The following is a 57,671-nucleotide window of genomic DNA, read 5'->3' as shown; positions in this document are numbered from 1 at the left end:
TAAAAATAGTTATCCTTTTATGCCAAAAAGTCTATAATTCTCATATTTATAATTCAAAGAGTACCTTTTTCCCTCTTTTTGATGACAACACACTGTTTTATGAATGGCTTAAATAGAAGTGTTATGCATAGAAATGGGGATAAATATGCAATATGTTCACGTATTATTCAATCTGAATGCCTTTGTAAATTGATAGCTATTAATGTTCCATCTGTTGAATGGCTATACCCAACGGCTGGAATATGGCTGCCTGTCGTGCTGACAAGCAATATCTATCTGGTAGAGTATTAATAACCTACGAGTAAGCTCTTTATTTCCTGGCTTTTTCAAAGCAGGTGATGGCAAAATAGAGACTGTTTTACTTTTTTAGAAGTGTCCATAATTTTATATCAAGCTATCGCTCAGGTAATTGTTGTTTTTTATTTCCGAAATTATATTTCATCGGAGGTTTGGGTGTAAATACTGCATTCTGAGGGTGATGAAAATGCAAAGTGTCATTTTGAAAAGTCTCCTATCCGAATGCCATTTACGGTTAAGTAGGTCTTTAAGAGGCTTTTTATAGGTAAAAACTTATTCAAAAAGATGATTATGTACAAAGACGTATGTTCTAAATTGTGTTTTAGACGATCTTAATTTTACATTTGCAAAAAGAACAGAACTCTTTTTTATCTGAAAAATAATGTTCTATATATTCATTTAAAGACCACTTAATGTATGAAGAAGATTTTTACGGTTTTATGTCTATTACTAGTATGCTCAGCTGTATCTATTGCGCAAACAAAGATAGGTTACAGTAACGGTGAATTCAATCGGTCGGATGGATTGCGTATCGGTAGCGGTGAAAAGCAGGGACTGGCAATCAAGTTGAGCAAAGAGAAACTACAATTGCTTAAAGGCAAGAAAATTGTAGGAGCAAGTGCCGTATTCGGTACACGTAATGTGAAGAATCTGAATTTCTTTTTGACCAAAGCTTTAGGACAACAGCCTCTATATGAACAGTCGGTAAGTGGTGCGGCTACCAACTGGAAAGATTTTACTTTCGATACTCCTTATGTGGTCGGAGATGAAACCGAACTGTATCTCGGATATACCTTAGAGGCATCGACTTCTTACCGTCCTTTGGCTTTCGACCGGAGTGTGGGTATAAAAGGCTCGTCCTGGGCGTATTCGGAGGGTGATACATGGGTGGACGTATATGATAATGGCTTTGGATGTGCCGATTTGTATCTTCTGGTTGAAGATGTCGATCCTTTCACTGACCTGTGCTTAAAGACATTCTCCGTGAGTGGATATTACAAGGCTGAAAATGCGTACAAGTATACAGGGCAAGTCTTGAATTTTGGAACTCAGTCTGTGAAGAGCTTTGATGTGACTTACCAGATTGGTGACAATGAGCCTGTGGCTTATTCTTTCACCGGAATAAATATTGCTCCCAATGAAACTTTCGATTTTGAGTTGCCGGAATATATTTCTCTTGCTTCGGGTAAACTCCCGATAAAAATGTCGGTTACGAATATTGATGGTGCTGTCGATGCCGATATGAGCGATAATGTTGATAATAGTACTATTTTCATCTATCCGTCTGACATGGAAAAGCGCATATTGCTTGAAGGCTTTACCGGGCAGGGCTGTAGTAATTGTCCGGCCGGACACCGGGTCGTTGAGGGTGTTTTGGAAGAAACTGCCGAATCGATTGTGGAAGTATTCCATCACGCGGGATACCAGCCGGATAGTTTTACTATGACGGAAGATGGAGAATATTGCCGGTTTTACAATGATGGTACTTATTTCGCACCGGCTTTGATGGTCAATCGGATGTTGAATTCGGATTTGGGAACGTTGGGGCCGATTTTCGGAGTTTCGGATAAAAACCTTGAAGGTACTATTGACAAAGCCGCAGCGATACAGCCATACGTATCTGTCGGTATAGAAAATAAATTTGATAATGAGACCCGTGAACTGAAATCGACGGTTAAAGTACATACATACGTTATGCCTGATGCGGATATAAATACACTGAACGTATTTGTTGTTCAGGACTCTGTGATCGCTATGCAGTCGAGTGGAGGAGATCGTTATGTACATCGTTATGCATTTCGTGGTGCCCTTACCAGTGCATGGGGGTTATCGGTAACGCTGGAAGAAGGGAAAGACTATATACGTGAGTTTACATATACTTTGCCCGATGCAATCAAGTCTACTTATGAGAATAAGTACTCTATTCCGACAGACCTAAATAATATGTATCTGGTTGCTTTTGTGAGTTCGTATTCCAGTGACCCTAACGGATGCACGGTATATAATAGTAATATTGCAAAATTCAGTGATAAAGGTGGTTCGGTAGGGATCGAGGGAACTTCCACGGATAAAGCTTCTGTCCATGTCTATGTAAATGGAGGCCGGGTAAACGTACAAGGAGATTACAGCCAACTGGATGTATATGATATGGCAGGAAATCAAGTAGGATGTTGGAATGCCCCCGTGGAGTCATTCACATTAGACGCAGGTTTTTATATCATCCGTGCTGTTTGTAACGGGGAAGTTGTATCGCAGAAAGTCGCTATAATGAAGTAATCCGATTATCATGAAAAGAATACTTTTTATATTTCTTTTAATAGCATGTTGTTTGGGGATGTCCGGGCAATCCAAATTATCACCATATACGCAGAAGTATCTGGTTAGCCAGTCGGGTGAAGTGAATGCTACACGTGCCGGAACGGTAGAATACGTGTCTGCTTATATACATGTTACACCGGATATGGATCTATCCGTACTTGAAGAACTGGGTGTGAAAACCAATCTGCACCTCTCGGATATTGTTACGGCTCAGATTCCTTCCAACCGTATTCAGGATGTTGCGGCACTCGATCAGGTTACTTACATACAAGTGGCAGTACCCGTTCACCCGATGATGGATAAAGTCCGTCCGGCAGTCGGCATAGATAAGGTACAAAGCGGAGAAGGTCTAACCGGTGGTTTCTTCGGAAAAGGAGTCGTTGTAGGCATTATCGATGCCGGTTTTGATTATACCCATCCTGATTTTTATGATTGGGAACGCAAGTCGTTACGTATTAAACGTGTGTGGGAGCAAAACTATACGGAAGGTACCGCTCCCGAAGGGTTCAGCTATGGAGGTGAATTTAAGACTCAGGAAGAAATCCTGAGTGCCGCTGGAGATGTGACAACCAATTCTCATGGTACGCATGTGGCGGGAATTGCCGCAGGAGCGGACAAGCTCGGCAATGACTATTATGGAGTGGCCGGTGATGCCGATATTGTGTTGGTCAGTATGGGTACGAAAGCGGATAACAATGTAAACCTTTCGGATGCGATAGCTTACATTTATAAATATGCCGAATCAGTCGATAAACCGTGTGTCATAAATATGAGTCTTGGGACCCAGTCCGGGCCGCATGACGGAACTTCCACTTTTGATGTGATTGCCGATCAATTGCAAGGGGAAGGACGTTTGCTGGTCGGTTCCGTAGGAAACTTTGGTGGGGATAAATTTCATACTGGTAAAACGTTTACTTCGGCACAAGACGATCCCTTGAGGACATTTGTGGACTTTAAGTTTACTTTATCAACAGACAAAGCCGGGGGAGATGTTGAGATATGGGGTGAACCCGGATTTGATTTTAGTGTTGAAATATTCACCTATGATCTTTCTAATCAGAAAAAGGCGGATGTTGTTACCATAAATATGCCTTCCGTAGAAGATACTCCACAAGAATACACCTTAAAGGGAGCATCCGGAAAGATACTTGTCTTTTCTGAAATCAGTCCTTTGAACGATAAACCGCATGTTATGTTCTCTTCTCAGATTACGGGATTGCGTGCGCGATATGCTTTAGGGATGGAGATCATTCCTCATACCGCAGGTTCCGTTAATATATGGGCGGATGATACATACTTGGCATTGACTTCCAAAGATATGGAAGGATGGGCGGATGGCGATAACAGCTCCTCGCTGGCGGAGATAGGAGGTACCGGTAAGAGGATTATATCGGTAGGAGCGTATGTCAGCAGAAATTCCTATCAGAAAGAAGGATCGGATAAGACGTTCACACTGGACGAGACAATGGATGCCATAGCATCATTCTCAAGTATGGGACCAACGGCCGACGGGCGCATAAAACCGGAGATTACAGCTCCCGGATGTTACATTGTTTCTGCCGTGTCATCACACGATACTTCGTTGGGCAATCTGGACATTGCAAGGTATGGTACATGGAATGATGCCAACTACTACTATGCGTATATGCAGGGAACTTCGATGGCGGCACCTGTGGTGACAGGAGTTATGGCTACCTGGTTGCAGGCAGATCCTAAACTGACCCCCGAACAAGTAAGAAATATCTTGAAAAAAACAGCTCTTCGGGATACCCATACAGGCGTACTTCCCGAAGAAGGCAATTCAACATGGGGATACGGTAAAATTGATGCATGGAATGGCATAAAAGAGGTTATATCACAACTTTCGTCTATTCGGGAAATTTCTGAAACAGTTCCGCCTGTAATGCTCATTAATAAAGGGAAAAATGAATATAATTTATTGTTCACTCGGGAAGCAACCGGAGTCTCATATGCGATTTATTCAGCTTATGGTCAATTGGTACAAATGCAACATATTCCGTCTGTACATGCTGCCGAAGAAGTGTCTCTTGGGCAAATGTCATTTCCTAAAGGAATGTATGTCATAAAGATAGGCGCTGGTAAATGGCAGAGTACTCATAAAGTGGTTATCGAATAGGTATTTACGTATATTATTGGTTGGAGCCATTCATAGAAGGGTTGATTTTAACCTTTTATGAATGGCTTTTGCGATTTTTATAAATAGAAAAAACGTTAAAAATAAACTCAATTAATAGGTTGTAAATATATCTATGTCTATTTTTAGTAACCAAATAGAATAAAACATTGAGAACAATTTTTACATTATTCATTGGATTATTGATTGCTGTAAGTACCAATGGTCAGTCTTCTGATAAATATAATGAAATATATGAATTATTGAAATTCCTTCCATCTCAGAAATTGATTACTGATGGAGATGAATATTATGAGAAGCAGGTTTTGGATAGTGCATTGATTTGTTATACACTTGTAAGCAGCAGATATACGAAGGAGATGCCCGCACCTCATAAACGTCTGTGTGCCCATGCTTACCATTACTCCGGCAATATTCATTATGTCATGTACAATTATGTACAGGCGCAAACTATGTATTTTAAGGCACTCGAGATTTGTCAGGAATCCGGTGACAGCTTGCAACTTCCACGTATTTATAATAATTTGGGGAACGTCTATGCTGTATTCGGTGATTTTAAAAAGGGAAGGGACTATTATACGAAAGCTTATGACGGTGCCAGAAGCTCATCGGACAAAGAATTGAAAATAAAAATCCTGAATAATCTGCTTGGCTTGTACAGTAATGTGCGTGATAGTGAAAACCTCGAGTATTATTTGGATCTCTGTGAGCAGTTGCAAAAGGAAGATTCTGTAAAGAGTATCTTTAATTATTTAGCCAAGGGCTGGATAAGTCAGTTGAAAGGTAATCCCCGCCAAGCGGTCAAGTACCAAAAGCAAGCGTTGTGGCTTGCCGACTCTTTAAAATTGCCCCCCCAATATGCTTGTTCGGCATTAAATAACATTTCGGAAGCTTTTAGTGATATGCAGAGGTATGATTCTGTTGAATATTACCTAAAGAAATGTGCCGATATTGCCATACAAGAGGGACTATTGGATGTTCAAGGTAATGTTTATCGTGAATTGTCGGAGATATATAGCAATCGGAACGATATTAAAAGTTTCTTCCATTATTCAAAATTATATCAGCAAATCAATGACTCCATACGAAGTATGCAGGGGTATCGTAGCATCAGCAACATTGAATTCCTCTTTGAAGTGAATCGTCTGAATAGGTTTATCACCGGAATGCAAACAGAACAGACGCTGAAGGAGGTACGTTTAAAGAATCAACAGCAAATAATGAATGTCATTTTGGTCGCTTTTTTCATAGCCGTCTCTCTATTGATAGCCGTATACTTGCAAAAACGAAAATTACAGCACAGTTACCGGGAAATCTTTATGCGAAATAAAGAGATCATTGAATCGGAAAAACAAGCTAAGGAGCATTATAAGGTTTTTCAGAATGAAATTCAGAAGAAAGACCTTGAAATTGCACAACTTCAGGGAGAAATCCGACAAACTTTGCCGGCTAATGAAGAATACGTGTCAGACAACATGGTCGATGATGACGACATCACAGAAGATATGCCTGCGAAATATCAGGGAAGTTCGTTGACGAAAGAGCAGAAAGACAGGCTTTTGAGTTCTATAAATAAATTGATGGACACTACACTTGAATTTTGTAATCCGGATTTTACCCTTGAAAGGATGGCGGCACTGACGAAATCGAGACCTAAATATGTATCTCAAGTGATCAATGAAACTTATGGAAAAAATTTCAACCGCTATGTCAATGAATACAGGATAAAAGAAGCACGGTTACGGCTTACGGATATTACGAATTATGGAAACTATACGGTGAAGGCGATCGCACAAAGTGTAGGTTTCAGGTCGAATAGTAATTTCAATACATTGTTTAAAGAATTGACAGGTATTACCCCATCTATGTATCAGGAAATGGCAAATAGTTAATCCGAATTCATTTTTATTATTTTGCCTCCATTATGAATACATAATCATGATTCTGAACCACAAGAGGCAGTTTTTGGACAAAAAATTAAATTGTTTTGTTCATATTTGCAATTGAGGTTATTAATTCTATTTTGCGTTTTTAAAGAATCATTGGATTATGAAAAAAGATTACCGAATTTTTAGTGTTGCTCTTCTTTTATTAGGAATAGCAATGAATGTGGTAGCTCAGACAACTGCTTATGTTGCCCTGAAAGAAACGACAAATTCCTGGGATGAAGGAAACGGGTTTAACGGATGTGTCTTTGCTTTCGACACTACCGATCCTGCTACGGTGAAAGATGTCGTATTCAGGATAGACCCTTTTGACGGGCAATATGGTGAAGAAGCTGTTTTTGTTCAGGCAGGAACAAGCGCTGATGATAAGTATTATGCAATGTGTAAGTCGGAATATGATACCGAAAGTACATTCTGTACATTAAATTTCGCTACAGGTGCGAGAACTAAATTGAGTGACAATTATTCTACTTTGGATGACATGGCCTACATCGCATCAAGCAAAGTATTATATGGTGTTCAATACGTTTCTGGTAAAGAAGCTTACACAACCCTTTCATCGATCAATGCCGGAACCGGTGAGCTTACTTCGGTTTTTGATATTCCAAATGTTCAGATTGCCGGTATCGCTACGGACGGTGATCAGAAATTGTACGGTGTGGCATTGGAAAAGAATGAGGATGGTAAAATGGATGTATCCCTCTATCTCATCGACCCGGTAAAAAAGGAAGCTAAAGAATTGTATCATGCGATCGGCACAGTAGGTTCTTCCTATTCATATACATCGGATTTTAATGAAGGTAAGCTTTATTTCATTTCAGGTGCAAGTTTCGCTACTATTGATCCTGTAAAAGGAACAATGACTGTATCGGAAACAAAACTGCCGAAAACAGCATTGGTAGGTCTCTGTTTTACCGCATCGTCCGCTGATGGCGTTGCCGGTGGTGGTGATGAACCCGATCCATCCGTTCCCGTGACAAGAGTAAGTGTGGAAGAAACATGGGGAGACATTTTGGGTGAAGAAGAAGGACAGCTTACCGGAAGAAATGTTACCTATTATGATGCTAATAACAACCCGATCCGTAAATGTATGTATGGCAAACTATTGGGACAAAGTGATTGGCAGATTTCAAGATATACTACTTATATCTACAATGATGAAAAACAATTGATCCAAACCAGTTCTGAACAATACGGACTTTATGATGGTGAAGATCTTGCATTTAAAGCTTCTACCGATACGGTTGCTTATGAATATGACGATGCAGGTCGATTGGTTAAAGAAACTACTGTGAATAGTGGTGTGTATATTTCTTATGAATATGATGATGCCAACAATCTTGTTAAGAAGATCAGATGGAATCCGGATCGTTATGATGAGTACGAAGGAGATTACTATGTAATGGAGTCTAATGAATATTCAGATTTCAAAGCACCGAACTGTCCGCAAACGATAAAAAGTGACGGAGCGTTTGAAAGCTATAAGAGTCTTTCTTATGTAACGTATGATGCTGATAATAATAAGATAAGTACTAAAAAATATGACATAAGTGGTGAGACTTTGCAGAAAGCTGAATATTGGACTTACGAAGAGGGTCGTTTGGTATTGTATGAACAGAAGAAGATAAAGAAAGTAGGTGAAACATACGAAGAACAAGATAATCAGAAAACAGTTTATTCGCTTGATGATGATAATCCGAACCGTATAAAAAGAGAGGTATTTTCATATTCTGATGGAAAATGGATTGGCCAAACTCAATATACCGTTACCGAGTCCTCAGAATATAGCTCATTGTTTGCTACGGAATTGTCTTTAGCATTGGTTCCTGATGAAATCAATACCGTGAAACTAACGTTTACTTTACCGAATGTTCCGTCAAGTGGCAGCATGGCTTTTGACGTATATCGTCACGGTATGTTCGTAGCTCGCGTTCTTCCGTCTGATCAGGGTGCTTACGATCCGGATACACAAACGATTTCATATGTCGATCGTGAAGTAAAGAATGGTCTTTATGACTATTTCGTACAAACTATATTGCTTTCCGAACTGGGGGATGAAGAGCAAGCTTTCAATGTTTCCAATGTTGCACAGCAAAAAGTATATGTTGAATTACCTGCTGTAACAAACATACACTATGTTTCTCATGTCACGGAAGATGGACTTTATAAAGTAAAAATAGCTTGGGATGAACCTGAAAATTTGCCTGCTGAGTTAGGATTCCAAAAATATAATGTATTTGTCAAAGGCTTTGCAATGCCTGAAAATCTGGGTGAAGAAGATTTGACGGCAACTAGCTATGATGTTACATTTGGCGATGCATCTTCAGAAACTTCAACAAGTAAAGAAATTACCATCCAATCCATATTCAAGTTTGGTAAAGTAAAATCCGAGCCGAAAGTTGTTTCTATTTCCGATATCCAAGGTCTTGAAGAGAATGGAATCAATGATCTTATCCAAGTAAACGGTAACCAGATAACAATCAATAATGAAAATGCTTCTGTTGAAATTATTGCTTTGAATGGTGCTGTATTGAACAGTTATCAGAATGTGAAGACGGTCGATCTTTCTACATTGGATAAAGGTATCTATCTGGCAAAAGTCGTTTGTGACGGTAAGACATATGTTATTAAACTGATTAAATAACTTTTGCATGCTTGTTCTAAGAGTATGTCCGGAAATGGGACATACTCTTTTTCTTCTTCCTGTTTTGATTCTAAACAAAAGATCCCTGATTTATGAATAAAAAATTATTAAGTATTATTGCGGTATGTTCTTGTTTGACCGTACATGGACAAAGCAATACATATCTTCAGACAAATTTCGATAGCGGGATTCCCAATGACTTTACGTTGATTGACAATGATGAAACTCCTGTTAATGCCAGCGTTTACCAGAAAGTTGATTTGAGCGGTAGCTGGTCTGCAAACCAGATAGACGAAAAAGGTAATTATGCTGCTTTTAGCTTTTCACGTTGTAATTATGATCTTCCTTCGGACAATTGGATGATCACCCCGGGTATACAATTAAACTCGGAGAATGCTTATTTGAGATGGGAGGCGAAGTCTGTCCATTATGATTATAGGGAAAACTATAAAGTAATGATCTCGACAACAGGGACAGCTCTTGATAGTTTTAAGGAACTACTTTCTATAGATCAGGAAAGTTATCATTGGAAGACTCACGTGGTTTCTTTGGCATCATATGCCCATCAGAATGTACATATAGCATTCGTATGTACCAGTAAGAAGAAATTTATCTTAGCCATAGACAATCTTTATGTAGGAGATTTATCGGATGTTGCTTTTGAAACGACCGATGAATCCAAGCGTTTTTCAGGTGATACGGGTACGGCACCCGTACATGGCAAGATACGGAATACGGGAAAACCGGTTGAATTAAAGAAGATAAATTGTATAACGGCACAGGATACATATAGTCAAGTTTATGAAAAGGTCTCTTTACAACCTGATGAGGAGGTTGAGTTTAACTTTCAGATTCCTGTGGTTGTAAATGAAGTGTCAGGCTATAAGTTAGAAGCTGAGATGGGTGATGGCAGTATCTATTCCCTCTGTGAGGATAGTATCATTTGCTCTTATTACCCACGTACTTTGCTTGCGGAAAAGGCGACAGCAAATTGGTGTAATAGTTGCCCCACAGCTATTCCTGTATCGAATCGGTTGAAGGACAGGTATCATGACGAAGCTATTGTTCTTGAGGTTCATGCCTACGACCCTATCGAATGTACTCCCTATCTGACGGGAATATCCCGTTGGTTGCAGGGTTATCCTTCATTCATCTACAATCGCATGAAAGACTATGTGCAGAATTCCATGAATAATGATAAGGTTTTGCAAGAAGCTTTGCTTGCGCCAACTACTGCAAAAATCGATATGCAGGTAGAACGTTCGGAAGAGGATAACAGTCTTCTGACTATTCACACACAAACTGAATTTGCAAAGGCTTACGATAATGCTTCCGGATTATACAAACTTGGATATGCCATCATTGAAAAGAGTGTGCAAGGGGTAGTCCAAAAGAATTCTTCCTCTCTGTTACAGAATGGTGAATACTATTTTTTGCCTTATAGTATTCCGGGAGATATACAGGTATATCATAATGTATGCCGGGAAGGTAGTACAGCTTTCAAAGGTGTGGAAAGCAGTTTGCCAGAACAGATTGAAACCGGAACGAATTATGACTTTACGCATTCATTGACCATTCCGGAGGAATTTGTTCAGTCAGATAATCTTTTTGCAGTTGCATTTGTGATGAATACGCTTACCGGAGTAGTTTTGAATGCCACTCGTTCAGATATTCCTTCTCCGGTTTCGGGAATAGGGGAGCCTGCCCGGAATGATGAGAAAAGAATTACAGTCTTCAAAAATAGTGGTACCTCTTATAATATCCGTTTTGCGGATCAGGCACCCTATACCATCGAACTGATCAGTTTGGATGGGAGAGTGGTCGAGAGACAGACAGGAACTGCCGAATCCTCCGTTGTTACGGTTCAGTATCCTCAATATAAGGGTTGTTACCTGATGAAGGTCAACCAATTGAATTTTTATATTACACAAAAGATAATGTTATATTAATTTTAATAATACGAATTATGAAGAGATGCTATTTGGTGTTATTTGTTCTGCTGCTGACAATCGGTGGCTTTGCGCAATCTAAACCGTTAATAATGTATGGAATTACAGATTACCAGTTAACCTGTCTTTCACCAAACGGAAAATGGGCTTGTGGAGCTTTTAGTAACGGGGCTTCTGCTATGTTTGCTTTTCGCTGGAATCTAATGACCAATGAGATTAATTTGCTTAGTGAAGGAAACGATGAAACTACCGCGTTTAAAGTTTCGGATAATGGAGTTGTTGTCGGAACATTCCCCAGCAAGGAAGTTAGTGTGAATAAAGCACCAATTGCTACAGCGGGATATTGGAAAGATGGAAAATGGCATCTCCTTGAAACACTTGGTGATGGTATCATTGATCATCCCGATTACGGTGGAATGGCTTATTGCATCAGCCGTAATGGTGAATACATAGGTGGAGCTTTATACTCTAAGGATCATAAATTTACACCGGTTGTATGGAAAGACGGCAAGGTTTACAAGAACTTTGATAATGGGTACGAAGGATCGGTTTTAACAGTCAGCAATGACGGTAAAGTTGCCGGTGGTTGGTGTTATACTAAGATTTCAGCCGGTACACGTGTTCCGGTTCTTTGGCAGGATGGAAAGGAACCACTCTACCTCTGTCCGGAAGAAGATGGAAATTTCTGGCGTTCTGCAAAAGCACTTTCTCCCGATGAAAAGCTAGTTTTATATGATCAGAATATTTATAATCTGGAGACAGGAGAAAAGTCAGAAGTCCCTTCCTTATCTGATGACACTTGGAATTTTGATCTGTATTCTATGACAAATGACCGAACAATTGTCGGTTATGAATCCACTGGTGAGTTCGGCTCTAATCAATATGCCATTATTTACAAAGATGGAGTAACCGGTAAACTGGAAGATTATCTGAAAGAAAAAGGAGTTGACTTTTCGAAAGACGGCATCGTTCTTCCTAACCCGGAGCTTGAAGGTTCCTATTTTATTTCAACGTGTGTGGGAATATCAGAAGATGGCAAAACATTTGCAATGATGTTTTATGATGCAAATTATGATGCTCGTCCAATGATCGTCAAATTGGATGAGAATGTTACGACTCGTGAACCGGTTACGCTCAAATGTGAGCAGTTGGATGGTATTTATGCAACTAAACTGACTTGGAAAGCACCGTTGGCCAACGAAGAAGGAGTGAAGGGATATAATGTTTATCGCAATGGGACGAAAGTTAACACTACTCTTCTGACAGATACTCGTTTTGTCGATTCTAATTTGAGTAAAGAAACTTATAATTATGCCGTAACCGCAGTGTATGCAGATACTGAATCTGTAAAATCTGAGGAAACGACAATTACACTTGTTGATAAGAAGATCGAGTCACCTTATAACCTGTTTGCAAGACAGCGTGGATTGAATGACGCATATTTGCTTTGGAGCGCACCGATGAGCAATCTTATTACTAAGAAGTATTATGAGCTTGGAAAAGACATGACTGGCTTTGGTGGTGGTAACGTTTCTTTCGAATCGGCTATTCGTTACGGTCAGGAGGAGATGTCATTGTACAAAGGCTATAAGATTACTAGCGTATCGTTCTATCCGATGACTCGTCAAGACAAATGGACAATCAATATTTATAATAACGATGAGTTGATCCATTCTGAAGAAGTAACTTCAGAGTTGAAATACGGACAGGAGAATAATATTAAACTGAATAAGGCTGTAGCCATTCCGGCTAATGGCGATGTTTATATAGCAATTAAAGTAGCCGTACCCTCAAAAGCGGACAGTTATAATGTGATGGGACTGGTATATGGTAATCCTGTACCGGGATATAGTGATTTAGTACGTCAGGACGGAGAAAAAGATTTCTATTCACTTTATGAAGAATCCTTGAAGAATGGCTATGACTTTTCCATTTCATGGGGCATTAGTATGATTTTGTCACCGGAGAATGTGGACGAAAACATTGATAAAGTCAACCAGTATAATGTGTATGTGAACGGTACAAAGGTTGGTTCTGCTCAGGACTGCACCTATACTTTGGCTGCTCAACCGGACGGTACGTATACTTATGAAGTAGAAGCTGCTTATGCCAACGGAAAGGTTTCAGACAAAGTCGCTACTGAACTTTCAATTGAGAAAAACGAGAAAGTTTATAAATCAATCTTAAGTGTCAATGTCACCAAGTCAGACGATTCTGATTCTAAGATTATTGCAAAATGGGAAGCTCCTATTGATAATGACGAAACATTTATTACTTACTCCGGTGATGCGATGAAAGGTGGACTGACCGGACCTAAGCAGAACAATTATAATTACATGGTCAAAGCTGTCTATGATAAGAATAAATTGGAAGGTTATGCCGGTTATGAGGTGAAAGCATTGCGTTTTTATCCGTTGACAGATGCTGATTTTACATTCATGATTGATGAAAATGGAAAGGAAGTTTGCAATCAGTATGTTGAAAATTATACCCTTAACCAGTGGAATACTGTTGTATTGGAGAAACCGTTTACCATTCAGGATGGAGTAGATTATGACCTGATTCTGGATTGTTTCGATGTGACTCCGGAAGAAGCTCCGATCGGACATGACGGTCTTGTTCCGTTTATCGGAGTATCGGATTTGTATTCAACGAATGAAGGAGAGACATTCAACTCTGTGTTCGCATCGAATTCCGTATCAGGTAACTGGATGATCGGTATGGTGATCAGCGCCAGCGAAGGAGGTAAACTTCCGATCGAAGGTTATAATGTGCGCATTGACGGTGTGAAGAAGAACGATGCTCTGCTTACAGATACTCAGTTTACTTATGATTTCGGTGTAAAAGACAATGATACCCACCGGATTAATGTGGATGTTACTTATACGGTAGTTGGCGAGAAAAAAGGAAACGCAGTATTCTTTACGCTTGATATGCTGGATGGTATCGAAAATGCCCAAGTGGCATTGATTCGCGTATTCCCGAACCCCGCTACAAGCTATGTGAAAGTAGAAGGAGGCAACGTAGAGTCTATTAAGGCATATAATACGGCCGGACAGCAAGTGGCTTATTCTGAGACGGAAACACTTAACGTATCTTCTTTGGAAGCTGGCATGTATATCTTGAGTATCCGAATGGATGGTGTCGAAAAAACGGCTAAGATCAATGTCATTAAGTAATATTAGATATAGAGAATAGTTTAAAGCTGTTTTGATGTTTTGATTGAAGGCTGTTTAAAGAGCCTTGTATTTACGAGATCACCCTTGCTACAATTGTAATGAGGGTGATTTCTCTTTTTAGAGATGGTTGGATTGCTGAATAAAAGCTCTGTGAACTATTTACAGATCATATTGATATATAATAAAGGCCGAAAAGAAATGTTATACCGTTTTCTTTTTCTATTTTTGAGCCTTTATTTAAGTTTGCGGAACTCCAGTTTATTGGTTCGTATCCTGTTTAATGACAAAAGAAAGAATGAAAAAACTATTATTCTTTATTGCAATTGCTCTTATATGCTTTGCCTGTAATGAGAACAAAACGGTTACCGTGACGGTGACTAACCCTGCCGCATTCGAACGCGCGGCTGAAATGGTCGAAGTATCCATGGGAGATGTGAATTCCAAACTCCAATTGGCCGATACCTCGCAGATCGTTGTATTGGATGCTGACGGGCAGCAGATCCCTTACCAGATTACTTATGATGAGAAGGTTATTTTTCCGGTTACGGTTCAGGCAAATGAAACAGCGGTTTATACCATTCAACCGGGGATACCGGTTATTTTTGAAACAAAAACATTTGGACGTTGTTATCCCGAACGTCTGGACGATGTCGCATGGGAGAACGAATTGGTAGCTTTCCGTACCTATGGTCCCGCCCTGCAAACAACCGGAGAACGTGCTTTCGGTTATGATATTTGGACGAAGTACAATACAACGGAACCTGTGGTAGAAGCCCGTTATGCCGATGAACTGAATGTTGAGGCAAGAGCTAAGATCGAGGAACTTAGAAAGATAGATCCTGAAGCTGCCGAAGAACTTTACCGTTCTATATCATACCATGTCGATCATGGCAACGGTTTGGATTGCTACAAAGTGGGACCTACATTGGGTGCCGGTGCATCTGCCTTAATGCTGGGCGATACCATTGTCTATCCCTATTGTTACGCTACTCAGGATATTTTGGACAATGGCCCGTTGCGATTTACCGTGAAATTGGTTTATAATCCATTGACCCTTAAAAGAGATTCTGACGTCATCGAGACTCGTATGATCACTTTGGATGCAGGCTCACATATGAATAAGACAGTGGTTTCTTATACAAATCTGAAGGAAGTCCTTCCGGTTGCTACCGGCATCGTACTTCACGAACCTGATGGTGCCGTGGTAGCGGATGCTGCCAATGGTTATATCTCTTATGTCGATCCGACTGATAATGTACACAATGATAACGGAAAAGTCTTTGTAGGAGCCGTCTTCCCTGCCTCTGTGAAAGAGGCAAAAGTGGTTCTTTTTCCCGAGAAAGAGAAAAAAGAACTGCGTGGCGGTGCCGATGGCCATGTACTGGCAATAAGCGACTACGAACCGGGTTCCGAATATACTTATTATTGGGGTGCTGCTTGGGACAAAGCTGATATAAAAACGACTGAGGCATGGAACCGGTACATATCTGAGTTTGCAAAGAAACTACATACACCATTGACTGTAACCATACGATAATTATCATCTTTTTCACTGTTAAAGACCGTCTTGTCATCAGATATTTGTTGTCTTGAAACCCATTCTCTCCATTTTTCGGATGTTATCTTCATGAATATTGGAAACTATTTGTATTTTTGTGCATCTGAGAGAAACACATTATCACAAATAGAGATCCAGTTTGAATGAGCTTTAAAGAATTATTTCTGATGGTTTGCTTTGTACAGAGCATCCTCTTAGCAGTGGCTTTGTTTAGCTTGTCTGAAAACAAGTTAGCTAACAGGTTGCTTGGATTGGTATCTCTGGTATGGGGAACCATGTGCTACTACCGGTATACGGTATTTCAGGATGTCGATTACATCATCGCGCATCATTTCCTGCTGAAGTTCGGTAACGTAGTGTTCTTGCTGTTCTTTGTGTTTCCTTTTTTGTATGTGAAATACATGAGCCGTAAAGTGCCCCGGTTCGAGAAAACGGACTATTTGCATTTTCTGCCGGCTCTATTCGCTCTTCTGGCATTGATCCCTTTCATTATATTGCCCGCGGAAGGTAAAATCAAGTTGATGACTTCTCCGCCTACACTCTATTTCAGGGTGGTTCATTTTCTGATAGACAACATCGCCATTATTCAAGGGATCATTTACCTTAGACTTTCATTGGTTTATATCAAGAAATACCATCAACAGGTGAAAGAGGCTTTTTCTAACATCGATCATCTTACCCTCTATTGGTTGAGGAACCTGTTTCTATTGATTTTTGTGATATGGCTTTTCGGTTCGATAGGGGATAAATTATATGCTTTTAATCTGATACGGGATTATTATTTCGACATCCATTTCTTCCTGGTAGGTGGAAGCATCTATGTTATTTCCTATTACCTGTTCGTGAAGCGGGAGTTATTCGTTACCACGCGGTTTGCGCAGACAAAACCTCTGTTGCCTTCTATCGATCATGTGGAGCCGATAGAGATAGAAGATGAATCTGAGGAAGAAAAGAAAAATATCTTGTTGGAAGACAGTTATTGCGATGAGGTGATACGGAAGTTGGTTCATGCTATGGAAACGGATAAAATGTATCTGAACCAAAACCTTAGCCTGAACGATGTCTCACAGGCGATCGGGATTCCCCGTTATCACATTTCACTTGTCCTGAATAATAAACTGAACAATACTTTTTTCGATTATATCAATAAATACCGAGTAGAAGAGGTGAAAAAGATCATTCGGATGCCCGGTTCGGAGAAACTGACGCTTCTCGGCATCTCTTTTGAGGCGGGTTTTAATTCTAAAGCCACTTTTAACCGGAGTTTTAAGAAATACGTAAACCTCACCCCACAGCAATTCAGAAGTCAGAATAGCCAGTAAAAACTATAGTAATACCACTTTTATCGCCACAAATTAGTTTCAATTTGCAAATTGAGGCGATTCTTTAATTAATAATCGTAATATTTGTGCTATAATTCTTAATTCAAACGATTATGGACAAATTTTACCGTGCAATGTTACTTGTGTTGTTTACATTTCTTGGCATGTTAAATGCGAGTGCCCAATGGAATGAAAACTTAAGTGAGAATCTATTAATTTCAAAATCCGGCTTCGGTGCTTTGGATTTAGTGCAGGTTGGGAAGACTTCGGATGACAAGGTCTTTATTTCATGGCTATCTTGGGAAAATGAGAACGGGTATATCAAACTACAATTATTAGATAAAGACGGTAAAGCGTTACTGCAAGAGGGTGGGATGTATGTGTCGAAGCAACCTACGCCTACATGGAGCAGTGGCTATGGATTTGCTGTGACGGAGGATGGATGTGCCGTTATTGTAAATTGTGATACGAGAAATTCACAATGGCAACCTTATGTATATAAGATATCCCAGACCGGAGAACAATTGTGGGGAGAAGCGGGGAAGCCCTTATTACAGGAGAATGAAGGAACGGGGTTGAATCCTCATGTGTGTATCACCAAGTCCAATAATGTTTTGGTCGGCTTCCAGAATATGGTAGGAGGTCGTACCGATGTACAAATCATGAAATTGCAGGAGAACGGCTCCAAGGCATGGGGCGGTTCGATTAGTTTATCCGGTGCCAATGGGATATTCAATATGACTCCTTCCGGTGCCGATGGCATTATCGCTACTTATTATGAAGCCAGTACGAACAATTATCTGGCTATGAAATATACTGCCAACGGTGAAGAGGCGTGGGCGGAAAAAGCACTGATCGATGATTCTGGTTTGGTGAAGACAACGGCTGAACCTTCCGTAATCAGTGACGGTGCCGATGGAATCATTACGAGTTGGAGATATGCCGTTTCACAATTCGGAGTGGCAGGAAAAGTTCAGAGGGTCGATTCGCAAGGAAATAAGAGGTATGAAGAAGAGGGTGTATTATTGGAAGATTTGTCCGCTATTTGCTTCGATCCCTCCGTAAAAGCTCTGTATGCCGCTTGTGCCAGCGGACCAAAGGACGCGAAAAACATGGTTTTGAACCGGTATAATGAGAATGGTGACTTGGAATGGAACGTAGAAGAGATCTCCGGTGTGGTGGCAAGCCAGTTTGCGATTTATGGCATGGTTCCGGTGGCAGACGGCATTTTGGTGATTTATAGAAATGCATCCACTTACAACCAAGCCACTGTGGAATATTCCAAAATAGATTTCACCGGTGAAGTAGTTCAAAGCAATGTTACCATCAGTGATGCAGCCGGTGATAAAGGGCGTGGCGGGTTGGCTTTATTATCGGGGCAATTCGTAATTGCATGGTCGGACAATGCATTGTCGGTCTTTGCGCAAAATGTGGAAATCGGGAAAGGCTCGTCTATAACAGATACGCATGCCGATGGTAAAGATCAGTTCTCTATCCGTTATAATCCGGGGCAAAAGAGTTTCACTATGTCATTGGCGGTGGATACCCCTGCGAATGCTTCCGTTTCTATACTCGATCTGACAGGAAAGCGTGTAGCCGATCTCGGTGCGACTGTTTTGGACGGGGGAATGAACGAACACACCTATACGGTTCCGACACTCTCCTCCGGCATTTATCTGCTTATGTTACAGACTTCCGAGGGCACTTTCTGTGGCAAATTGATTATCGATTAATATATTCATCTTAATAATAGAGATTTATGAAGAGATTTTTGATTATTTCTGTTGTATTGCTTGCATGGGTGGCTTCTTATGCGCAATATTTTGGCTCGCCCGTCTTTAAGGAAGGGTTCGACAATGAAGATGTATTCAATAAATGGCAGCAAGAGAATAAGGCTGCCGGTGACTTGACTTTATGGGAGATATCCGAAAATGATACTTATTCATTTACCGACATTGATGCGACGAGTACTTCGTCTGCTGTCTTATCTCTTAGGTCTAAAAACATACAACTGACACTTACTTCTCCCGAAATAGACCTGTCCGGCAAACAAAGCTTGCAGATAGGCTTTTATGGGTATGACCTTTACTACTGTCTGCGTGGAGGAGTCGATTTCCGTTTCCGGGTGACCGGGGATAACGGGATTACTTGGGTGGATTTGTTTAAACAAGGAGACGATCCGCGTACGGAAACCGTGAAAGGATGGAATCTTTATAAATACGTTCTTCCTTCTCAATTCGACGGAGGGAAAGTCCGTTTGCAATTTTATGTCGATGTCCCCGAAAGTGCAAATCCAAGCGGGCTGGAAGGTTATGTCGATGGTGTTTTTGTTTCCGAACGTTCTGCGATAGAACCCGGAATAACGTCTGTCAATTATTCAACAGACGAAAGACGGCCTACTTCCGGTGCTTTCGGCAAGGAAGAACCGGTCACCATACAGTTTACAAATGAGGGAAGCCAACCCATCTCTTCGATCGACCTTTATTATCAAGTTGATGACCAACCGGAGGTTGTTGAGACATACGTCCCCCAAGAAGCAGTCAAGACCGGTGAAACGGTGGAATATACTTTCATGCAGAAAGCCGATTTAGGTATGTCTCTTGCTTCGTTTATCCTCAAAGCCGGAGTAAGGATGGAGGGAGATGAGAATCCGGATAATAATGAATTGATTGCCTATATTGAAAACATCACGGCAGGCATTCCTTATGTTCCCGGATTTATACAGATGGAAGACGGTGCGATAACGGTCAGTACCGATGAGTGGAATACGATGGAGAATAATTACGAAGCTTACTGGGATTATAATGTCGAAGGCAATCACTTCTATTGGATCATAGAGCCTGAATGGGCTGAAGAAGATTGTGATGCTTACGTCATCTCCCGTCCTGTTCATCTGGAAGGTGGAAAGACATACAGTGTCGCCTTCGATGTATATACTGTCACCGAAGGCACAGGCATCAATAAAATGAAAGTTTATGCCGCTACCGATAAAGATTTGGAAAATCCGATGACGGAGATTTGGAAGAATGAAGCTATCGGTGCGGATAACACTTTGAACAACCTTGCCCGTTTCCAGGCACCTACAAGCGGGATTTATTATTTTGCTTTCAATTGCCTCAGCACTCCCGGAGCCGGTGAAATGCGGTTGGATAACATTGCCGTTCGCGAAGTATCGGGAAATGATGCAGGCATTGTCGATATCCTCAAACCTGTCAACCATCCGTACTTGTTCGGTAATGCCGAGGAGGTGGAAGTGGTTGTCCGTAATTTGGGATTGGGTGTAATCCCTGCCAATACGATGAAAGTGAACCTGCGGCTGAACGATGGCGACATCGTGTCGGAAACCATAGGGAAGGCATTGGAGCCGAATGAGCAACTGACCCACACGTTTGGCGGTAAACTCGATTTATCGGATGTCAGCAGCAGGCATCTTTTAGCGGTCTGGACTTCGCTGCCCGATGACCAGAATGCCGGTAATGATACCATAACCATCGATTATGTCAGTACGGTAACAGGAATACCCTACATTCCCAATTTTGGCGATGCATCGCAGAAGAGTGATGAACTGGACTATTGGACGGTGGTTGATAAGAATGCCGACTACTATAAGTTCAATCCAAGTTCGGAAACCGATTTGAATACTTACATATACAGTTATGGCGGTGGACTCATCAATTGGAGTACTGTTACGATTCCTACTTCGGATGAGCAGCTCAACTCCCGTCCGATGCGATTGGAAGCAGGGACGCAGTATAAAATATCCTTCTTGTCTAAAGTTGGAAAGAACGGAGCCAGTATGCCACTTGCCGTCAATCTGTATAAGGTGGACGGGGAGACACGGACATTGGCAGGAAGCATTTGGAGCGGCACGGTCACTTGGGCCAATTATGAAGAGATGATTTTGAAGGCAGATGTTACCGAGACAGGCATTTACGAAGTGGAATTCAGCGTGGTCAATTCCGAACCGGTGGACTTTAAAATCTATTTAGGGAAGTTCCGCTTCACGAAAACCTATGATTACGACCTTTCGCTGGAAGAGATAGTGATGCCTACTGCCAACATATCTTGTTACAACAACTTCCCGCTGGGAGCCATTGTCAGAAATGAAGGAAAGAAAGCAATCACCGCATTCTCCTTGAAGGCCAATTCTCCTTCCATCGGGGAGGTAAAACGTGATTATAGCGGCATATCGTTGCAACCGAATGATACTTACTTGATTTATTTTGATCGTGATTTGACCTTCAACGGCTCGGATTCGGAGACGCTTACAGTGGAGGTCGTTACGGAAGGAGACGGTGACAATACGAACAATCTGAAAACGATGAATCTGAACTATGTGGAACCGGAAACCGTACCTTATTCTCCGAATCCTTTTGTTGCACTCGACACTTGGGCGGTGATCAATCGTAATAAAGATGTCTGTCGCTTTGTCCCGGTGAAGAATGCTACAGTAGGCTTCCAATACGTAGGCAGCAAGGATATTGAGGCGAACGACCTTGTGGCTACTCCTTGTATCTCGTTTGAGAAGGCAACCACTTACAGCCTCGATTTCCGGTTTGGAGTGATTGAAGGAGATACTGCAGCGGTCGAGGTCTATGCCTATGATGCTACAGCAGATAAGAAAGTCGATCTAGTCCGTCTGGAATCGATTGTTAAGGGGGCACAATACTTGGGTTACTTTACTGTCCCGGAAGATGGGAACTATAATATCTGCTTCGCACCGCTTGGGAAGACTGCTTCACTGTCCGTCTCGGCAAGTTTCGCTGTCCGCAAAGTGACGGAGAAGCCCGAAGTCCAGTTACTGGAAGTGACCGCTCCAAAAGGAGATGCCGTGTATTCCGCTAAGGAGAAACTGACGGTTACCTTCCAGAACAAGGGCAAACTTCCGTTGGCAAGCATCCCGTTCATTTGTAAGGTGGGTGATAAAGAGTATCGCTCGTTCTATTCACAGTATATATCGGCAAACAATAATGACTCTTATACGATGGAGTTCCCCGAAATAGATTTATATGCACCGGGTGAATATACCATTCAGGTTTCGGCAGATGTGGCCGAAGAACTCACACCGGATGATAATGTGGTAACGTATAAGATCAAGAGCCTCCCCGTACCGGATGTTGCCGTAGTCAGTCTGGATGCTCCCCAATCGGGTTTGCTGGGTAATGAAGAGGTGGTGACAATCACTTTGAAGAACGAAGGCAAAGGGGTTCTGACGGATATTCCCGTGCAATGTGTGGTGACAACCGAAGGCGGTTATACGAAGACATTAACCGGGACAGTTGCCGGACCTCTTGCCGATGGTAAGACTATCCAATACGCTTTTGATGAAGCAGTAGACTTGTATGACGAGGATACGTATCATTTTGTGATAACAACGGCTCTTCCGGATGATGTCAACGAAGGAAACAATCGTCTGGAAACGTCCATAGCTTCTTCTCACAAGAATTTCGATGCCGGAGTGACCGAAGTATTGTCTCCGGTGGATGCTATTCTCACAGAGGCTGAAATAGTGAAAGTAGCTGTGCATAATTATAGTGAAGTCGATCTGTTCGACGTGCGTGTTATGGCAGAAGTCACCTATTTGGGTACGGACGGCCCGGATGCCCAGGTTGTGACGGGGGTTGTCCCAAGTATTAAGCCCGGTGAATCGGTTGAGTATGCTTTTGCCGATGCCGTAATGATGAAGAAAGCGGGTGAGTATCGGATCAAGAGTTACACTACTGTCCCGAATGACGTAAACCCGGATAATGATGCCTGCACCGTGACCGTGAAATGCCTGACACAGGATGTAGGTGTGATTACCATCCTTTCTCCCGAAACCGGTGAAGATTTAGGTATTCAGGATGTGACCATTGAAGTCAAGAACTTTGGTGAGGCGGCAGTCAGCCGGATTCCGGTTTGTTATACCATTGGCACGATGCCTCAGTTGGGAACGATCGATGAAACCATCCAGCCGGGTGAAACCATTGTCTATACATTCCCGACACAATATGAATTCGTAGCCTATAAGAAATACACGGTAGTTGCCGTTACATTGCTCGAAGACGATGCCAATGCTGAAAACGATGCTTGCACGAAGGAAGTGGAGAATAAACAGTTGAGCGGTATCCATTCGGTAACTGCTACGCTGCTGTCTGTCTACCCGAATCCTACGGCAGGTGAAATAACGATCACTACCGGGGATGCCGCTATGCTGTCAGTGTCCATTTACAACCTGCAAGGTCAGCTATTGCAGCGTCACGATGATATCAATGCACCGGAATACCGGATGAATCCCGGCTTGGCAAATGGTACTTATATCGTTCGCGTAATGACTTCGGTGGGAACCGTTAACTGTAAGTTGATCGTAAGGAATTAGATATGCTTTTGGAATATATGAAATACGGCTGGCTAAAGTGTAATAATACAATAGGTTAGCTACATATTATCCAAGCTTGATGTAAAAAACATCCGGATGTTGTCTATCAAAACATCCGGATGTTGTAGTATAAAACATGGGGGTGTTCTTTCAATAAACATCCCCATGTTTTTGTTATTCAGTTCAGATAAGAAAACAATAAGGCTTGAGACTCTTCTTGTTCGGTAGTATGGTATGATCGTTTCAATAGGGAGAACGAATCTGTTTCAGGGGAAAAGGTATCGGTTGGTTTCCTTGATATGTCCTCGTTCAAATGCTTCTTAAGAAGTCCTCCAATGAGTCTTCTTGTCCGATAGGTGTTTTCTTACGGAGCCTGTAACGGGCTTTTTTAATTGTATCCGGCTGTTGTGACAGCATTTGGGCAATTTGCTTGTTTTCCATTCCGGTACGTATGTAGGCGCAGAGCCTTAGTTCGCCTTCGGTGAGGGTGGGGCAGAGGTTTTTGAGCTTATTGAAAAAGCCCGGGTGTACCTGCTCGAAATGGATGCGGAAGAATTGCCATTCATCTTCTTGGCAGGCATGAGCTTTAATCTGGCTTTTCAGTTCGAGTACCGTTCTTTTTCCGATTTCTCCGGTTTCTCCCCCGCTGCTGATGCGCTTCATCAGTTCTTCCATCATCTTGTTCTTTTCAATCAGCATGAGGGTAGTGGAGGTCAGTTCCCTGTTTTTCGAATCAATCTCTAGTTGGTAGTAATTGTTCTGAAGTTGTTCTTTTTCCAGTCGGGTGGTTAATTCCCGGTTTTCGAGTTCCTGCATCCGTTTTCGTGTGATTGCTTTTCTACGTTGTGTCCAGAAGATGTAGCAACTCACGGCTGCCAATACGGAGACCAATGCAAGGATCAATAGAAGGATAATCCTGTGCATTCGGGCTTCTTCCTTTTGCCGTAGCAGGTTTGCTTCATAACGTTCGATGGCTGCACGGCTTTCGATGCGGTGTACTTCGGAAAGGCTGTTGACCTGTTGGAGCGAATCCCGGTAAAAGCCGGCCGTGTAGAGATAAATGTAAGCACTATCCCATTGCTGCTTTTGCCGGAAACTAAATGCTATCCCGTTGAGGGTTGGCAAAAGAATCTCATTGTCATCATGCTTCTGCAGATAATTCCATGCTTTTCGGTAGTAGTAGAGGGCACTGTCCGGATTCGCTTTCTTAAAGAATATGGCTCCCATGTTGATGCTGCTTTTGATAATGGGATATATTTTGCCGTAACTCTGTGCGAGAGAATAGGCCTCCCGTGTATATTTCTCTCCGCGTTCGTCATTCTCGATATACGAACACATGGATGCCAGTACCTGAAGATGGAAGGCCGTGTCTTGCCGGATTATGGGTGTGGTAAGGATGTTTTCAAGCATATCGACTGCTTCTTTTCGTCTACCCGCCAGATAGAGTGAGTTGGCTATGTTGAGCCGGTTTCCGGTGACATTCGCGGTTTTTCCTATGCTCCGGTAGATGTGTTCCGCCTTTTGCAAGTACACTAATGCTTTGTTTGCTTCATGAAAATTGTTGAGCATGTTTCCCAAGGAGACATAAATATTGGCCATATTGAGCGTATCGCCTATTTGCTCATAAAACCTTAGTTGCGATTTGCATGCTTTGTAGGCTGCAAGATAGTCGCCTTTGTTTTCGTGGTGGTTTATGCAAATCTTTTGCAATCTCTTGTAATCATATTCATATTGCAAGGTGTCTACCATCTTCAAGGCTCTTTGAGTTACGGCAAAGGCGGAATCAGGTTGATCTGTCTTTTGCAATAGCCAGGCTTCCCAATGCATGGCTCGCCACATGAATACCGGGCGTGCTTTGTGTTCACGGGCAATGGCATACATCTCCCGTAGCCATTGACGCTTCTGGACGATATCGGCAGAACTCCCCATGCTCTGTTCCCATAAGTTGGTAAGGGAATCAAAAGGTTGGTAGACAGGCTCCCAATTTTTACCCGATAAACTTAGGCTGATACTGCATACTATGATCAGAATGTACCATTTCATTCCGCAAATTTAGAAAAAAAGGAGATTGTCCCCCAATTGTCCACTCCGATTTTAATGGTAGAAACCTCCTGAAACTTATATTTGCGTATCAAAACTCATAAAAATATTACGGTTATGAAAAGACAACTACTTTATCTGCTGGCAATAGCCGGCTTGTTCCTCCTGATAGGAGAAAGTGTGAAAGCGCAGGTGATTACTGAATATTCTCCAAAGCGCTTTGATAAAGGAAAATACATCTTGAAGCCGAAAACCATTCAAGATAAGCGGCAATATGAGGTGAAACAGAGAGGGGACTACAAAACGTATATTCCCGAGAAGAGAAGTGCGGTACGTACCCGTGCTGCCGGTGAAGTATCTGTAACCTGTTCTTTTGAATACGATAAAGAGTGGTTTACTCCGAATAGTTTCATGATTTATAATACTGAAAATGATGCTACTGATTATTATGATTATGAAAATGAATCTATTACTCTTTCTGTGCCCGTCGGTATGTATGATTTGGCTACCGAGTTTTGGAGATTCGGTGAAAAGGGGGATGCGGGCGGCATAGCTATTCTTATCAAGGAGCAAGTGGTGCTTTCCAAAGATACCACCATTGTGTTTGCCGCATCCGATGCTACCAACCATATTATGGTGGAGGGTTACAATCCGGACGGGGAGATGTGGCGATTACCTTTATGGCGCATATCGGACGACAACATGTCTTATGAAGTACTGGATGAGGGAAATGTTGACGAGATGCTTATTAGCCGTTATTTTATTCTGAAAGGTTATGGGGCGGTAAGCACAATGGTTGGAAATGGAGGTGTGGACGAAGAAGGCTCGCAGAAGAGGGAAAGAGGCTGGGACTTTTTCGTGAATGATCTCAGTGACAGGTATTTATTAGTGCAATCTCGCGTGATGATAAAAGATGGGGTTTACTATGTAAATAGATTCCGGACGGAAGGCACGGAATCAAAGGTACTCAAAAACGATCCTAAAGATTACATCTTGTATGAAGATACGTTTCAATCTACTCCATTGGGAATGGATACAGAAGGAGGACATATTCCCGGATTTGGAACGATCGACCTCTTTGACGGTGTACAAATCGGTGGTTGGGACGGTGCTACGAATTCGGTAATCTTATCAAAGGATGATAAAGTAAAATTTTATGTGGATGCCATGAAAGAAGGTCATTTGGATAAAGACAGGATGGATATTATGGTGATGCCGCAGTACGGAGACTATCGACGGATGGTCATTGAAATTCAGGAAAGAGGAGACGGTAGTATAAGGCGGGATACTTCCTATTATTATTCCAATACGATCGGCTTACCTGTAATAATGACTAAAAACGGTATGGAATATGTGAATAAGGGGCATGATGCCTATGGGAATTACTCTTTTCAAGTACCGGAAGAGAAAGGCGATATATTGGAATATCCCGGTCATCCTGCATTCTCCTATATGCAGCCGGAAAAAACCGGCATCTACGGTAATAGTTGCCCGATAAATGCGTTTATGGCACAAAATTCCTACGATGAATATGTAGGAGGGAAAATGTCCGGATTAGCTTGTTGTTATATAGGCCGTTTGGGTGAGATACGAATGAGTGATTATGTTCCATTGGAGATGAGTGTCAAATATAATGGTGAAGAGATTTGTACGGATTATGCCCAACTTGATAGCCTGACCTATACTTGGGCTTCCGAGAAGCATCCTGATGGGGAATTCGATCTTACTTTTGTAAACGCGAACGTAAGAGTGGATGATCTTCCGGGAAAGAATGTCACCCGCATATTGTATGATCAGCGGAAAGACGATTGGACGGCACCTACGCTTCAAATGCTGCATTTCAAGAATACATCCGGATTGATAACAGACCGTTTTGAAACAGCTTCGGATGGTGTCTTGGAATTTGCAGGTGGTGACTTCAACTTTCATAATACTGACAATCGTTTCTATTTCGATTGCAAAGAGCAGCATGCGGAAGTCTTCTATTCATCCTACGGGAATGATGAATGGAAAGAACTGCCTGTTACGGAGATTCCTGAGCTTTATCGCATGCCAGCTTTCGGTTATTTCTACAGAGGTTCTTTGGAAAGTGTCAAAGGGGAAACTAAATCGGGGTGGTATGACTTAAAGATAACACTGACGGATAAAGCCGGCAATCAGCAAATGCAGACTATCAGTCCTGCGTTTAAGCTCAAAGATGCTGTAGGCATTTCTTCCATAGCCGGAGAAAAGGCGGAAATATTTATCTCCAATGGCTATCTGCATGTGAAGGGTATTGAAGATGCTTCCGTATCGTTGTATTCCGTAACGGGTACATTGGTGGGCGTGACTGCTGACGGCACTCCACAAGGAGTTCCTGTTTCCGGTTTACCTGCCGGTATCTATTTGGTAAAAGTAGTAGATATGGACGGATGCAGTTCCGTATTTAAAGTGAATATTCACTAGAAGAAAGTATATTGAAAAGAGGAGGCTTTCCTTAATGGATAGCTTCCTCTTAATTCATGCTTTATAATTTTTCTAAACCATTTTTCTATGGATAGTTTGATAATTGATTCGTGTTTTTAATGTAATTTCTGTATAGCTTAAAATGAATTTACATCTTGATAATTTTCTTTTGTATTATTCTATTGTCAATTTCGACTCTTACGATATAGGTTCCCTTTGATAGTGATCCTATATTTACGTATCCGTCAGAATCGCTTACATTCCCAACGAATACCGTTCTCCCTTGCATATCTGATACTGAAACTCTACTGGCAACATTGGCGCCTTTTATATAAAATCCTTCAGTCACAGGATTGGGATATAACAGAATCGCGTTATCGGCTGAATGGTTTTTGATTCCGGACTCACTGTTTATTATTTCAATGGCTTTCTGTAATGGTTCGTCAATTCCATTTCTGATCCCTTCGATAGTCGGTTTTACTTCTATATCGGGGACAATTCCTACACGCTGAGTTTCAGTTCCATCGGGATAATAAACCCCTATGCCGGAGATATATGTTTGTAAGTTCCCCGGCAAAATAATTGTTGAGACATTGCCGTCGGCACCAGCGGTAGTGCTTCCTATCACACAGACATTGGGGGCAGTTTGGAATGCCATCGTTGTGTATTCGGCTTGACTTTGTGTCTCTTCATTAACTATGATAACTATTTTACCTTTGAAATAATCGGGATTGGTTTCACCTAATATATCTCCGTCACGGTAAGTGAATAAACCTGGGTAGGAATAATTGGTATTCGTGAATTTTGCAAATTGAGTAGGTTCGGGGATTAGGTATTTGCCGAAACTGAAAACCATGAAAATGTTGGGGTAACAGCGCATATCGATAATCATACCTTTAGATTCTAGAATTTTCTTCATTTTATCGGGGGTATAGTCTGATTCCTCAATCGTCCCCGGATAAATATAGGTAATATCCGAATCGATAGTTTGGATGGCATCTATATAAGGAAGATCAACAGAATAGTCACTATAACAGGTGATTGTCTTAGTCTCAACTAGGTCATTTCTTTTATATTTTACTTGTATTTCGTTATTGTTACTCATTAATAAATAGGATGCAATATTTCGTAATTGTGTGGTATAATTAGAACCTGGTGTTATGGGTAACCTTTCTTTTACAATATCTTCCACACTGACTCCATCGATAGTTTCAATTATATCTCCGGGAAGTAATCCCGTCTTTTTACCTAAGTCTTGATTAAAATATTCAGTTATTACTGCTTTGTTTTCTACAAATTTGATTCCTACAGGTACTGAATTATTTCTATATCCGGAAATTTCATACAAAACTTTATCCCATTTAGCGATAAATGCGTGGGAATCTTTTATTTTAGCCCATAGTGCCAATACCGAATATTTATATTCATATTTATCTTTGGCGGATAAGAATTGTGGGATAAATTCCCTTAAAACATCGTGCCAGTTATCATCGATTAAATGCCGGTTGGGAAAATAATATTGGATGATATTCCAATATCTAAATAAGGCTACAAGACGGTATTGCTCAGTAGGATATTGTATTAATGAATAAGTCTTTTCACCGCTAAAATCCGGGTTCTGAACTCCGGGGAAAAAACTTATGTAGGGATTATTTTCGGATCGGACCGCCTTTTTAATATTTTCCAATTGTGCAACGAGTGCATCGCCCAACTCATTCTTGTCGATCCAAGAATAATCGGGCATGAGCTTTATTTCTTCTGCATCCGGGAAATTACTATCAGGCATAAATTCTGTGATTTCCCCGAAATTATTTACCCAATTTGAAAGTATGGTATTACGTTCCTCTTTGTTTGTCACCGCTTTTATTTGAGGAATGAGATCGCATAATTCTTTGTCCATATCGGTCTTATTTAGACTAATCTTTGGATGGTGATATTTTACAAAACCCCACACTTTACAAAGTAAAGCCAGATTTTCGATCTGTTCTGATTCTGAAGAATTGGGAGAAATGACATCGTTAGCCACTGCCTGTGTCTGACTTTTCGAGGAGAATGAACCATTTTGATTCTGATTACCCAAAATTAAACTTGTATTTGCAGCAATCATACCGATACTGCTGCAATACATTAGAATGAATAGTACAACTTTTTTCATGGTTAGTATAATTAATGTGTAAGAAATAATGATCTTTTGTAATTATAGCAATAATAACCAAGTTTGTAGGAGGAATTCAGTTGTCTATTCTAAAGTGATTTTAACTCATCCCTTTTACAATTCAATTGATATATTTCCCAAATTTATTGATTATATTTTAAGAATCCAATGGTTTAGGCAATTAAATGCAAAATTATTTTTTCGTATGTGCATAAATGTATAAGAAGCCATCTCTTTATGCACTTTATTTGCGTAAAAAGAAAGGCAACCACCTTGTTACAAGATAGCTGCCTTTAATTCAATCTTTAAATAGTTGCTTGAAAGATATATCGGTTTATTTCACGATTATTTTTTTCACTACAGTCTGTTTATCGATTTCTAACTTCACAACATATAAACCAGGAGCTAGATTAGTGTTATCAATAACGATTCCGGTGGGGGTAAATACTCGTAAGTTATCATATTGACCGTCAACTTTTATCATACCATTTTCTGCAAAGATCGCAATGTTATTGTTCTCTTTGGATATTGTTTCTATTCCTGTTAATGAAGATAATTGCATTTCTCCCGTATTCATTATCATACGGTTATTGATATCATTTTCATCTTGATTACAGATAAAGGCGACAATCGTCATGTTTTCAACTTTCTGTGTGGAAGGTATCTTGTAAGTAGTGTGATATGTATATTGGTTCTTGTCTGACGACCACTCAGGTTCACTACCCCATACGTCTGTCAGGACTGCACGGATGACATGATTATGCTCAATGGTTCCAGTTGCTCCTGATTGCTTTCCTGATAATCCGCTTTCCGTCAAGAATATGGTCAGTTTGGGGTTCATACGTGCTAAGGCAGCTTGCTGGGCCTGACCGCTGACAGATATATCAAGAGTTCTGGTATCATTATTATAAGTCGCATTTACATCTACTGTTATAAAAGTAGGAATTTCAGAAACATAATCCCAGTAGGATTTCACTACTTTTGCACCACCCGAAACCGATTGATAGGAAAGTCCGAATACTGGACTTGTTGCGTCCGGAACAACGGTACGGTCGAACATACATGCAGGTGCATAAGTACCACCTCCATATAAATCAAGATATTCTACACTTTCATCGATAGTGAAATCATCATCGTAAAAACCTACATGATGAGCTACCCATGAAAATTCTTTTCCTTCCAGCGCCATGTTTAGTGTTTTTAAACCAGTCGGACAATAACCACATTGTTGAGTTGTGAATTGTTCTACCAACACTCTTCTCGGGAATGATTCTGTGTAAATGTAAAGCCAGTCTGCTAACGTGTTGTCAAATGGACATTCATCTTCTTTGCCGTTCACTTTAGTAATAGAAAAATTAATGTCTTGATTACCCGGTGAATTTGGGACTTGGATGGTTTGTTCGAAATCTATAGTGGCGAAAGGAGCTATTGCCTTTTCTATCGTTTTTGATACTTTTTCCCCTGTACCTGCTTGGTATGTAACTTCGAAATTTGAAACTGAATTAACCGTAGCATTGAATATTGAAGCTTGGTAGGTTACTGTTGATTCTTCATCTGGTTTCGCATAATGGTTCCCGATTGGATTGGCAATTAAAGTTACATCATTTTCTATTTTTTTCTCTCCTTCCAAGAGACATTGTAAGCTTAAACTTCCAAATTTCATCCCATAATAATTTGACCATGCCTTATTTATAGCCAAAAACATAGCATTGGATTGATCCGCACCTCCACTAAATCCAATCGGATAGGTAGATGCCGGAGCGGTTAGTGTGTAACCTACATAAATGTCCGATCCATCTAATTCATAAGGTGTTTCCAATGTCACTTCATTCCAGCCTTTAGTAATATTGGATATGCTCTGTACCATCTTGTTGGTACCGTTTAAAGTTGACCTAATCCAGACTTTTACGTTTTTTACTTTGGTGTCCATTATGGCCAAGTTTATTTTCAAGAGTTTATTTCCTGTTAGAAGTTTCATTTTTTCCACAGGAAAGTAAACGGCAGCGGCCATTTCCACTTGTTGGTTTACACCGCCTACACCGCCATCAGGATTTACTTCATTCGGACAATAGCCAATGATCATTTGATTTTCACCAAATTCCATGGCTTTCTGTACACTGCTTACTTCTGACCGGGTAGCAAAACTGTTAGACTGCTTTGTGAATTTTACTTGTTGTTGTGCAAAGCCATATATGCTTGCTAACAACATGATTGCGAGTAACTTTTTTCTCATAATAAACATGCTTTTTAGTTAACAAATTCTGAGTGGCTGTAAATTTAATGAATATTAATGAGATATGTTCTTGAACGTGTGGTATTTATTGTTAAATCGGAACACTTTTCTTTATCCCTTTTTTATATTCCGCATCAATCCGCCATATTTAGCTCGTTTCACGGCACTTCCTTTAAAAAGGGTTCGGTATTGATCTTCGGTGAGCGATTCCCAATCTTCTTTTTTCATTTCAAGGAAGGCTTCCGAAGGTTGGAACTCCGGAGTTTGGCAGGGAACGGCAAAGCGATTCCATGGACAGGCTTTTTGACATTCGTCGCAGCCATATATCCTATTGCCCATTTTTTGGGCTTCTGTGAGAGGAATGGATTCACGGTGTTCGATGGTCAGGTATGACAAACAACGGTTGGAATTGAGCAATAAAGGGGCTTCCAGGGCTTTTGTGGGACAAGCATCCAAGCAACGGGTACAATTACCACAGCGGCTAGGTTGGGGATGATCATAGAAATCCAATTTCCTGTCGAGGAATATTTCTCCTAAAAAGAAACAAGAGCCGGCATGTGGAATGATCAGTTGTGTGTTTTTGCCGATCCATCCCAGCCCCGTACGCCATGCCCAATAACGTTCCAATACTGGGGCGGTATCACAGAAGGTGCGGCTTTGTAAGGGCAGGGGAGTAAGGGTGGTGATAAATGCCAGTAATTCGTTTAGTTTGGCTTTCATCACATCATGATAATCTTTTCCGTAGGCATACCAGGCAAACTGGTACTGGTCTTTTTTAAGGAATTTCGAAGGATAATAGTTAAGGGCAACGGAGATGATACTTTGTGTTCCTTCCATCAGCAATCGGGGATCGAGGCGTTTATCCAAGTAGTTATTCATGTAATTCATTCCTGATTGCATGCCCGCAGAGAGCCAGTGGCATAAAGCGGCAGAGGCGGTTTCGTTTACCTTCTCGGCAGGTGCCACTCCACAGGCAGAAAAGCCGAGGCGTGAAGCTTCGGCTTTTATCTCCTTTGAGGAAAGGGGTGTCTTTGCTAATTCGACTTGATTATCGCTCATTTATCATCTTACATTGTCATCACATGGTATACTTCTCTCTTCTTGATAAGACATCACTAATCGGCGCCAGCGTTTAGCTTCTCCGGTATTGCCGGGAACAATTGTTGGGCATGCTACTCTCTACAGAGGGTGGGTGCCGCCTGATATACTTCTTGTGTGGGAAGCACTTTGAATTCGTAACCCTGCTCTTGAAGGTATTCGATGGAACGGGGGAGAGCGTATTGCAAGTTTCCGTTGTTCCAGGATTTCAGTGAATCGTGGAAGGTAATGATGGAACCGTTGCGTACATATCGCTTCACATTCGCCAATACCTGTTCAGGGCGCAGCTTCTTACTGTAGTCACGTGTGACGAGATCCCACATGATGATCTTGTAATGCTGTTTCAGCGTGTGATACTGCCTGAATCCCATATGGCCGTGCGGTGGACGGAAAAGATCTGTTTTCATCTCTTGGTTGGCACGATCCGTGTTCGTCAGATAGTCGTCTGCCGAGTATTCGAATCCCCGGATATGGTTGAAGGTATGATTACCGATCCGGTGCCCCCGGTCTACCACCATACGGAAGATTTCCGGATACCGTCTCACATTGTCTCCCACCATGAAGAAGGTGGCTTTGATGTTATGTTCGGCTAATAAATCCAATACCCAAGGAGTCACTTCCGGGATTGGCCCATCGTCAAAGGTCAGATACACTGCCTTTTCGTCGGGACTCATCCGGAAGATGGCTTGCGGGTATAATGCGCGGAAAAACCACGGCGGTTGTTCTATAAACATGGTTTCCTCGAGTGACTTTATCTATTTGCTTTCATCCGGGTGACGTACATGCCGTACAGCTCATCCAGTTTGTTGGCATAATTTTCCGTCAGTTTGGATTTGTATTTTTCCATTGTTCTCACTTCTCCACTCAACATCTGAAGATGGAATTCAAACTCGTAAGCGGAAGTAAGGAAGTGCGAATCGTTCATACTCAGATACCAAGTCAGATACTCTACTGCTTTGTTGGCCATTGCAGCCATGATCTTATCTGCTTTTTCCGTCTGTCCCAACTGGTAATAGGCTTCTGCCATTTGGGCTGCACCGTTTAGCCAATCGTAAGGAACATTGTAAGCCGGAACCATCTTTTCCACATATTCCAAGGCGGCCAGTGCCTTGTCTTTCTTGCCTTCCTTCATCAACTGTTCTACGAGTTGGGAGAAAATACGGCGGTGTGTATAACACATCCGCATCACGTTCTCGTCGATATAGATGCCCGGTTTGTCGATGCCGCCGAATTTGAACTTGTTCATCAGGTTATCGTACATCTTCTCGCTATCGATGGTTGCTCCCAGCTTTTGTGTGTCGAACGGTGTGAAGCGTGAAGCAAGACCTTCTTGGATAAAGTGCTTTTCCATGCCTAACTGGTTTTCACGACCTACTGTGATAGCCATATACATGGGGCGCTCCCAGTTAGCATTTGCCAGCATTTCAAGCATCATCAGATCGCTCTTGTAGAGCGCACGTTTCGGCTTTCCGTTGTCGTCTCTCAAGAGAATTGTCATATGATCGGGGATGGAGTCGCCCAATGCTTCGGGAATCATCATTCCACTGCGGCGTACAGCCTCTTTGTCGATCTTGACAACGATACTGTCTGTCGGGACTATATGCAATCCTTCTTTGTCCGAACGTATCCAGTATTTGAGGATATTTTTCAGTTCATACGGGTCTTCACCGAATTCGTTGCGTATGTTCTGCAAAGCTTCCGGATTTCCGCTGTTTTTAGCCTGCGCATACATGGCATCTAATTGTTGTTTGATCTCCGGACGGATAGGTACATATTCGTTTGTTCCTTCCACATACTCCACGCGATCCCAGGTAATAGGCAATGACGGGGAGTCGTAAGCCGGACGCTTCATCTGGTCGATGTACCAGTCGGTTTGCAGGTAGCTCAGGTTGCAAGTACGTGCATCCGTACGGAAACCTTCTGTTTCCTGATTGTACCACAATGGGAAAGTATCGTTATCTCCATTGGTGAAGATGATCGGGTTACCGCTTTCTTGCAGGGACATCAGATAGTTCTGTCCGAAGTCACGGGCAACGTAACGGCCGCTGCGGTCGTGGTCGTCCCACGTCTGGCTTGCCATTTGTACCGGCACGAGCAGGCAGACAACGGATGTAAGGATGGCAGCGGGAGCTTCTTTCATTTTGGCGTATTCGCGTAGCAACTGGATGATGCCGGCTACACCCATACCTACCCAAATGGCAAAGGCATAGAATGAACCTGCGTACGCATAATCTCGCTCGCGAGGCTGGCCCGGAGTTTGGTTGAGGTACAGTACGATGGCGATACCTGTCATAAAGAACAGGAAGAATACCACCCAGAATTGTTGTACTCCCTTCGGGCCGCGGTAGGCTTGCCACAACAGACCGATGATTCCCAACAGCAGAGGCAGACAGTAGAATACATTGTGTCCCTTATTGTCTTTCAGGTCTTGCGGAAGCAGTTCCTGATTGCCTACCAGCCAACTGTCGATAAACGGAATGCCGGTGATCCAGTTGCCGTGTTCCAGTTCTCCGCTACCTTGTATGTCGTTCTGCCGGCCGGCGAAGTTCCACATGAAGTAACGCCAGTACATGAAGTTAAGCTGATAGCGGAAGAAGAATTTGATATTGTCCCATTGGGTCGGCATGTTCACCATGATCATATTGCCGCACTCATCGTAGGGCACGTCATAGCCGGTGACATCCACCCATGATTTGTATTGCGGGGCATGTGCGCTGCTATACATACGTGGGAAAAGCATGTTCTGAGCATACTTATATTCTACACGGCCGGGAACTTCGATATAAGAATCTTTTTCATCGGCTGAGGTCTTTTCCTTGCGGATATATTTGGTCGTGCTTTCCGATTCGATAGGGACACAGTAGCCGTCTTTTACTTCCAAAGCAACTTTGGAAGAGTAGGCGGGACCGTAGAACAACGGACGTGTACCGTACTGTTCGCGTCCCAGATATTCGCCCAGCGTGAAGATATCTTCCGGTGAGTTCTGATCCATCGGTGTGTTGGCTGTTGAACGGATCACGATCAGTGCATAGGAAGAATATCCCACCATGATCATCATGGTACAAAGCAGTGCCGTATTCATCGAACGGGCGGAAAGCTGGTATTTCTTGTTCATCTTCTTGGCAAAAAGGTAGAAGCCTAATGCTACCAGCACGATGATGCCGATCAGTATGCTGCTCACTCCGTGTCCATAGAAAGGAATACCCAACAGGGCGAGTGTCAGCATGAAAGAAATGTTCATCCGTGTACGGCTGGTTTCGTTATAGCTTTCATATATACCCCAGATGATGCTTGCTGCAAGGATGATGATGTAAACAATCACACCTGTATTGAACGGCAGGCTCATTCCGTTGACGAAGAGCAATTCGAACCATCCGCCCACTTTCACCACTCCCGGGACGATACCGTAGAGAACAATGCCCACAAGTACCATGGAACCCAGCAAGGCAAGCAGCGAGCCTTTTGCATTGGCATTGGGCACTTTCTTGTAGTAGTAAACCAGTACGATGGCGGGCAAACAGAGTAGGTTCAACAAATGGACACCGATACTCAATCCCGTCAGATAGGCGATCAGGATCAACCAACGGTCGCTGTGCGGATCGTCGGCCACGTCTTCCCATTTCAGTATCAGCCAGAATACGACGGCCGTGAACAAGGAGGAATAAGCGTATACTTCGCCTTCTACAGCACTGAACCAGAATGTATCACTGAATGTATATACCAATGCTCCGACAAGTCCGCTACCCATGATGGTGATCAGCTGGCCGGTGGAGATATTGTTTTCGTCTTTAATGATGAGTTTGCGTACCAGATGTGTGATACTCCAAAACAGGAACAGGATACATGCTCCGCTCATCAGGGCGCTCATGTAATTCACCATTTTGGCTACGGTAGACGGATCGGAAGCAAACTGAGAGAACAAGTTTGCCGTCAACATAAAGAAAGGTGCGCCGGGCGGGTGTCCTACTTCCAGTTTGTAGCCGGTCGTAATGAACTCGGGACAATCCCAAAAACTGGCTGTCGGCTCTATTGTCATGCAATAGACTGTGGCAGCGATAATGAAAGTAAGCCAACCGACGAGGTTGTTTACGGTTTTGTACTGCTTCATTAAAACGATAGTTGTTGTTTCATTAACATGTTAAGTGGCCACAAAGATAGTGATTTACGCATATAATGAGTCAGTATCAAGGAATATTTATAGGATTTTTAGGAAGCGTAAGAGGTGAATAAAGCTAAGGCGACTGCTTCAGGGTCTGATCCTGCCCCCTCTTTCTTATAAAGCCGACCTGTTTTCCTTCGGAACCAATCATGTGAAACATGGGGGTGTAAAGCTGTGAAACATGGGGATGTAAAGCAGTGAGACATGGGTATGTTTCACTGTCAAACACCCCCATGTCTCGCATTGTATCTTTAAAGCCAAAGTGGTCTTGTATTCTTTTCAAGACAAGAGATCCCGTAGAGGAACGATGTTCGCTGTTTAATGGTGATGATGTTCTCCTAATATTCTATGTGGTAACGTACCGTGGCCTAACAGTTCGATAGGACAATTGAAGTTACGTTCCAGCCACTCTGTAGTGACACCCGTATCGGGATGATAGTCCAGTGTTTCGTTTACGCAGGCAATGGATTTCACTTGTTGTAATACTGTACCGATGTCGTGGCTGACGAGGATTATGGCGCATTCTTTGTTTATTTCCGCCAGAAGTTTGTAAAGGCGTGCTTCGAAACGCTTGTCGATATATGTACTCGGTTCATCGAGAATTACTACGGAAGGATCGCTGACGATGGCACGTCCCAATAAAGCCCGTTGCAACTGTCCGCCACTGAGTTGCCCGATGGCACGGTGTTCCAATCCCTCGAGCCCCATACGGGCAATGGCTTCCCGTACTTTCTCGCGGTGTTCCGACGTGAAGCGGCCGATCAGTGATTTCTTTGAGCTTAATCCTGAGAGGATGACTTCTTCCACTGAAATGGGAAATTTGCGGTCGATGGTGTTGTATTGGGGCAAATAACCCATGGAGAACTGGCAATCTTCCGCTGTTTGTTGCGGCTTGCAGGTATCGTGGTAAATGATTTTTCCCGCAGTTGGCTTCAACAATCCCAGTATGCATTTGATGAGTGTTGTCTTTCCGCCTCCGTTAGGTCCGATGATTCCTAGAAAATCATGTTCGTAAACGTCCAAGTTTACATCATGCAAAACGGTGCGCCCATCGTAGGCGGCAGAAAGGTTCCGTACTTCGATGATCACTTTCCTTTCGTCCTTCTTTTCGGAAAAGGACGAGGTGGAAGATGCTTTTGTGGGGTGATTGTGTGTGTCCATTATCGGGCGTTATTGGGAGTCAGGTTTTCTGCTATCTTCAACATTTCCACTTCCCAGTCATAACTGAGCGGATTGATGGGGACAATCTGTGTCCCGGTTTCCCGTGCGATGATTTCAGCATTGCGACGGTCGAATTCCGGTTGGACGAAGATAACCCTTACCCCTTCCTTGCGTGCGAAGTCGATCAGTCTTTTCAGATGGGCAGGCGAAGGTTCTTTGCCACCCTCTTCAATACTGATCTGATGCAATCCGTAATCGCGGGCAAAATAGGAAAGTGCCGGATGATAAATCATGAAAGCCTCCGCTGTGCCCGGTGTGGCAAGTTTTTGACGGATCAGGCTGTCTGTGTGCATGATACGTTGGCAAAGACTGTCATATCGGGCAAGGTAAACGGCTTCATTCTCTTTGTCCAGTTGGCAAAGTGCTTTATAGGTATTCCTGGCTATGATCATCGCATTGGTAGTAGAATTCCAGATGTGTGGCTCTACTCCTCCGGCATGTTGGTGATCACCGTGATTCTGCTCTTCGCCATAGATGAGATCAATGTCTTTGGATGTATCGAATACTTGGATGTGCGGAGTGTTTTCCATCAGCCGGTCCATCCAGACTTGTTCAAAGCCGATGTGCCCGATGCGGAAATAAGCTTTGCTGTCACCGAGAGAAACGAGTTGCTGGGGAGTCGGATCGTAGGTTTCCGGACTTGTGCCTTTCGGTACGAGGCTGATAACGTTGAAGTTGTCACCAGCGATGGCTTCCGTGAAATAACGTTGTGGCTCTATAGTGACCGCTATGACGGGCTTATTGTCTTGGTTTTCTTTCTTGGATTTGCCTGGATGGCAGGAAACCAGAAGTAGGGTTATCAATGACAGAAAAATTGTTTGTCTCATATTATCTCTTTTATTTATGGTTTTCTTGCCCTCAGTATTTCCCGTTTTCCTCCCGGAGGGCCGGGGAGGCGTTCTACAATAAATCCTGCGGATTGAAGCATACGGCGTACTGTGCCTTTCGCACAGTAAGTCGTCAGAATGCCGCCTGTGTGCAATATAACGTACAATTGGTCGAATAGTTCTTGCGACCACATCTCCGGCTGCTTGTCGGGGGCAAAGGCATCGAAGTAGATGAGATCGTAGCAATTTCCTTTCCCTTCTTCGCTTGTTCTTGCATCTGCCTGTACCTTTTTTAACGTAAAGTTCGGGGTTATTATTACATCTTCCTCCCACGGAGTGGTATGTAAAGTTTTGAAAAGAGGGTGATCGCTATACTTTAGGGCATCGACCGTTTCCCAGGGTAGGGGATATAATTCGATTCCGGTATAATGTATTTTTTTTCCGGTTGCTTCTGCGGCTTCGAGAGTCAGCAGGGCGTTGAGGCCTGTGCCGAAGCCTATCTCGAGGATGCGTGGCTCTGAAGCTTCCGAAGCCTTCAAGCCCATGTCGATAAATATATGTTGTGACTCGGTGCGGGCACCTTTGACCGAATGGTAGTGTTCATCCAGTTCGGGAACAAAAAGAGTGGCACTTCCATCGGCCGTCTGTTCGATAATTCTCTCCATGCTGTTCTTATATCATCAGGTTTACCAATCCTCTGGCTGCCAGGATTACCAGAACATACCTCAACACTTTACCAAGCAACATGGAGGCGGAGACCACCCAGATGTTGCTTCGCAGGAACCCGAGGGCAACGGCTATAACACTGCCTATAATGGGCAGAAAGGCAAAGAAAGCCATAAACGCGCTCCGGCCGTTCAGGTAGGCTTGCATACGTTCCACTTTCTCACGTTTCATATGGAAGTATTTCTCCAGCCAATCCATGCGTCCGAGCCGTCCCATCCCATAACAGGTGAGGCTGCCCAATAAGTTGCCGACAGATGCGGCTATCAGGCAGATGACAGGGTTCAATCCGGTACTGGGCAACACCAGTGCCGCTAGTACGGCTTCGGAACTGAATGGGACGACACTGCCCGCCAATACCGCTGAAAGAAACATACCGAGGTATCCCCATTGAATCAAAAAGTCTATAAAAGCGTCCATACATTGAAACAGAATAAAAGGAACAATCCGGCCATCGAGCCGATAAAGAACAGATTAGAAGCTTTGCTGCTGGTCAGGACAAACAGATGCCCCACCAATATGCTGACACCGATCATGAGCAACGAAAGCAAATCCATGCAGTGTGCAGGCTGCAAGAGGATGAACAGGAATATGCAAATGTTCAGGAAGATGAGGAAGTGGAGAAAGGAACGGGTACGTATTTTATCATCGAATCCGCTGACAATGCAGTGTACGGCACTGACCACGAACAGGATGAAAAGATAGCCGAGCGTGACCAACTCCCAAAGGCTCAGTTCTTTCAGCGGGTCGATCCGTTGGAAGTGTACCAGTTCGGTAAACGGCTGGTAGAACAGTTCCATCTGTCCGTAGAAGAAAGCATGTCCCAACAGAAACCAGTAGGGAAGGGTCAGTCCGATCAAGGCTCCGCAGAAACTCCGGACGGTCAGCGATTGGAAAGAGTAGCTTCCTATCAGCCAGACAGGGATGAAAAAGAGGAGTTGGGGAAATAACAAGCTGCCTATGCCGATAAAGGCAAAAGAATGGAACACATAACCGACCGGATGGGGTTGCTGGTAACTTTTGAAAAGGAAATAAAGGGAAACAAGATAGGCTACGGCCGCCACGTCTCCTGCATACAGAAGGTGCATACCGGGACATGCTGTTACGAGCAGAAAGTATAGGGAGGTCTGCACGGAAGCTCGCATACGGATGATGCCGTAGGTATTGTTCAGCTCGATCAGGAAGTATCCGATAATGGCATACAAGCCGAAGCTGATGATCCGGTTGATCCATGCAGGCGGTAAAAATGCACAGGCGGATTGCCACAGGGAATATCCCGCCTCTTTGTCCGGGTTCATATCCGGTAACAGGAAAGAGGTAGCCATCCAGCAAACGAGGCAAATGAGAATGACAACAGGCAGCGTAAATCTGCCTGCTGTCACCCGGCCTTGTAGTCTCTTATTTCTCATTATAAATCGAATCCGATATCGCGGCGGAAGTTTTTCTTTTCAAACGCTATCTTATCGGCTACTTTGTAGCTCTTGGCAAGTGCTTCTTCTTTCGTATCTCCATAGGAGCTGATGGCAATTACACGTCCACCGTTGGTTACTACCTCCCCGTCTTTCACGGCTGTGCCGGCATGGAAAAGGATGCTGTCGGTAGCGGCTGCCTGATCGAGTCCGCTGATTGCATACCCTTTCTGGTATGCTTCCGGATAACCTCCGCTGACCAACATGACACAGGCTGCCGTGCGGGGATCGAGTTCCAGGTCTTTCGTATCGAGATTGTTTTGTGCCACGCCTTCAAACAACTCTACGAGATCGCTCTTGATGCGCAACATCACGCTTTCCGTTTCGGGATCACCCATGCGGACGTTGTATTCGATAACCATCGGTTCGCCTTTCACCCGGATCAGACCCAGGAAGATGAAGCCTTTATATAAGATTCCTTCTTCTTTCAACCCTTTTACGGTAGGTTCGATGATGCGGGTACGCACTTTCTCCATGAACACTTCGTCGGCAAACGGTACGGGAGATACGCTGCCCATGCCACCGGTATTTAGTCCTTTGTCCCCTTCACCGATACGTTTGTAATCTTTGGCAACCGGGAGGACTTTATAATGTTCACCGTCAGTCAGCACAAATACGCTGCATTCGATACCGCTGAGGAATTGCTCGATCACCACCGTTGCCGAAGCATTGCCGAACATTCCGCCCAACATCTCTTTCAGTTCTTTCTTGGCTTCATCAAGGGTGGGGAGAATCAAAACCCCTTTACCGGCACACAGTCCGTCGGCTTTCAACACATAAGGTGCTTCGAGTGTTTCGAGGAATGCCAGCCCTTCTTCGAGATTGGCGGATGAGATGCTCTTATAGCGCGCAGTCGGTATGCCGTGGCGTTGCATGAATTCCTTGGCAAACTCTTTGCTCCCTTCCAGCCGGGCAGCTTCCCGGGTGGGACCTATGACTGCAATGTGACGGGTGGAAGGATCTTCCTGAAATACATCATAAATCCCTTCTACCAACGGGTCTTCCGGTCCCACCACTATCATATCGATGTTTTCTTTCAAGGCGAAAGCCTTCAGGGCATCAAAATCGGTAGCTTTGATATTTATGTTTTCACCGGCTAATGCAGTTCCCGCATTTCCCGGGGCGATATATAGCTTTTTAACTTTGGGGCTTTGGGCAATTTTCCACGCCAATGCGTGTTCGCGGCCGCCCGAGCCTAAGAGTAACAGTTTCATAATGGCTTCCTTTATTAAGTGGTTGTTTTATTTCAGATAATCTTCAAAGTAGCGGGTTATCTTCTCGTGCAGATGTACGCGGTCGCGTCCCATGACGTTGTGCTTATGGTTCGGATAAATGAAAAGATCCGGATAGGTGCGGGCATCTATACAGGCTTTCATGAACGACAAGGTATGTTGCGGTACACAAGTATCGTCGTGGTCGTCATGGATCATGAGAAGATGTCCTTTCAGATTCCCGGCAAGCTTTTTGAGGTTTGTCTGGTCGTAACCTTCCGGATTGCTTTGCGGAGTATCCATATAGCGTTCTCCGTACATGATCTCGTAGTAACTCCAATCGATGACCGGGCCACCGGCTACACCGACTTTAAACAGGTCGGGGTAACGAAGCAACAAAGCGGTAGTCATGTGGCCGCCGAAACTCCAACCGTGTACACCGATAAGGTTGCCATCGACATAGGGAAGGCTTTGCAGGAATTCCACTCCCTTCACCTGGTCTTTTCCTTCTTCGATGCCCAAGTGGCGGAAGGTGACATCCTCGAATTCCCGTCCCCGGTTCTCACTGCCGCGATTGTCGAGGCAGAACATGACGTAACCTTTGTTTGCCATGTAGATGTCCCATCCGCGCGCGCCATATTGCCAACTGCCGTTGATCATCTGTGCATGAGGGCCACCGTATACATAGACAATGGCAGGGTATTTCTTTCCGGCTTCCATATCGGCAGGTTTGATGAGGCGGTAATACAGATCCGTTACCCCATCGGCAGCCTTGATGGTTCCGGTTTCGATAACAGGCATCCGGAAGCCGTCAAAAGGATCGGTGGCCGTGAGCAAGGGAATGCTTTTGCCCGATTGCGTGTTGAGGATGCTGATGTTGCGTGGTACATCGGGGGAACTGTAATTATCTATCAGATAGGTTCCCGAAGGGTTAAGGATGCCTCTGTGAACTCCATCGGCAGTTCCTAGTAATACCCGTTTCCCGTTTTTCAGGTTGACACGGAAGAAGTTGCTTTGCAACGGTGAAAATTCGGTGCTGGCAATGATCATCTCTTTCTTCTTGGCATCGAAACCCAGAATGTCCTGTACCAGCCAGTCACCTTCGGTCAGTTGCCGGATCAGCTTGCCCTCCGTATCGTAAAGGTATAAATGGTTGAAACCGTCGCGTTGGCTTTGATAAATGAACTTCGTGGCATCCCAGGGCAAGAAGGTGATGGCGTGCATCGGTTCCACGTATTTGGGATGCGTTTCTTCCATCAGGTTAGCCATCCATTCTCCGGTTTCTGTGTTGTATTGGCTGAGCTTCGAATGATTCTGGTCCCGGTTCAGTTCTATCAGATAAATGCTTTTCCCATCCGGTGCCCAGGAGAGGTTCGTGAAATAACGGTCTGTCGGATCGCCTGTTTTAAGATAAACGGTTTTTCCGGTAGCGGGGTTATAGATGCCGACTGCAACCTGGTGGCTGGGCATACCTGCCATGGGGTAGCGAATGTTGTTCAACTCACCTACGCGGGCGGTGATATCCACCAAGGGGTATTGGCTGACCATCCGTTCGTCCATGCGGTAAAAAGCGAGTAGATTGCCGTCCGGGCTCCAATAAGTTCCTTTCTTGATGCCGAACTCGTTCCGGTGAACGGCTTGTCCGCAGACAATACCCTCCGGCTCGTCCGTCACTTGGGTGTCGTTGACATACAAGTTATTGCCTACGGTATAGGCAACGTTTCCGTTTACGGTGCAGTAGTCAGGATTGGCAGCTCCCTTTTTAGTGGCGACTGTGGAAACGATCCGATTGTTCGTCAAGTCATAGACAATGTACTTTTCGGGCATTTCAATAAGCATCTGCGCTTTGTCCGCCCAAGGGAAACGGACGTTGTAGAAATAGGACAGTTTTCCCGCCTGGCTCTGTTCCAGTACCCGGTTGACTGACTCTCTTGTAGCGATCACCCGTTCTTTGCCTGTCTTGGGATTTACGGCAAAGAGAGTGCCGATGTCCGGTTTGATGCATTCGTCCCCCCACCATTGCAACCCGTAAAGGTTTTCGGGAAAACGGAAAGTTTCTCCGCTGGGAATTAAATCTTCCAGCGTCGGTGTTTTTAATTCTTGTGCCCTAACGTTCATGATAAATAGAGTTTGGAGCATTACCAGTAAAAGATAGCTTTTCTTAATCATTGCCTTTCTCTTGTTTATTGTCTATACTTTTTGAGGAAAATTCTGACAGGCTTTTACTCTTCCTGTCTACGGCTTTTCGGAAACTCTCTCGGTTTCCTGTCGCTGTTGCCGTAGCTTCGTCCCTCTCTGGGCCTTCTGTCCCCGGAGAAACCGCGTCCTTCATCCCGGCGGGGTCTGAACTCTCTTCTTTCTCTCGGAGCGCGTTCGTCGCCTTCTCCTCCTTCATCGTCCAGGCTCTTGTATTCTTTGTATTTTCCGTCGAATATCTCGTATTTGCGGAACTCGCATTCCAATGCTCCGTTGAATAACGGGGTTTTCTGGCTCGGTTTCAGGCCGATCTGGTCAAAGCACTCTTCCCGGTAAGAGAGTATCCATGCGTCATTCCCGGTAAAGGCATGTTTCAACCGTTCACCGATCATGCTGTATAATCCCAAAAGGTCATTGGTAGAGATACGTTCCCCGTAAGGCGGATTGGTGATCATGATCGACTTCTCTGCCGGCTGCTCGAATTGCTGGAAGGGTTGCAGTTTCAGTATGATATCTTTGGACACCCCTGCGGCTTTGATGTTATGGGTAGCTATGTCGTTGGCTTTCGGGCTGTTGTCGTACCCGTATATTTTATGGGTAAACTCCCGTTCCTGACTGTCGTCATTGTAGATGGTGTCGAACAGGTCTTGATCAAAATCCACCCACTTCTCGAAGGCGAATTCTTTGCGGAATACACCGGGCGCAATGTTTCTGGCGATCAGTGCGGCTTCGACAGGGATGGTTCCCGAACCGCACATCGGGTCGATAAGGTCGCATTCGCCTTTCCACCCTGTCATCAGGATCATCCCAGCGGCAAGTACCTCGTTCAGCGGAGCTTCGACCGCTTCCTGACGGTATCCGCGGCGGTGGAGTGATTCACCGGACGAGTCGAGGGAAAGCGTACACGCAGTCTGAGCGATATGAATATTCAGCAATACATCCGGTTTGTTGATCCGGACGGAGGGGCGTTTCCCGTTCAGTTCTCTGAAATAATCGACAATGGCATCTTTTACCTTGTATGAGACGAACTTGGAATGGCGGAATTCATCGCTGAATACGACGGCATCCACGGCGAAAGTCTTCTCTACATCCAGGATGTCTTCCCAGGGAATGGCTTTGATCTGTTCGTAGACTTCATCGGCATCCTTGGCGTTGAAGTGTTTGATGGGTTTCAGAATGCGGATGGCAGTGCGCAGGCAGAAATTTGCTTTGTACATCATTTCCTTATCACCGGTGAATGATACCATCCGCCGTCCTATCTGCACGTCATTTGCTCCAAGTGCTGTCAGTTCTTCAGCCAATATTTCTTCCAGTCCTTGAAAGGTTTTGGCAATCATTTCAAATTGTTCGCTCATAAACTTTATTACGATTTATTTTATTATTTAGCTTTCGTTTGTACAATCTTCGCTCCTGCGGGAACATCTTCCGTCACCCATATATTGCCTCCGACCGTTGCATCCCGTCCGATGGTAATGCGTCCCAGTATGGTGGCATTGGAGTAGATGATTACATTATCCTCCAGAATCGGATGGCGCGGGATTCCTTTGATGGGCTTTCCGTCGGCATCCAGCGGGAAACTTTTAGCACCCAACGTCACTCCCTGATATAGCTTGACATTGTTACCGATGATGCTGGTCGCTCCGATCACCACGCCTGTCCCGTGGTCAATGGTAAAATGGCTTCCGATGCAGGCTCCCGGATGTATGTCGATGCCTGTCTCGCTGTGAGCCATTTCCGTGATGATGCGCGGGATAAGCGGAACTCCCAGTTCCAACAATTCATGGGCAATGCGGTAGTTGCTGATGGCGCGGATGGCGGGGTAACAGCAAATTACTTCGCCCAGGCTTTCGGCAGCCGGGTCGCCGTTGTAGGCAGCTTCTACATCCGTAGCCAATACCCTGCGTAAATGGGGCAATCTGCTGATGAAGTCCGCTGCCAGCCGGGCGGACTCTTCACGCATGGATTCTGTGCAGAATTCACCTTCTTCGCTGCTTCCGAAACACAGCCCAGCCAGTATCTGATCTGTCAGCAGGTCAAATAATTTCTCAATATTTACTCCGATATGGTAATTGATGGTGCGGCTATTGATGGTCGAGTTGCCGAAATATCCGGGAAAAAGGATGGAACGTGCCAATTCAATGACATCACACAATGCCCGTGCTGATGGCAAAGGTTCGCCATCCTTGTGCTGGTGAAACAGTCCTTGGTATGATTCGCTTTCCGAAAGCTCGTCGACTGCCTGTGTCAGAATGTGAGTGAAGTTTAGTGGACTCATTAGATTCCTGTATTCTGTTAGATTGGCTACAAAGATAAGAATTATTGCTTATATTTTCTATCTGAATGTATATATCATTCGGAAAAAGAGTGTAATTTTGTTGCCATATACCATCAAATACAAAGATGAATAAGATTGTTATCCGGGGAATTATAGGATGTATCTGTCCACTATTGTTTGCATACGGTTGTAACAAGACAACTCATATGCCGGGAAGCGGGGGATATGAAGCGATTGTGGATTCACTGGAACGACAGGCTTCGGACTCCTTGTTTGTCAATAATGCATGGTCGCGTACTTTATTGAGTGAGAATATGGAACAAGCCGCAGATAGTCTTACTTATTATCGGTTGATGGGGATTTATTCGAAAGCATGTTTCGCTACCGCACAGTTTGACTCGGTATTTTTTTATAACCATAAGATTCTTCGATTTTGTTTAGGTGCGTCCGAAACTCCACAGATTCATGACCTTATCTCCGCAGCAAATAATATGTCGGGCAATGTATGGGTGCAACGTAGTATGCCGGACTCGGCAATTGCTTGTTATAAGAGGGCTTATGAACATCGCAAGAAAGGTACGGAAACAGCTTATTTGCCGGATATCTGTATTAACTTGGCCGATGGTTACGTTCATCGGGGAGATTATGCGAATGCTGCCTATTATTATCGCAGGGCATTATTCATCTGTGATTCCTTGGATTTGCCCGACCGGAATAAGTTTCCAGTGTACTACGGCTTGGGACAAACATACATGGAGCTTCGTGACTTTGACCTTTCGAATTATTATTATGAAATGGCAGGACAATATTTCTCCCAAATGAATCCGGCGGAGAAATTCACTTATCTCAATAACCGTGGTAACCATTTTTACTACAAAAAGGATTACTGGAAGGCGTCCCGCTTTATGGAACGTGCTTTAGGGGCTGTGAAACCTTACCCGGAGATGGTATTTGAACAGAATCTCTGCAAGGCGAATCTGGGAGAACTTTATATGTTGACCGGGAAGTTGGATTCTGCTCAGATGTATCTTAATGACAGTTATCGTTTCTTTTCGGATATGAAGAATGCCTCGGCCATGTACTACATCGAGACACAGATGATAGAGCTTGCGCTTCGTCAGGGCGATGTGGCTCTTGCTGCCAAACTGATAACACTTACAAAGCCCGATGCCCATGTGGAAGCCAATATGATCAATATCCGCAATCACTATTTGCAGCACTATTTTGAACGGACGGGCAATTATAAGCTTGCTTATGAATACTTGAAGAATGACCAGAAGTTGAATGACTCCATCCGGAATGAACAGGTGCGTACGCGCGTGGCGGAACTGGACATGCGTTATCGTCAGGATACGATCGTCATGCGTCGTGAAATCCTTATAGAGAAGCAAACCGGAGAGATGAAGGCCTTGCGCCTGACATCCTATATCTGGGGTATCGGTTGTGCAGCTTTGGCGTTGATCTTATTTATCCTCTATTGGCTTATGAAAAAGAAACGTGCTTTCTTGCAAGAACGGCATCTGAATCAGATCAGTCGTCTCCGCATGGAGAATATCCGTAATCATGTTTCGCCTCATTTCACATTCAACGTATTGAGTCGTGAGATCAGCCATTTTAAAGGTACGGAAGAGGAGAAGAACGGGCTGGTGGGATTGGTGAAGCTTTTAAGGAAGAGTCTGGAACTTACGGAAAGATTGAGCATCACGCTTCGGGAAGAACTGGACTTTGTGCAGACTTATGTGGGGTTGGAACGGAGTAGGTTGGGGGAGGACTTTGAATTGACACTGGTTGTTGATGAAAGAATTGACACGGAACGAATTTTGATTCCTTCGATGATTATACAAATTCCTGTCGAGAATGCCATTAAGCATGGTCTTGCCGGAGTGGAGGGGAAGAAAATGCTGGATATCTCAGTTGTGAGGGAAGAGAGCGGTGTACGGATCAGGGTTACTGATAACGGACGGGGGTATCTCCCGCAAACGATGTCACCTACACGGGGAACCGGTACAGGATTGAAGGTGCTTTACCAGACTGTCCAACTACTTAATGCCCGAAATAAAGGAGAAAAAATACGATTTGAAATAACAAACCTTGCCGATGGGCAGAAAACGGGAACTCGCGTTTCTGTTTACGTCCCGGACAATTATTCTTATGACTTATGACGACGATGGAAGAGTTCTGTAAAGTTGTGATTGTTGACGATGAACGTACTGCGATTGAGGATTTGCTCAGGGAATTGGCTTGCTATCCCGAAATGTCAGTCAAAGGCACTGCTGCTAATGGGGTGAAAGGAAGGAAGTTGATCATGGAGCAACGGCCCGATCTGTTGTTTTTGGATGTTGAATTGCCCGATGTTCAGGGTATCCGTCTTTTGAGTGAGATGCGCGAAGAGGTGACGTGGGATATGAAAGTCGTATTTTATACGGCATATGATAAATATCTGCTCCAGGCTTTGCGCGAGTCGGCATTCGATTATCTGCTCAAGCCTTTTCAAGCGGAAGAGTTGAAGGTGATTCTCGAACGTTATCGGAAAACCATTGCTTCCCATCAGCCGGCACCTTCCTTTTCGGCATCTTTTGCTGCTTTGTTGCCGCAACGCGATACCTTTATGATCAGTACGGTGACTGGTTTTAAAATGCTTCGTATTGAGGAAATCGGTTATTTTGAATATGTAAAGGATAAACGGCAGTGGCAGGTCACCCTCTTCGACCAAACCAAATTGAACTTGAAAAAGAATACGAAGGCGGAAGATATTACCAGTTATTCCGAATCCTTTGTGCAGATTAGCCAGTCAGCTATTATCAATATAGGTTATCTGGCCATTATCAATGGAAAACAGTGCCAACTTTATCCTCCTTTCAATAGCCGTGATGACCTGTCAATCTCACGTAATTTTCTGAAAGAATTGCAGGAGAAATTTTGTATCATCTGATTTTTTTTAGCTATGATAGACATTAATTTTATCTGTATAAGTCGTATTTATGGCTGAATGATCGTAATATGGAGAAAAGGCATTTTTAAGTTTCTATCTTAATTGCTATCTTTGTGGAAGAAGTATAGTATACTAGCTTTTTTAATTTTTAGATGATAAATTCTCTATAACTGGTTAGGCCGGGGCTTTTGTGAAAAAGACTCCGGCTGTTTATTTGTTTGTAATGTCTTAAAAAAGGGCACCTCTTCACAGAGGTGCCCTGCCTAATGGATGCCTGATGTAAATTCAATTTGCATACACTTATGCAGAGCCAAATTTAAACAAAAAAATACATTCTAAATTGACCGACATCCTCTTCCATCTTTATGCGTAGAAGGAAAATCATTATTAAATCAGAAACATTAACTGGTTGTAAGTGCTGTCGAAAAGGAAAGCGGACTATAGTTTGGGGTTTTCGGGGTGATGAGCTTTGTCTTTTATATAAAAAGGCAGAAGCGTGAAGCCGAAACATTATCTAACTTGAGGCCCGACCAAGAGCCCGGTAATGGATAATGAGTCAGCCCACGCTCCCTTTATTGGTATAAACTATATCTTCTTACAGGCAGAAGATAGATATAACATATATGTACAATAAAGGTTGCGGGACTTTCACTGTGCCATTACCATTGAAGTTTGGTCGGTTTCAAGCTAGCACAAATAGTTGTTCGCAACAATAGGAGGTATAACCGCGCAATGGATATGTTAATATACGTTGCGGGAATTTATACCTTTCTTTTTTCCTTTTTGCAAATATATGAATTAATAGTATGACAACCTATGATAAATCATATATTTTTTGTCATTAAGCGGGTTTATAGTGTTGGAGCGGGTATCTTTCGATTGGTAAAATCGAAAGTGAGGAGAGTAATGTTACATCTCATTACAAGGCGTTTAGTCCCTGTTTCTGAGGTGTTAAGAGGTGCCTTGTTGCCCATTAATGGTGAGCGTGTTGGGTATTAATGATCATCGTGTCAGGTGTTAATAGTCATCACGTTGGGGCTTAATGGCTATTGGATGGGGTATTAATTGTGGCTCTACCAAGCATTAGTTATGATGAAATATGCAATTGCAAGTGTTTTTTTGAAGTAACGGGCAAATACGAGTTTATACCGCTAAATAAGCTTTTTCTAAACAGTATCAGAGGCTACTCCGAAAAATAGGGAGTAGCCTCTGGTAAAGTTTGGATTACAAATTGTTATTTGACAAGAATCTTACTGAAAGATACTTGATTTTCCGTTGTTATTTTCAGGATATAGATGCCTTCAGTGAATCCGTTTGTATTGATCGTTTCATTGGATTGGCAGCTAGCACAACATCTTCCTTGAGTATCGATCATTTCTATCATTTTTGTGCTGTTTCCAGGAGTAATGATGCCGGTCTCAGTATTGTATGTGTAGAGTACTTCTGCATTATTAGTATTGATACCCGTACCACCACCTGCTTCAACTGTGAATAAAAGTTCGGTAAACTCGGAATATTGTTTACTACTGTAATCATACATAGGATAAACTGCTTGCACTTTGGCGATATGTTTTCCTTCTGATAAATTGTTGAATGTGACAGAACGTTGAGTAGTTGTTTCAACCAGTTCTTCGTCCAGGTATACATTGAAGGTCGCCATTGCAAAAACTTCCGGTTCTCTTTGTCCGATAAAGATATCATCCAACATGAAGAACATGTGCTGGTTGGAGACGCAGCGAATTACTGTGTGACGTGCTTCTTTAGGCATGTTGTAAACAAACTCTGTCCATATTCCTCCAACGGTTTGAGGCTTTTCTGTCAGCCAAATAACATTCTCCGGTTGCGCTTCTTCGGTGGTGTAACCTACCATAAATTCTTCATTGCCCAGTGCTGCATAAAATCCGGAAGCTGCATAGAATCTCAGAGTGAAGTCGGACTCGAATGATAGCTCCGGTGAGAAAATATAGTCGTCATTAACACCTCCGTTTTCTAATGAAACGTCGATAAGTACTTTGTTGCCGCTATGGGGTTGTACATATTCCAGAAGATTTGGAGTGGTGGCTGTAGGATTGAATGCCATATAGGCCATTGGCGCATACATATTCTCATAAGGTGATTGTTCACATTGTGCCACTCCATAAGTTGTACCCCCATCCTTGTCAACATAAGTCCATCCGACTTCTCCAGCTGGGTTAAGAGCGAAATCTTCCATTCCTTCAAAGTCTTCGAAGATGCCGAATTCCTCGTTCCATTTGAGTTGTACATCGTTTGTCCCTTCCGTTTGTTCAGCTTTTAAATTGAAAGGTGCAACAGGAGCCAGTTGAAGCTCTATAACTGTTTTATAACTGTTTTGGCTATCTATAACTAGATTTGAATTTGCAGTTTGGAATCCTTCTTTGGTTACAGATACCATATAGCTGCCTTTGCGTACTTGATCGAATATAACAATTGAACTTTGGGCTGTTGCCGTATAAACCAGTTCTTCATTGTCGTTATTTGTCAGTTTAATTGTTGCCCCTTTGGAGAAATCTATGGCCGTATTGGGAGATAGCACAACTGTAAGTTGGGTGTACATTTTATGATCAATTTCTGGTGAATAACAGATTTCTGAGGCTTTCTCTCCTTTATATACGGTTTGTACTGCATATTGGTATGTACCTTGATCCAAAGAATTGAATCCTTTATCGATGCAGTACAGCTCTTTGATATCTTTGGCTATTTCTGTCCATGCTTCTTGGTTTTCTTTATTACTAGAGTCAAATCTCCAGATGCTGTATGAGAATCTTTGATTTTCAATTTGTTTAGCAGGAGCTTTCTTAATCATCGGAGTAGACATACTTCTTATGAGTTTTGCCTGATTCGCAGGAGACAGATCGGTACTAAGTGCTAATCCTTTTGCACGGATAAAGAAATTGCTGACACTGCTAAAGCGCCAACCTTCATCCTCGCTGCTCGACACGAGGGAGTTTTGTGTATCGCACTTATAATCTAAAAGAATGTTAAATCCATTCTCATGCCCAATGGCACAAATACATCCGTTCGGTGCAACTATTGGTTCTGGGAAATTATATTCATTCCACTTTACAATGTCTTCATAGTCATAATTTATCATAGGAACCTTTTTTGCCTCGTATAAAGGTGTCATAGATAATGAACCGTCTTTATTTATTGGGAACACATAAATGTCTATGAGTTCATCTTCTACCTCTGTTGCTGCCCAAGTCATATTAGTCAGAACCATAGGATCTGCAAAAGAAACGCCTGTAAGTGCATAAGAAGAATTTATTCGATACGTTCCTTCAAAATTAGCATTATCGTGAGCGAACACTTTTTCTCCTACAGGCATCATCCAAGAAACGAACATTCCCTTTTCTGTAAGATCCGTACAGATATTGGTAGGTGCATTTATGAGGTCTTTCAAAATAATTGAATTTAGTGTTACAGTAGCATCTGTTACATCTATATCTGCATAATGAGGAACCTTGAAATCTTTTAATATGGAAAGTTTATATATGTTATGTTCATAGGGACTGCGCACTTCATTAAAGGTAAATGCTCCATCCTTGTTGGTTGTTGTTTCGTGAGCTTTTTCACCGACTAATGTTACTTGAGCATTTGCTATCGGATTATTATCTTCGTCAACAACTGTTCCGGAAACAGTGGACAATGGAATAGGAGTCATCTCGACCGTACAGTTTACGGTTTCGTTTTCACCGATATTTATCTCTTTTTTTTCAATTGGGAAATAACCATCCAAAGTGGCATTCAGGCAGTAAGTGCCAGCAGTCAGATTTTCGTAATTGCATTTTCCCTCTGCACTCGTGGTGAAATTTTGAGTATCATAGAAAGAGCCGCTTAAAGAGACTTCAACACCTTCTATTGCTTTTTGATTATCTTTATTGACTACTGCTACTTCTAATTGCCCATCTTTGTCTTCAGCGACTTCAAAACTCTTTATCAGTGCGCTACCCGACCATGCTTTTGCAGAAAGATAAAGACCGAAAAAATATTTTCCGCTTTCAATGTTCTCAGGCAAGGAAAATTTCAAATAGGATTCTTCACTGTGGTTTTCTAATTCTTTTATGATGGTAGTTTGACCGTCTGGTTCGGCAGTAGATCCCATAGTAAACCTTATGAATCCAGTGAAGTCAGAATAGAATTTAGTCTTAATGACATATTGCTTTCCGCCTGTTAAAACGATTTCCGGTGAAATGAGCCAATCATCAATACCTATGTCAGGCGCTGTGCTGATGAAAGCTCCTCCACTATTATCCCACCACCAGACACTATTACCATTGCTAGCCGGGCCATTGTTGTCGATAATTTTCCATAAGTTGAACTCTTCTTCCGAATCAAAGCCGCAGAAGAAGTGATCTGTTTCGTTTGTTACGCTTGCTTGTACTCTTGTTCCCCAAAAAGTAAGCAATAACATAATGAATAAGTAATTTAAATGTTTCATAATATTGTTGTTTTGATGATTGGTTTTTACTTAGTTGTGAATTACGAATTTGCAGGTTTGCGTGCCATGGTCTGTTTCCATGCTGATGAAATAAATGCCTTGTGTTAATGGCTCGACTGGTATGTAATTTGTGTTTTGTCCGATCCTTTTCACCAATAGTCCGGAGGTATTATAAATATTTGCAGTCTTGAATTTACCCTGAATATAAAGTTTACCGTTTATGACTCTTACTTGGTTTTTGTGAATTTCTGACTCCATGACGGAGATCCCTGTTGGATTTTTTTTTGTCACATCGATTTCATTGGCGTTGTACACTTGGCAATTGTTGGAACTGATACGGTCTGTATTTGCGATGAAAGCGATAACGTGCATTTGTTTGTCTACCCACTCTTCCGGCAGCATAAATGTATATACTTTGGATTGGTATGAAGACCCGTTGAAAGTTATGGGATCTCCCCAGGTGTCGGTTAAAGTTTCGCGAATGACGCAATTGTGATAATATGATTTTGGATCTGTAACTCCGGCCTGTGGATAATTGGAGAGAATGCTATCTTCGGTCAGGAATATATTCAAGCGGATGTCATTACCACCCAAACGCTTCGGATCTCCGGACAGTACTTCTCCGGATACGGATACGTCTATAGTACGTGTAGATGGATCATATACCTTTTCGATATTCAAAGTAACTAAAGCGGGAGTAGAAAGACGCTGGTCCATTAATTTACTGAAAGTGGTACGTTGTGGAAAGAAAGCCGGTCCCGGGCTGCTGTTACTCCCATCATTTGCTCCATAAGGGGCAAGATTCGTGCGATCCATCATGGCACCAGGAGCATATACGCTGCCCGTAGTTTCATTACTGTAAAAGAAAAGATAGTCTTGACTGGGTTGAATGGTCAGGGGATCAGTTCCCATGCCAGCATGGTGAACCACATGAATTACATCATCGCGATACATCATGGCATCTTCTATTGTTTTATGGGCTCTAGGGCAGTTGTTGCAATTCATTGTGGAAAAATGTTCCAGTAGTACTTTTCGGTTGGTATATTCTGTTTTACTGATGATGTTTTGAACGCTTCCCTCATTATCCAATGGGTTTTCATCTTCCATACCGTTTACTTTATCGATGCGTATGTCCAGATTGTAAATACCATTTTTGTCTATGGTGATGTTGCCCAACGGGATCAAAGAAATTTCGTTACTTGTGATGGACAGATTGTCTATTGTACGTGTGACGGGGCTTTGTCCTTCTATTGTGTATGTAACTTCGATGCTGTTAATATCTGCAGCAGCCATGTTACGTGCTATAAGATTGACAGGAGCATCTCCGCTGGTTTGCGCATAATGTTTCGCTATAACATTTTGTATTTCAATGTCGTTTTGTGGGAGCGCATCACCTTCTATGATAGCTTGCAGATTTAAATTTCCTCCCTCTTGATGTTGCCAGCCCGATTCTATATCATCTTCATTCTCAGTCAGTCTAATCCAGTTAGCCAGATTGTTGTTTTCGCGTCCGTCCATGGAGAATGGTTCACCGGCACTGGCATATTTGAATCCGATGAAGATTTCTTCACCGGTAATTTCAAACGGGGTATCAAGAGCGATTTCATTCCAGCCGACATTAAGATGGTCTACCGATTGCTTGTAAAGAAAAGTTTCGTTGCGGCTGAGATTGTTTGAAATAAATATGTATTTCTCTTTCTCTGTAAGTTTATCTCCAATGGCAAGACGTAAAGTTGTAATTCGGCTGCCTTTTAGTTTTTGCATGTATTCAGCCGGAAATTGAATGGCTCCTTGAATAAGAACTTCAAATCCTAAACCTAAATTTAAAGCCATATTTCCATCTGCATACCCTATTCTCATTTTTGTACTTTTTTCATGACTATGCATGACAGTCTTTCCATGGATTGATTTTGCCGGTGTAGAAAACAAAAGAATGAATGTAAGCATGAAAAAGAAGGATCTGTTTTTCATAATGTATGTTTTAAAAGGTGTGATTGATAATGATTTATTTAATCTCGACTTTGCAAAAATATAATTCTTGAATAATAAAAACAAAAAAAAATATATGCTTTATAACATAGAAGAAGCTCGAATAAGAGGTCTATAAAAGTTAATATATTGGGATATATTATATGCTTGTGTCATATAATCAATGGGTTAATTGTGTATTTCTGAATTTGAAAAATTGATAGATTAATGCCTCAAAGTTGGGTGTATTTTGGATTGTTATTACATTGGAGTTACTCTATTCTTTTAATTTATAATCTTTATATGTAAACTTATATATAATAGTCGTTGAATTTCTTGAGAGATATAAGTGATTTACAGATGAATTGGTTGATGCTGAAGAAAAGATAGAATATAGAGATTTCGCTCCTAAAATTATAAATTTAGTAGTAGTGCAAAGTTCAGGTGCTGAAGCACTCGGCAATGATAGTAGGAGTTTCATAATTGTAGTATTTGAAGGATACATGGGGAAGCAAGTTCAATTTCACTTGTTT

General features: G+C 42.8%; 30 protein-coding genes. 13 read left to right on the top strand and 17 right to left on the bottom strand.

Going from position 1 to position 57,671, the window contains the following annotated elements; all coding sequences use genetic code 11:
• Positions 1 to 714 precede the first annotated feature (714 nt).
• The 10 genes from H8744_RS05515 (at position 715) to H8744_RS05470 (ending at position 23,727) form a co-directional block, all read left to right on the top strand.
• The gene (locus H8744_RS05515) at positions 715 to 2,574 is read left to right on the top strand and encodes an Omp28-related outer membrane protein (RefSeq protein WP_262433883.1); all 1,860 of its coding nucleotides are present in this window, start codon (positions 715 to 717) and stop codon (positions 2,572 to 2,574) included.
• Positions 2,575 to 2,584: 10 nt separating this feature from the next.
• Complete coding sequence (locus H8744_RS05510) at positions 2,585 to 4,753, top strand: S8 family peptidase (RefSeq protein ID WP_262433882.1); 2,169 nt, start codon at positions 2,585 to 2,587, stop codon at positions 4,751 to 4,753.
• A 167-nt stretch (positions 4,754 to 4,920) separates the two neighbouring features.
• A complete protein-coding gene (locus H8744_RS05505; RefSeq protein WP_262433881.1) occupies positions 4,921 to 6,663 on the top strand; it encodes an AraC family transcriptional regulator in 1,743 nt (580 codons plus the stop codon).
• Between the two features lie 157 nt (positions 6,664 to 6,820).
• Positions 6,821 to 9,361 (top strand): T9SS type A sorting domain-containing protein, encoded by a 2,541-nt coding sequence (locus tag H8744_RS05500; RefSeq protein WP_262433880.1) that lies wholly within the window; start codon positions 6,821 to 6,823, stop codon positions 9,359 to 9,361.
• A 92-nt stretch (positions 9,362 to 9,453) separates the two neighbouring features.
• Complete coding sequence (locus H8744_RS05495) at positions 9,454 to 11,310, top strand: T9SS-dependent choice-of-anchor J family protein (RefSeq protein WP_262433879.1); 1,857 nt, start codon at positions 9,454 to 9,456, stop codon at positions 11,308 to 11,310.
• Positions 11,311 to 11,327: 17 nt separating this feature from the next.
• A complete protein-coding gene (locus H8744_RS05490; protein WP_262433878.1) occupies positions 11,328 to 14,489 on the top strand; it encodes a T9SS type A sorting domain-containing protein in 3,162 nt (1,053 codons plus the stop codon).
• A gap of 295 nt (positions 14,490 to 14,784) precedes the next feature.
• Positions 14,785 to 16,026, top strand: coding sequence for a BT3233 family polysaccharide utilization protein (locus tag H8744_RS05485; protein ID WP_262433877.1), 1,242 nt, complete (start codon positions 14,785 to 14,787; stop codon positions 16,024 to 16,026).
• 164 nt (positions 16,027 to 16,190) lie between these two features.
• Positions 16,191 to 17,369, top strand: a complete 1,179-nt coding sequence (locus tag H8744_RS05480; protein ID WP_262433876.1) for a helix-turn-helix domain-containing protein — start codon at positions 16,191 to 16,193, stop codon at positions 17,367 to 17,369.
• Between the two features lie 113 nt (positions 17,370 to 17,482).
• On the top strand, positions 17,483 to 19,102 hold the full coding sequence (locus tag H8744_RS05475; protein ID WP_262433875.1) for a T9SS type A sorting domain-containing protein: 1,620 nt from the start codon (positions 17,483 to 17,485) through the stop codon (positions 19,100 to 19,102).
• A 26-nt stretch (positions 19,103 to 19,128) separates the two neighbouring features.
• Positions 19,129 to 23,727 carry a T9SS type A sorting domain-containing protein gene (locus H8744_RS05470; protein WP_262433874.1) on the top strand — a complete coding sequence of 1,533 codons (4,599 nt, stop codon included), beginning with the start codon at positions 19,129 to 19,131 and terminating at the stop codon, positions 23,725 to 23,727.
• Positions 23,728 to 24,036: 309 nt separating this feature from the next.
• Here the strand turns inward: H8744_RS05470 and H8744_RS05465 are convergent, their stop codons facing one another.
• Positions 24,037 to 25,770 (bottom strand): helix-turn-helix domain-containing protein, encoded by a 1,734-nt coding sequence (locus tag H8744_RS05465; protein ID WP_262433873.1) that lies wholly within the window; start codon positions 25,768 to 25,770, stop codon positions 24,037 to 24,039.
• A 114-nt stretch (positions 25,771 to 25,884) separates the two neighbouring features.
• On the opposite strand from H8744_RS05465, the gene H8744_RS05460 reads away from it, so the two are divergent.
• The gene (locus H8744_RS05460) at positions 25,885 to 28,212 is read left to right on the top strand and encodes a T9SS type A sorting domain-containing protein (protein WP_262433872.1); all 2,328 of its coding nucleotides are present in this window, start codon (positions 25,885 to 25,887) and stop codon (positions 28,210 to 28,212) included.
• Between the two features lie 148 nt (positions 28,213 to 28,360).
• Here the strand turns inward: H8744_RS05460 and H8744_RS05455 are convergent, their stop codons facing one another.
• From H8744_RS05455 to H8744_RS05390, 14 genes are all read right to left on the bottom strand, one after another.
• Positions 28,361 to 30,367, bottom strand: coding sequence for a T9SS type A sorting domain-containing protein (locus H8744_RS05455; protein WP_262433871.1), 2,007 nt, complete (start codon positions 30,365 to 30,367; stop codon positions 28,361 to 28,363).
• Between the two features lie 334 nt (positions 30,368 to 30,701).
• A complete protein-coding gene (locus H8744_RS05450; RefSeq protein ID WP_262433870.1) occupies positions 30,702 to 32,600 on the bottom strand; it encodes an Omp28-related outer membrane protein in 1,899 nt (632 codons plus the stop codon).
• A gap of 111 nt (positions 32,601 to 32,711) precedes the next feature.
• Complete coding sequence (gene queG / locus H8744_RS05445; protein ID WP_262433869.1) at positions 32,712 to 33,659, bottom strand: tRNA epoxyqueuosine(34) reductase QueG; 948 nt, start codon at positions 33,657 to 33,659, stop codon at positions 32,712 to 32,714.
• A 113-nt stretch (positions 33,660 to 33,772) separates the two neighbouring features.
• Entirely contained in the window at positions 33,773 to 34,432 is a 660-nt protein-coding gene (locus tag H8744_RS05440) for a polysaccharide deacetylase family protein (RefSeq protein WP_305067342.1), read from the bottom strand.
• 17 nt (positions 34,433 to 34,449) lie between these two features.
• Complete coding sequence (locus H8744_RS05435; RefSeq protein ID WP_262433867.1) at positions 34,450 to 37,806, bottom strand: glycosyltransferase family 117 protein; 3,357 nt, start codon at positions 37,804 to 37,806, stop codon at positions 34,450 to 34,452.
• Positions 37,807 to 38,175: 369 nt separating this feature from the next.
• Positions 38,176 to 39,018, bottom strand: a complete 843-nt coding sequence (locus H8744_RS05430; RefSeq protein ID WP_262433866.1) for a metal ABC transporter ATP-binding protein — start codon at positions 39,016 to 39,018, stop codon at positions 38,176 to 38,178.
• The gene (locus tag H8744_RS05425) at positions 39,018 to 39,905 is read right to left on the bottom strand and encodes a metal ABC transporter solute-binding protein, Zn/Mn family (protein WP_262433865.1); all 888 of its coding nucleotides are present in this window, start codon (positions 39,903 to 39,905) and stop codon (positions 39,018 to 39,020) included. The genes H8744_RS05430 and H8744_RS05425 overlap by 1 nt, the downstream gene beginning before the upstream one ends.
• A gap of 14 nt (positions 39,906 to 39,919) precedes the next feature.
• Positions 39,920 to 40,570, bottom strand: coding sequence for a tRNA (5-methylaminomethyl-2-thiouridine)(34)-methyltransferase MnmC2 (gene mnmC2 / locus H8744_RS05420; protein WP_262433864.1), 651 nt, complete (start codon positions 40,568 to 40,570; stop codon positions 39,920 to 39,922).
• Between the two features lie 7 nt (positions 40,571 to 40,577).
• Entirely contained in the window at positions 40,578 to 41,048 is a 471-nt protein-coding gene (locus H8744_RS05415; RefSeq protein ID WP_262433863.1) for a YqaA family protein, read from the bottom strand.
• Positions 41,033 to 42,037 carry a hypothetical protein gene (locus H8744_RS05410; RefSeq protein ID WP_262433862.1) on the bottom strand — a complete coding sequence of 335 codons (1,005 nt, stop codon included), beginning with the start codon at positions 42,035 to 42,037 and terminating at the stop codon, positions 41,033 to 41,035. Before H8744_RS05410 ends, H8744_RS05415 begins: the two co-directional genes overlap by 16 nt.
• Entirely contained in the window at positions 42,037 to 43,311 is a 1,275-nt protein-coding gene (gene purD / locus H8744_RS05405; RefSeq protein ID WP_262433861.1) for a phosphoribosylamine--glycine ligase, read from the bottom strand. The genes H8744_RS05410 and purD overlap by 1 nt, the downstream gene beginning before the upstream one ends.
• Before the next feature lie 27 nt (positions 43,312 to 43,338).
• A complete protein-coding gene (locus H8744_RS05400) occupies positions 43,339 to 45,477 on the bottom strand; it encodes a S9 family peptidase (RefSeq protein ID WP_262433860.1) in 2,139 nt (712 codons plus the stop codon).
• Between the two features lie 53 nt (positions 45,478 to 45,530).
• Positions 45,531 to 46,859: a THUMP domain-containing class I SAM-dependent RNA methyltransferase gene (locus H8744_RS05395; RefSeq protein ID WP_262433859.1), complete on the bottom strand. Its 1,329-nt coding sequence runs from the start codon at positions 46,857 to 46,859 to the stop codon at positions 45,531 to 45,533.
• A gap of 23 nt (positions 46,860 to 46,882) precedes the next feature.
• Positions 46,883 to 47,779, bottom strand: coding sequence for a serine O-acetyltransferase (locus H8744_RS05390; RefSeq protein ID WP_262433858.1), 897 nt, complete (start codon positions 47,777 to 47,779; stop codon positions 46,883 to 46,885).
• Between the two features lie 125 nt (positions 47,780 to 47,904).
• Here H8744_RS05390 and H8744_RS05385 point away from each other — a divergent pair, with 125 nt between their 5' ends.
• Positions 47,905 to 49,941 carry a tetratricopeptide repeat-containing sensor histidine kinase gene (locus H8744_RS05385; protein ID WP_262433857.1) on the top strand — a complete coding sequence of 679 codons (2,037 nt, stop codon included), beginning with the start codon at positions 47,905 to 47,907 and terminating at the stop codon, positions 49,939 to 49,941.
• Positions 49,938 to 50,711 carry a LytR/AlgR family response regulator transcription factor gene (locus H8744_RS05380; RefSeq protein ID WP_262433856.1) on the top strand — a complete coding sequence of 258 codons (774 nt, stop codon included), beginning with the start codon at positions 49,938 to 49,940 and terminating at the stop codon, positions 50,709 to 50,711. Before H8744_RS05385 ends, H8744_RS05380 begins: the two co-directional genes overlap by 4 nt.
• A gap of 1,234 nt (positions 50,712 to 51,945) precedes the next feature.
• On the opposite strand, the gene H8744_RS05375 is transcribed toward H8744_RS05380, so the two are convergent.
• The gene (locus tag H8744_RS05375; protein WP_262433855.1) at positions 51,946 to 55,170 is read right to left on the bottom strand and encodes a carboxypeptidase regulatory-like domain-containing protein; all 3,225 of its coding nucleotides are present in this window, start codon (positions 55,168 to 55,170) and stop codon (positions 51,946 to 51,948) included.
• Positions 55,171 to 55,200: 30 nt separating this feature from the next.
• On the bottom strand, positions 55,201 to 57,141 hold the full coding sequence (locus H8744_RS05370; RefSeq protein ID WP_262433854.1) for an Omp28-related outer membrane protein: 1,941 nt from the start codon (positions 57,139 to 57,141) through the stop codon (positions 55,201 to 55,203).
• Positions 57,142 to 57,671: the final 530 nt, after the last annotated feature.

Origin of the sequence: Jilunia laotingensis (genome assembly GCF_014385165.1) — a bacterium.
Classification (GTDB): domain Bacteria; phylum Bacteroidota; class Bacteroidia; order Bacteroidales; family Bacteroidaceae; genus Bacteroides; species Bacteroides laotingensis.
Note: the sequence above shows the minus strand (reverse complement) of the source record. Positions and strands in the feature narration are given on the sequence as shown.

Excerpts from the sequence above, each read along its gene's own strand:
- H8744_RS05475 (WP_262433875.1), top strand. The coding sequence starts at position 17,483 with ATGGACAAATTTTACCGTGCAATGTTACTTGTGTTGTTTACATTTCTT.
- H8744_RS05415 (WP_262433863.1), bottom strand. The coding sequence starts at position 41,048 with ATGGACGCTTTTATAGACTTTTTGATTCAATGGGGATACCTCGGTATG.
- H8744_RS05450 (WP_262433870.1), bottom strand. The coding sequence starts at position 32,600 with ATGAGAAAAAAGTTACTCGCAATCATGTTGTTAGCAAGCATATATGGC.
- H8744_RS05435 (WP_262433867.1), bottom strand. The coding sequence starts at position 37,806 with ATGAAGCAGTACAAAACCGTAAACAACCTCGTCGGTTGGCTTACTTTC.
- H8744_RS05370 (WP_262433854.1), bottom strand. The coding sequence starts at position 57,141 with ATGAAAAACAGATCCTTCTTTTTCATGCTTACATTCATTCTTTTGTTT.
- H8744_RS05440 (WP_305067342.1), bottom strand. The coding sequence starts at position 34,432 with ATGTTTATAGAACAACCGCCGTGGTTTTTCCGCGCATTATACCCGCAA.
- H8744_RS05495 (WP_262433879.1), top strand. The coding sequence starts at position 9,454 with ATGAATAAAAAATTATTAAGTATTATTGCGGTATGTTCTTGTTTGACC.
- H8744_RS05390 (WP_262433858.1), bottom strand. The coding sequence starts at position 47,779 with ATGAGTCCACTAAACTTCACTCACATTCTGACACAGGCAGTCGACGAG.
- queG (WP_262433869.1), bottom strand. The coding sequence starts at position 33,659 with ATGAGCGATAATCAAGTCGAATTAGCAAAGACACCCCTTTCCTCAAAG.
- H8744_RS05500 (WP_262433880.1), top strand. The coding sequence starts at position 6,821 with ATGAAAAAAGATTACCGAATTTTTAGTGTTGCTCTTCTTTTATTAGGA.
- mnmC2 (WP_262433864.1), bottom strand. The coding sequence starts at position 40,570 with ATGGAGAGAATTATCGAACAGACGGCCGATGGAAGTGCCACTCTTTTT.
- H8744_RS05380 (WP_262433856.1), top strand. The coding sequence starts at position 49,938 with ATGACGACGATGGAAGAGTTCTGTAAAGTTGTGATTGTTGACGATGAA.
- H8744_RS05490 (WP_262433878.1), top strand. The coding sequence starts at position 11,328 with ATGAAGAGATGCTATTTGGTGTTATTTGTTCTGCTGCTGACAATCGGT.
- H8744_RS05515 (WP_262433883.1), top strand. The coding sequence starts at position 715 with ATGAAGAAGATTTTTACGGTTTTATGTCTATTACTAGTATGCTCAGCT.
- H8744_RS05485 (WP_262433877.1), top strand. The coding sequence starts at position 14,785 with ATGAAAAAACTATTATTCTTTATTGCAATTGCTCTTATATGCTTTGCC.
- H8744_RS05425 (WP_262433865.1), bottom strand. The coding sequence starts at position 39,905 with ATGAGACAAACAATTTTTCTGTCATTGATAACCCTACTTCTGGTTTCC.
- H8744_RS05480 (WP_262433876.1), top strand. The coding sequence starts at position 16,191 with ATGAGCTTTAAAGAATTATTTCTGATGGTTTGCTTTGTACAGAGCATC.
- H8744_RS05430 (WP_262433866.1), bottom strand. The coding sequence starts at position 39,018 with ATGGACACACACAATCACCCCACAAAAGCATCTTCCACCTCGTCCTTT.
- H8744_RS05455 (WP_262433871.1), bottom strand. The coding sequence starts at position 30,367 with ATGAAAAAAGTTGTACTATTCATTCTAATGTATTGCAGCAGTATCGGT.
- H8744_RS05385 (WP_262433857.1), top strand. The coding sequence starts at position 47,905 with ATGAATAAGATTGTTATCCGGGGAATTATAGGATGTATCTGTCCACTA.
- H8744_RS05375 (WP_262433855.1), bottom strand. The coding sequence starts at position 55,170 with ATGAAACATTTAAATTACTTATTCATTATGTTATTGCTTACTTTTTGG.
- H8744_RS05510 (WP_262433882.1), top strand. The coding sequence starts at position 2,585 with ATGAAAAGAATACTTTTTATATTTCTTTTAATAGCATGTTGTTTGGGG.
- H8744_RS05395 (WP_262433859.1), bottom strand. The coding sequence starts at position 46,859 with ATGAGCGAACAATTTGAAATGATTGCCAAAACCTTTCAAGGACTGGAA.
- H8744_RS05410 (WP_262433862.1), bottom strand. The coding sequence starts at position 42,037 with ATGAGAAATAAGAGACTACAAGGCCGGGTGACAGCAGGCAGATTTACG.
- H8744_RS05400 (WP_262433860.1), bottom strand. The coding sequence starts at position 45,477 with ATGATTAAGAAAAGCTATCTTTTACTGGTAATGCTCCAAACTCTATTT.
- H8744_RS05470 (WP_262433874.1), top strand. The coding sequence starts at position 19,129 with ATGAAGAGATTTTTGATTATTTCTGTTGTATTGCTTGCATGGGTGGCT.
- H8744_RS05460 (WP_262433872.1), top strand. The coding sequence starts at position 25,885 with ATGAAAAGACAACTACTTTATCTGCTGGCAATAGCCGGCTTGTTCCTC.
- H8744_RS05465 (WP_262433873.1), bottom strand. The coding sequence starts at position 25,770 with ATGAAATGGTACATTCTGATCATAGTATGCAGTATCAGCCTAAGTTTA.
- purD (WP_262433861.1), bottom strand. The coding sequence starts at position 43,311 with ATGAAACTGTTACTCTTAGGCTCGGGCGGCCGCGAACACGCATTGGCG.